The 57,671-nt window shown below is 33.8% G+C and carries 51 protein-coding genes, 1 other RNA gene and 1 pseudogene (2 of these 53 cut by a window edge); 29 read left to right on the forward strand and 24 right to left on the reverse strand.

Annotation, left to right across the window (positions count from 1 at the left end):
* The 10 genes and pseudogenes from ACHMWN_RS13160 to ACHMWN_RS13205 form a co-directional block, all read left to right on the forward strand.
* Positions 1 to 138 (forward strand): annotated as a pseudogene (locus tag ACHMWN_RS13160) (glucose/galactose MFS transporter); its annotated part reaches 126 nt to the left of the window's first position; the annotation flags it as partial.
* Positions 139 to 181: 43 nt separating this feature from the next.
* On the forward strand, positions 182 to 1,153 hold the full coding sequence (fucP, locus tag ACHMWN_RS13165) for an L-fucose:H+ symporter permease (RefSeq protein WP_397301836.1): 972 nt from the start codon (positions 182 to 184) through the stop codon (positions 1,151 to 1,153).
* A gap of 4 nt (positions 1,154 to 1,157) precedes the next feature.
* A complete protein-coding gene (locus ACHMWN_RS13170; RefSeq protein ID WP_397301839.1) occupies positions 1,158 to 2,798 on the forward strand; it encodes a UxaA family hydrolase in 1,641 nt (546 codons plus the stop codon).
* A gap of 24 nt (positions 2,799 to 2,822) precedes the next feature.
* The gene (locus tag ACHMWN_RS13175) at positions 2,823 to 3,587 is read left to right on the forward strand and encodes an SDR family NAD(P)-dependent oxidoreductase (protein ID WP_397301842.1); all 765 of its coding nucleotides are present in this window, start codon (positions 2,823 to 2,825) and stop codon (positions 3,585 to 3,587) included.
* A 41-nt stretch (positions 3,588 to 3,628) separates the two neighbouring features.
* Entirely contained in the window at positions 3,629 to 4,480 is an 852-nt protein-coding gene (locus ACHMWN_RS13180) for a fumarylacetoacetate hydrolase family protein (protein WP_397301845.1), read from the forward strand.
* Positions 4,477 to 4,806, forward strand: a complete 330-nt coding sequence (locus tag ACHMWN_RS13185; protein ID WP_397301848.1) for an L-rhamnose mutarotase — start codon at positions 4,477 to 4,479, stop codon at positions 4,804 to 4,806. The genes ACHMWN_RS13180 and ACHMWN_RS13185 overlap by 4 nt, the downstream gene beginning before the upstream one ends.
* Entirely contained in the window at positions 4,806 to 5,630 is an 825-nt protein-coding gene (locus ACHMWN_RS13190) for an amidohydrolase family protein (protein WP_397301851.1), read from the forward strand. Before ACHMWN_RS13185 ends, ACHMWN_RS13190 begins: the two co-directional genes overlap by 1 nt.
* A 1-nt stretch (position 5,631) precedes the next feature.
* Positions 5,632 to 6,414 carry an SDR family oxidoreductase gene (locus ACHMWN_RS13195; RefSeq protein ID WP_397301854.1) on the forward strand — a complete coding sequence of 261 codons (783 nt, stop codon included), beginning with the start codon at positions 5,632 to 5,634 and terminating at the stop codon, positions 6,412 to 6,414.
* A 43-nt stretch (positions 6,415 to 6,457) separates the two neighbouring features.
* Positions 6,458 to 7,570: a formylglycine-generating enzyme family protein gene (locus tag ACHMWN_RS13200; protein ID WP_397301857.1), complete on the forward strand. Its 1,113-nt coding sequence runs from the start codon at positions 6,458 to 6,460 to the stop codon at positions 7,568 to 7,570.
* Between the two features lie 10 nt (positions 7,571 to 7,580).
* Positions 7,581 to 9,740 carry a glycoside hydrolase family 3 C-terminal domain-containing protein gene (locus ACHMWN_RS13205; protein WP_397301860.1) on the forward strand — a complete coding sequence of 720 codons (2,160 nt, stop codon included), beginning with the start codon at positions 7,581 to 7,583 and terminating at the stop codon, positions 9,738 to 9,740.
* 3 nt (positions 9,741 to 9,743) lie between these two features.
* Here ACHMWN_RS13205 and ACHMWN_RS13210 read toward each other — a convergent pair whose 3' ends face one another.
* Complete coding sequence (locus tag ACHMWN_RS13210; RefSeq protein WP_397301863.1) at positions 9,744 to 11,801, reverse strand: OPT family oligopeptide transporter; 2,058 nt, start codon at positions 11,799 to 11,801, stop codon at positions 9,744 to 9,746.
* A 37-nt stretch (positions 11,802 to 11,838) separates the two neighbouring features.
* Between ACHMWN_RS13210 and ACHMWN_RS13215 the strand changes: the two genes are divergently transcribed.
* Positions 11,839 to 12,378 (forward strand): D-glycero-alpha-D-manno-heptose-1,7-bisphosphate 7-phosphatase, encoded by a 540-nt coding sequence (locus tag ACHMWN_RS13215; protein ID WP_397301865.1) that lies wholly within the window; start codon positions 11,839 to 11,841, stop codon positions 12,376 to 12,378.
* Here ACHMWN_RS13215 and ACHMWN_RS13220 read toward each other — a convergent pair.
* The 5 genes from ACHMWN_RS13220 to ACHMWN_RS13240 all read right to left on the reverse strand — a co-directional run bounded on the left by ACHMWN_RS13220 (position 12,375) and on the right by ACHMWN_RS13240 (position 15,064).
* Positions 12,375 to 12,941, reverse strand: a complete 567-nt coding sequence (locus ACHMWN_RS13220; RefSeq protein ID WP_397301868.1) for a hypothetical protein — start codon at positions 12,939 to 12,941, stop codon at positions 12,375 to 12,377. The genes ACHMWN_RS13215 and ACHMWN_RS13220 overlap by 4 nt on opposite strands.
* Positions 12,907 to 13,431, reverse strand: coding sequence for a hypothetical protein (locus tag ACHMWN_RS13225; RefSeq protein WP_397301870.1), 525 nt, complete (start codon positions 13,429 to 13,431; stop codon positions 12,907 to 12,909). Before ACHMWN_RS13225 ends, ACHMWN_RS13220 begins: the two co-directional genes overlap by 35 nt.
* Positions 13,432 to 13,535: 104 nt before the next feature.
* Complete coding sequence (gene fsa, locus ACHMWN_RS13230; RefSeq protein ID WP_397301873.1) at positions 13,536 to 14,195, reverse strand: fructose-6-phosphate aldolase; 660 nt, start codon at positions 14,193 to 14,195, stop codon at positions 13,536 to 13,538.
* Positions 14,196 to 14,280: 85 nt separating this feature from the next.
* An RNA gene (ffs, locus tag ACHMWN_RS13235) (signal recognition particle sRNA small type) lies at positions 14,281 to 14,380 on the reverse strand.
* Positions 14,381 to 14,554: 174 nt separating this feature from the next.
* The gene (locus ACHMWN_RS13240; RefSeq protein ID WP_397301875.1) at positions 14,555 to 15,064 is read right to left on the reverse strand and encodes a hypothetical protein; all 510 of its coding nucleotides are present in this window, start codon (positions 15,062 to 15,064) and stop codon (positions 14,555 to 14,557) included.
* A gap of 427 nt (positions 15,065 to 15,491) precedes the next feature.
* On the opposite strand from ACHMWN_RS13240, the gene gltB reads away from it, so the two are divergent.
* The 7 genes from gltB to ACHMWN_RS13275 all read left to right on the forward strand — a co-directional run bounded on the left by gltB (position 15,492) and on the right by ACHMWN_RS13275 (position 27,691).
* On the forward strand, positions 15,492 to 20,000 hold the full coding sequence (gene gltB, locus ACHMWN_RS13245; protein WP_397301878.1) for a glutamate synthase large subunit: 4,509 nt from the start codon (positions 15,492 to 15,494) through the stop codon (positions 19,998 to 20,000).
* A gap of 1 nt (position 20,001) precedes the next feature.
* The gene (locus tag ACHMWN_RS13250) at positions 20,002 to 21,468 is read left to right on the forward strand and encodes a glutamate synthase subunit beta (protein WP_397301880.1); all 1,467 of its coding nucleotides are present in this window, start codon (positions 20,002 to 20,004) and stop codon (positions 21,466 to 21,468) included.
* 206 nt (positions 21,469 to 21,674) lie between these two features.
* Entirely contained in the window at positions 21,675 to 22,934 is a 1,260-nt protein-coding gene (locus ACHMWN_RS13255; protein WP_397301882.1) for an erythromycin esterase family protein, read from the forward strand.
* A 23-nt stretch (positions 22,935 to 22,957) separates the two neighbouring features.
* Complete coding sequence (locus tag ACHMWN_RS13260; RefSeq protein ID WP_397301884.1) at positions 22,958 to 23,857, forward strand: retropepsin-like aspartic protease; 900 nt, start codon at positions 22,958 to 22,960, stop codon at positions 23,855 to 23,857.
* Between the two features lie 110 nt (positions 23,858 to 23,967).
* Positions 23,968 to 24,588 carry a (2Fe-2S)-binding protein gene (locus tag ACHMWN_RS13265; RefSeq protein ID WP_397301887.1) on the forward strand — a complete coding sequence of 207 codons (621 nt, stop codon included), beginning with the start codon at positions 23,968 to 23,970 and terminating at the stop codon, positions 24,586 to 24,588.
* Positions 24,585 to 25,568 carry an FAD binding domain-containing protein gene (locus ACHMWN_RS13270; RefSeq protein ID WP_397301890.1) on the forward strand — a complete coding sequence of 328 codons (984 nt, stop codon included), beginning with the start codon at positions 24,585 to 24,587 and terminating at the stop codon, positions 25,566 to 25,568. Before ACHMWN_RS13265 ends, ACHMWN_RS13270 begins: the two co-directional genes overlap by 4 nt.
* Positions 25,568 to 27,691 (forward strand): xanthine dehydrogenase family protein molybdopterin-binding subunit, encoded by a 2,124-nt coding sequence (locus ACHMWN_RS13275; protein ID WP_397301893.1) that lies wholly within the window; start codon positions 25,568 to 25,570, stop codon positions 27,689 to 27,691. Before ACHMWN_RS13270 ends, ACHMWN_RS13275 begins: the two co-directional genes overlap by 1 nt.
* A gap of 73 nt (positions 27,692 to 27,764) precedes the next feature.
* Here ACHMWN_RS13275 and ACHMWN_RS13280 read toward each other — a convergent pair whose 3' ends face one another.
* The 3 genes from ACHMWN_RS13280 to ACHMWN_RS13290 form a co-directional block, all read right to left on the reverse strand.
* Positions 27,765 to 28,421, reverse strand: coding sequence for a YdeI family protein (locus ACHMWN_RS13280; RefSeq protein WP_397301896.1), 657 nt, complete (start codon positions 28,419 to 28,421; stop codon positions 27,765 to 27,767).
* A 55-nt stretch (positions 28,422 to 28,476) separates the two neighbouring features.
* Positions 28,477 to 29,007: an RNA methyltransferase gene (locus tag ACHMWN_RS13285; protein WP_397301899.1), complete on the reverse strand. Its 531-nt coding sequence runs from the start codon at positions 29,005 to 29,007 to the stop codon at positions 28,477 to 28,479.
* 121 nt (positions 29,008 to 29,128) lie between these two features.
* Positions 29,129 to 30,280: a galactokinase gene (locus tag ACHMWN_RS13290; protein ID WP_397301901.1), complete on the reverse strand. Its 1,152-nt coding sequence runs from the start codon at positions 30,278 to 30,280 to the stop codon at positions 29,129 to 29,131.
* A gap of 67 nt (positions 30,281 to 30,347) precedes the next feature.
* Here ACHMWN_RS13290 and ACHMWN_RS13295 point away from each other — a divergent pair, with 67 nt between their 5' ends.
* Both ACHMWN_RS13295 and ACHMWN_RS13300 read left to right on the forward strand, forming a co-directional pair.
* Complete coding sequence (locus ACHMWN_RS13295) at positions 30,348 to 31,394, forward strand: aldose epimerase family protein (RefSeq protein WP_397301904.1); 1,047 nt, start codon at positions 30,348 to 30,350, stop codon at positions 31,392 to 31,394.
* Between the two features lie 9 nt (positions 31,395 to 31,403).
* A complete protein-coding gene (locus tag ACHMWN_RS13300) occupies positions 31,404 to 31,799 on the forward strand; it encodes a DUF1398 domain-containing protein (protein WP_397301906.1) in 396 nt (131 codons plus the stop codon).
* On the opposite strand, the gene ACHMWN_RS13305 is transcribed toward ACHMWN_RS13300, so the two are convergent.
* From ACHMWN_RS13305 to ribD, 4 genes are all read right to left on the reverse strand, one after another.
* Positions 31,800 to 32,663, reverse strand: coding sequence for a nucleoside phosphorylase (locus ACHMWN_RS13305; protein WP_397301908.1), 864 nt, complete (start codon positions 32,661 to 32,663; stop codon positions 31,800 to 31,802).
* A gap of 65 nt (positions 32,664 to 32,728) precedes the next feature.
* Entirely contained in the window at positions 32,729 to 33,343 is a 615-nt protein-coding gene (locus ACHMWN_RS13310; protein WP_397301911.1) for an IMPACT family protein, read from the reverse strand.
* Positions 33,333 to 34,199: an EamA/RhaT family transporter gene (locus tag ACHMWN_RS13315; RefSeq protein WP_397301913.1), complete on the reverse strand. Its 867-nt coding sequence runs from the start codon at positions 34,197 to 34,199 to the stop codon at positions 33,333 to 33,335. Before ACHMWN_RS13315 ends, ACHMWN_RS13310 begins: the two co-directional genes overlap by 11 nt.
* Complete coding sequence (gene ribD, locus ACHMWN_RS13320) at positions 34,196 to 35,251, reverse strand: bifunctional diaminohydroxyphosphoribosylaminopyrimidine deaminase/5-amino-6-(5-phosphoribosylamino)uracil reductase RibD (protein ID WP_397301916.1); 1,056 nt, start codon at positions 35,249 to 35,251, stop codon at positions 34,196 to 34,198. The genes ACHMWN_RS13315 and ribD overlap by 4 nt, the downstream gene beginning before the upstream one ends.
* Before the next feature lie 48 nt (positions 35,252 to 35,299).
* Between ribD and prmC the strand changes: the two genes are divergently transcribed.
* Positions 35,300 to 36,196 (forward strand): peptide chain release factor N(5)-glutamine methyltransferase, encoded by an 897-nt coding sequence (gene prmC, locus ACHMWN_RS13325; protein ID WP_397301918.1) that lies wholly within the window; start codon positions 35,300 to 35,302, stop codon positions 36,194 to 36,196.
* Between the two features lie 2 nt (positions 36,197 to 36,198).
* Here the strand turns inward: prmC and xerD are convergent, their stop codons facing one another.
* Positions 36,199 to 37,098 (reverse strand): site-specific tyrosine recombinase XerD, encoded by a 900-nt coding sequence (xerD, locus tag ACHMWN_RS13330; protein WP_397301919.1) that lies wholly within the window; start codon positions 37,096 to 37,098, stop codon positions 36,199 to 36,201.
* A 61-nt stretch (positions 37,099 to 37,159) separates the two neighbouring features.
* On the opposite strand from xerD, the gene aroQ reads away from it, so the two are divergent.
* Positions 37,160 to 37,576: a type II 3-dehydroquinate dehydratase gene (gene aroQ / locus ACHMWN_RS13335; RefSeq protein WP_397301920.1), complete on the forward strand. Its 417-nt coding sequence runs from the start codon at positions 37,160 to 37,162 to the stop codon at positions 37,574 to 37,576.
* An 8-nt stretch (positions 37,577 to 37,584) separates the two neighbouring features.
* Positions 37,585 to 38,304 (forward strand): TlpA family protein disulfide reductase, encoded by a 720-nt coding sequence (locus tag ACHMWN_RS13340; protein WP_397301922.1) that lies wholly within the window; start codon positions 37,585 to 37,587, stop codon positions 38,302 to 38,304.
* Between the two features lie 6 nt (positions 38,305 to 38,310).
* On the opposite strand, the gene ACHMWN_RS13345 is transcribed toward ACHMWN_RS13340, so the two are convergent.
* Positions 38,311 to 39,321, reverse strand: a complete 1,011-nt coding sequence (locus tag ACHMWN_RS13345; protein WP_397301925.1) for a glycosyltransferase family 2 protein — start codon at positions 39,319 to 39,321, stop codon at positions 38,311 to 38,313.
* 3 nt (positions 39,322 to 39,324) lie between these two features.
* Positions 39,325 to 40,191, reverse strand: a complete 867-nt coding sequence (locus ACHMWN_RS13350; protein ID WP_397301928.1) for a lysophospholipid acyltransferase family protein — start codon at positions 40,189 to 40,191, stop codon at positions 39,325 to 39,327.
* 37 nt (positions 40,192 to 40,228) lie between these two features.
* Between ACHMWN_RS13350 and ACHMWN_RS13355 the strand changes: the two genes are divergently transcribed.
* From ACHMWN_RS13355 to bioB, 4 genes are all read left to right on the forward strand, one after another.
* The gene (locus tag ACHMWN_RS13355; protein ID WP_397301930.1) at positions 40,229 to 40,840 is read left to right on the forward strand and encodes a WbqC family protein; all 612 of its coding nucleotides are present in this window, start codon (positions 40,229 to 40,231) and stop codon (positions 40,838 to 40,840) included.
* Position 40,841: 1 nt separating this feature from the next.
* The gene (gene corA, locus ACHMWN_RS13360) at positions 40,842 to 41,960 is read left to right on the forward strand and encodes a magnesium/cobalt transporter CorA (RefSeq protein WP_397301933.1); all 1,119 of its coding nucleotides are present in this window, start codon (positions 40,842 to 40,844) and stop codon (positions 41,958 to 41,960) included.
* A 143-nt stretch (positions 41,961 to 42,103) separates the two neighbouring features.
* Positions 42,104 to 43,453 carry a magnesium transporter gene (gene mgtE / locus ACHMWN_RS13365; RefSeq protein WP_397301935.1) on the forward strand — a complete coding sequence of 450 codons (1,350 nt, stop codon included), beginning with the start codon at positions 42,104 to 42,106 and terminating at the stop codon, positions 43,451 to 43,453.
* A gap of 27 nt (positions 43,454 to 43,480) precedes the next feature.
* Positions 43,481 to 44,482, forward strand: coding sequence for a biotin synthase BioB (gene bioB / locus ACHMWN_RS13370; RefSeq protein ID WP_397301938.1), 1,002 nt, complete (start codon positions 43,481 to 43,483; stop codon positions 44,480 to 44,482).
* 53 nt (positions 44,483 to 44,535) lie between these two features.
* On the opposite strand, the gene ACHMWN_RS13375 is transcribed toward bioB, so the two are convergent.
* Entirely contained in the window at positions 44,536 to 44,946 is a 411-nt protein-coding gene (locus tag ACHMWN_RS13375; RefSeq protein WP_397301940.1) for an organic hydroperoxide resistance protein, read from the reverse strand.
* A 77-nt stretch (positions 44,947 to 45,023) separates the two neighbouring features.
* Positions 45,024 to 47,180, reverse strand: a complete 2,157-nt coding sequence (locus tag ACHMWN_RS13380; protein WP_397301943.1) for an FUSC family membrane protein — start codon at positions 47,178 to 47,180, stop codon at positions 45,024 to 45,026.
* 851 nt (positions 47,181 to 48,031) lie between these two features.
* Here ACHMWN_RS13380 and ACHMWN_RS13385 point away from each other — a divergent pair.
* Together ACHMWN_RS13385 and ACHMWN_RS13390 are read left to right on the forward strand one after the other, a co-directional pair.
* Positions 48,032 to 48,745: a PIN domain-containing protein gene (locus tag ACHMWN_RS13385; protein WP_397301946.1), complete on the forward strand. Its 714-nt coding sequence runs from the start codon at positions 48,032 to 48,034 to the stop codon at positions 48,743 to 48,745.
* A 58-nt stretch (positions 48,746 to 48,803) separates the two neighbouring features.
* Positions 48,804 to 49,385, forward strand: a complete 582-nt coding sequence (locus tag ACHMWN_RS13390; RefSeq protein ID WP_397303596.1) for a PhoH family protein — start codon at positions 48,804 to 48,806, stop codon at positions 49,383 to 49,385.
* On the opposite strand, the gene ACHMWN_RS13395 is transcribed toward ACHMWN_RS13390, so the two are convergent.
* The 6 genes from ACHMWN_RS13395 to gyrA form a co-directional block, all read right to left on the reverse strand.
* The gene (locus tag ACHMWN_RS13395; RefSeq protein WP_397301948.1) at positions 49,382 to 50,590 is read right to left on the reverse strand and encodes a TCR/Tet family MFS transporter; all 1,209 of its coding nucleotides are present in this window, start codon (positions 50,588 to 50,590) and stop codon (positions 49,382 to 49,384) included. The genes ACHMWN_RS13390 and ACHMWN_RS13395 overlap by 4 nt on opposite strands.
* Before the next feature lie 33 nt (positions 50,591 to 50,623).
* Complete coding sequence (locus ACHMWN_RS13400) at positions 50,624 to 51,343, reverse strand: endonuclease V (RefSeq protein ID WP_397301950.1); 720 nt, start codon at positions 51,341 to 51,343, stop codon at positions 50,624 to 50,626.
* Position 51,344: 1 nt separating this feature from the next.
* On the reverse strand, positions 51,345 to 52,547 hold the full coding sequence (locus ACHMWN_RS13405) for a DUF763 domain-containing protein (RefSeq protein WP_397301952.1): 1,203 nt from the start codon (positions 52,545 to 52,547) through the stop codon (positions 51,345 to 51,347).
* Between the two features lie 257 nt (positions 52,548 to 52,804).
* Positions 52,805 to 53,938: a tetratricopeptide repeat protein gene (locus tag ACHMWN_RS13410; protein ID WP_397301955.1), complete on the reverse strand. Its 1,134-nt coding sequence runs from the start codon at positions 53,936 to 53,938 to the stop codon at positions 52,805 to 52,807.
* Positions 53,939 to 54,022: 84 nt separating this feature from the next.
* Positions 54,023 to 55,105 carry a tetratricopeptide repeat protein gene (locus ACHMWN_RS13415; protein ID WP_397301958.1) on the reverse strand — a complete coding sequence of 361 codons (1,083 nt, stop codon included), beginning with the start codon at positions 55,103 to 55,105 and terminating at the stop codon, positions 54,023 to 54,025.
* Positions 55,106 to 55,132: 27 nt separating this feature from the next.
* Positions 55,133 to 57,671 carry the 3' portion of a DNA gyrase subunit A gene (gene gyrA, locus ACHMWN_RS13420; RefSeq protein ID WP_397301961.1) on the reverse strand. Its footprint extends 56 nt past the window's final position, so only the last 2,539 of its 2,595 coding nucleotides appear in the window; its start codon lies off the right edge, out of view; its stop codon occupies positions 55,133 to 55,135.

A 57,671-nucleotide genomic window follows, 5' to 3' on the forward strand; every position in this document is an offset into this window, starting at 1 on the left:
TTAAATGATCTGGAATCATCATTAGTAGATTCTTCTGTCTTTATTGCTTATTTCATAATGGCACTACCAGCAGGGTTTATCATGCGGAAGTACGGTTATAAATCGGGTATACTAATAGGCTTATTACTTTTTGGGACTGGTTCGATCCTTTTTTATACCCGCAGCAAATACCTTACAATATGTGTTTTTTTTAGGTGCTTTATTCATTATCGCCTGTGGTTTAACTTTCTTAGAAACAGCTGCAAATCCTTATGTAACTATTTTAGGCCCGCCAGAAACGGCTACTCAGCGTATAAATTTTTCTCAATCTTTTAATGGATTAGCAGCATTTATTGCACCAAAATACATTGGTAAAATGATACTTTCTGGTAAGGAATTAACAGCAGCGCAACAACAAGCCATGTCTCCAGAACAATTAAATACTTATTTAAGTAATGAAGCGGCAAGCGTTAAAGGCCCTTATTTAGTCTTAGGTATTATCATTTTTATTGTTGCTATTATATTTTTCTTTACCAAACTACCAGATATTAAACATGAGGAAGAAGGAGAAAGTGGTATTGCAAGTTTTTCTGGAGCATTTAAATCAATTAAATTAAGATGGGGAATACTCGCTCAATTCTTTTATGTAGGTGCTCAAGTTTGTGTGGGGAGTTTCTTCATCAAAATGAGTACACATGCTGCTGGGTTAAGTGAAGGCACCTCGACAACATATTTAGGGATATTTGGTTTAGCCTTCATGTTAGGACGTTTTTTCGGTGTTTTCTTAATGCGTTATATCAACCCAAGAAAATTACTCATTATATACGCCATCATCTGTTCAATTCTAACGGCTATTGCCATTTTTGCTTCTGGAATGATTGTGGTTTATATGCTAATAGGTATTGCATTCTTTATGAGTATTATGTTCCCAACCATTTTTTCAATCGGAATAGAAGGTTTAGGGCATAATACCAAAATTGGCTCATCTTTAATTGTAATGGCAATTGTTGGTGGTGCAGCGTTACCTCCAATTTTAGGTTTAATTTCAGATGCTACTCAAAATATTCAATACGGTTATTTAGTGCCCCTAATTTGTTTTATCGTTATACTGATTTTTGGTATAAGTAATAGAAATTCAGAGAAAAACGGATTGCCAAAATCTTCAGTTAATTAATAAAATGAAACACCGAGTATTAAAAATTCATAAAAATGATAATGTTTTAGTCGCATTAAACGATTTAGCTAAAGGCGATGTAATTCATTTCGAACAAGAAGATTTCATCCTTCAAGAAGATATTCCTGCTAAGCATAAGTTTTTTATGCAAAGAATGAAACCTGGAGAGGAAGTTATGATGTATGGTGTGCTAGTAGGCAAAACTCAAAACGAGGTTTTAAAAGGAAGCAGAATGAGTACGACAAATACACATCATGCCGCCGAGCCTTTTGCCTATAGAAACGCAAATTACGATTGGCATGCACCAGATGTTGATCAGTTTTCCAATAGAACCTTTTTAGGTTATCACCGTAGTAACGGAGAAGTAGGAACAGCTAATTATTGGTTATTTATTCCGACAGTTTTTTGTGAAAACAGAAACTTGGACATGATTAAAGAAGCGCTGTATGCAGAACTTGGTTATGCCGTTGGCGATAAGTATAAATCGTATACTCAGCAGTTAATTAAAGCTTATCAAAATGGGGCAAATATTGATGAGGAATTGTTGCTTCCTAGTCAGGAAAACAAACGCAATCGTTTGTTTAACAATGTAGATGGAATTAAATTTTTAAACCATAGTGGTGGTTGTGGTGGTACCCGTCAAGATGCAGAAACCTTAAGTAAATTGCTAGCTGCATACGCCGATCATCCTAATGTTGCAGGCATTACCGTTTTAAGTTTAGGTTGTCAACATTTACAAGTAAGTGATTTTACGTCAGAGCTGAAAAAACGCAATCCATCATTTGATAAACCTTTGTTAGTTTTTGAGCAACAGGGTGCGCAGAGTGAAGAGCAATTAATTAAAGATGCCATACAAGAAACCTTTAAAGGATTAATTGAGATTAATAAAATAGAACGAAAACCAGCACCATTAAGTAAATTGTGTTTAGGCGTAAAGTGTGGAGGTAGCGATGGTTTCAGTGGTATTTCTGCAAATCCGGCTGTTGGTTATTGTGCAGATTTATTAGTTGCACTTGGTGGAAAAGTTTTGTTAGCTGAGTTTCCAGAATTATGTGGGGTAGAACAAGAAATGATAGATCGTTGTGAGAATGAAGAATCTGCTCGTAAGTTTATTCGACTAATGACAGAATATAATGCATTAGCTCATCAAGTTGGTTCTGGTTTTCACATGAATCCATCTCCAGGAAATATAAAAGATGGTTTAATTACCGATGCGATAAAATCTGCAGGTGCAGCTCGTAAAGCTGGTTCATCACCAGTAACAGATGTTTTAGATTATACAGAGCCTGCTACCAAAGCTGGATTAAATTTAGTCTGTACGCCAGGTAACGATGTTGAAGCAACAACAGGGAAAGCTGCAGCAGGAGCAACCCTAATTTTGTTTACCACAGGTTTAGGTACACCAACTGGAAATCCGGTTTGTCCGACTATTAAAGTGGCTACAAATACAGGTTTAGCACAACGAATGAAAGATATTATCGATATCGATGCTGGTGCGATCATTTCGGGAGATAAAACTATCCCAGAAATGGGCGCAGATATTCTTAACTATTGCATTAGCGTTGCTAGTGGCGAAGAAATTCCAAAAGCAGTACAGTTAAATCAAGATGATTTCATTCCTTGGAAAAGAGGAGTTAGTCTTTAATTAGTAAAAAAAACAATAAAATACATGTTTTCATTTCAACAGAAAAAAGCAGTAATTACAGGTGGTGGTAGTGGAATTGGAAAAGCAATTGCACTTGCTTTAGCTCAAAATGGTGCAGAAGTACATATTTTAGAATTAAGTGCAGAAAATGCAGAAAAAACAGTGGCAGAAATTCAAGCTGCTGGAAATACAGCTTTTGCTCATAGCTGTAACGTAGCTGTTCAACCAGAAACAGCTGCAGTTTTCGAGAAAATAGGTGCTATTCATGTTTTAGTAAATAATGCTGGAATTGCCCACATCGGCAAGGCTGATACCACCGCGGAAGAAGATTTTGACAAAGTAATGAATGTAAATGTAAAAGGCGTTTACAATTGCATTCGTGCTGCTATTCCGCAACTTCGTAAAAGTGGAGGAGGAGTAATTTTAAATATGGCATCGATAGCTGCATTGGTTGGTTTGGCAGATCGTTTTGCCTACAGCACAGCTAAGGGGGCGGTAAAAGCAATGACCATGAGTGTTGCTAAAGATTACCTCACAGAAAACATTAGATGTAATTCTATCTCTCCAGCACGAGTACATACTCCATTTGTTGATGGTTTCCTAGATAAAAATTACGCAGATAATAAAGAAGAAATGTTTGATAAATTATCTAAATCACAACCTATTGGTCGTATGGCAAAGCCAGAAGAAATTGGTTATTTGGCTTTATATTTATGCAGTGATGAAGCTTCCTTTATTACAGGCTTAGATTATGCCATAGACGGTGGCTTTACCACATTAAACAACTAAAATCAATAATAGAATAATAATTAGTACGAGAATATAAGCATATGAAATTAATCAGATTTGGAGAAATAGGAAAAGAAAAACCAGGTGTAATCATAAATAATGAATACTTTGATGTATCAGATGTAGTAGCAGATTATAACGAGGATTTTTTTAGTGAAGGTGGAATTGAAAAACTGGAGAAAGAAATATCAGGTACGAACCTTAAGAAAGTAGATTCGAATGTGCGTTTAGGTTCTCCATTAGCTAGACCATCAAAATTGCTTTGTGTTGGTTTAAATTACTTAGACCATGCCAAAGAAACCAATGCACCAATACCAACAGAACCTATTTTATTTTTTAAATCTACAACTGCCATTGTTGGTCCAAATGATGATTTAATTATTCCGAAAGGAAGTAGAAAAACAGATTGGGAAGTAGAATTAGCGATTATAATTGGAAAGAAAGCAAGTTACGTTGACGAAGCAAATGCATATGATTACATAGCGGGTTATTGTTTACACAACGATTACAGCGAAAGAGAATTTCAATTAGAGCGCAACGGACAATGGGCAAAAGGTAAAGGATGCGATACTTTTGCACCTTTAGGTCCATACATTGCTACAAAAGATGAAATAGGAGATGTACATCAATTGAACCTATGGTTAACCGTAAATGGCAAAAAACTACAAGACGGTACAACTGCTAACTTAATTTTTAATGTTCCTTTTATTGTGCATTACATCAGTCAGTTTATGACTTTATTACCTGGGGATGTAATTACAACAGGAACTCCTGCTGGTGTAGGTTTAGGTCAAAAACCAGAACCTTGGTATCTTAAGCCTGGTGATGTTGTTGAATTAGGAATAGATGGATTAGGAACTAGTAAACAAACTGCAAAAGCATATACCGTATGAAAAGATATTGTTTTGCCTTAGATTTAGTTAATGATGAAACACTAATTGCTAAATACGAGGAATATCATGCTGCAGTTTGGCCGGAAATCTTAAAGAGCATTACTGATTCTGGAATTGAAATATTAGATATTTATCGTGCTGGTAATCGGTTGTTTATGATTATGGAGGTAAATGATACATTTAGTTTTGAACAAAAGAATGCATCCGATTTAGCAAATCCAAAAGTGCAAGAATGGGAAACCTTAATGTGGAAATATCAGCAAGCATTACCATTTGCAAAACCAGGTGAAAAATGGATAGTAATGGATAAAATTTTCAGTTTATAATGATTGATACCCATGTACATTTCTGGCAATTTGATCCGATAAGAGATGCTTGGATAGCTGATGAAATGGCAATCCTGCGTCATGATTATTTACCAAATACATTAATTACTGAATTAAAAGCTAATCAAGTACAAGGATGTGTAGCGGTGCAAGCAGACCAATCTATAAAAGAAACTGAATTTTTGATTGATTTAGCACAGCAGAATTCGTTTATTAAGGGAATTGTAGGTTGGATAGATCTGAAAAACCCAAATTTGGATGAACAATTAGCAACGTATTCGAAACAATCTATCATTAAAGGTTGGCGTCATATTGTGCAGGCTGAACCAACAGGTTTTTTGTTACAACAAGATTTTATCCAAGGGATTAATAGTTTAAAATCATTTAATTATACCTATGATATTTTGGTTAAGCACCATCAGTTAACAGAAGTAATAGATTTTTTAAACAAAGTAGAAGATCAGCCTTTTATAATCGATCATTGTGCTAAACCAGATCTTAAAAATAAAGAGATCGAAGATTGGACTAAAAATATCCGCATCATTGCAGAACAAAAACATGTTTTTTGTAAATTATCTGGACTGTTAACTGAATGTGATTGGGTAAATTGGGATGAAAAAACAATATTTAACTGTCTGGATGTGATTTTTGAAAGCTTTGGATCAGATCGAATTCTATTTGGAAGCGATTGGCCTGTACTATTATTAGCTTCAAACTATACAAACTGGATTAACCTATTAAAAAAATATACCAAAGATTTTACGGCAGCGCAAAAGCAAGCAATTTTTAATGATAATGCTGTAAAATTCTATAATATCAATTAAAATGAACTTAAATCTAACTCATAAAATAATTATTGTTACTGGTGCTGCTAAAGGAATTGGAGCTGCTATTGTTAAAGTTTTAGCTGCTGAAGGGGCTTTACCTATTATAATTGGCAGAAATGAAGGCGATAATTTGAAATTAGTTGATGAAATAAAAGCTTTAGGTCAGCAAGTTGATTTCGTTACAGCAGAATTAACAAATCCAGAAGCAAGCAAACACGTTGTAGAAACTATAATCAACAGATACGGAAAGATTGATGGATTAATTAATAATGCAGGTGTAAACGATGGAGTGGGATTAGAAAATGGAAGCTATGAAGGTTTTATAGCTTCATTACATAAAAATGTAATTCACTATTATATGTTGGCACATTATGCTTTACCTGCTTTAAAGAAAAGTAAAGGTGTAATTGTAAATATTGGCAGCAAAACAGCAGAAACTGGCCAAGGCGGAACATCAGCTTATGCTGCAGCAAATGGTGCACGTAATGCGTTAACAAGAGAATGGGCAGTAGAATTATTGCCATACGGTATACGTGTTAATGCAGTTATTGTTGCCGAATCATTCACACCACTTTATCAAACTTGGATTAGTACTTTCGATAATCCTGAAGAAAAACTAAAGACAATCACTGATAAAATTCCATACGAAAAAAGAATGACAACGCCTGAAGAAATTGCACAAACTGTTGTATTTTTACTGTCAGACAAATCTAGCCACACTACTGGTCAGTTAATTCATGTAGATGGTGGTTATGTGCATTTAGACAGAGCGATATCCTAATTTTTATTTGAGAATATCTTTCTTCTTTTTAACTAAATAACTAATGACGAAAGGTTTATATGCTATTTTTATTTTGGTTGCTGTTAGTATTTTTTCCTGTAATCAGACAACACCAAAAGATGAAAAAACTACTACAAAAAGTGAACTAGGATCTTGTGAAAGCAATTTACCATCCCGTTTTGGAGAAACCACTTCAGATTTAGCTATAAAACAAGGCAAAGCAGACCACAAAGGAATGGTGTGGATTAAAGGCGGTTCTTTTATAATGGGATCAGCAGATAAGGAAGGTAGAGAAGATGAATTTCCTAGACATAAGGTTGAATTAGATGGTTTTTGGATAGATGCTACTGAAGTTACCAATGCTCAATTTAGAACTTTTGTTAAAGAAACTGGCTACATCACAACTGCCGAACGCAAACCAGATTGGGAAGAAATCAAAAAACAAGTTCCACCTGGCACACCTAAACCCCCTGATAGTGTATTAGTTGCTTCTTCCTTAGTTTTTAGCCCACCAAATCGTGCTGTTAGTTTAAATGATGCTTCACAATGGTGGAGTTGGGAAAAAGGAGCAGATTGGCAACACCCTCAAGGTCCAAAAAGCAATATTATTGGAAAAGATAATTACCCTGTCGTTCAAGTTTCATGGAATGACGCAATGGCCTATTGTAAATGGGCTGGAAAGCGTTTACCAACCGAAGCCGAATGGGAATATGCTGCTCTTGGAGGTTTAAAAGATGTAAGTTACCCATGGGGCAATGAAGATATTGAAAAAGGTAAACCAAAAGCAAATACTTGGCAAGGAAATTTCCCTAATAAAAACACAAATTGGGATGGCTTTTACCGATTAGCTGCAACTAAACAATTTAAACCAAATGGATACGGCTTATTTGATATGGCTGGAAATGTTTGGGAATGGTGTAGTGATTGGTACGATCATGATTATTATGAAACCATAAAAAATACCGTAAGTCATAATCCAACCGGACCAACGAAAAGTAATGACCCAATGGAACCTCTAGTACCAAAAAGAGTAGTTAGAGGTGGATCTTTTATGTGCAACGCGACGTATTGTAAAGGTTATCGTGTAAGTTCAAGAATGAAAACATCTGCAGATACTGGACTTGAGCATACTGGTTTCAGATGTGTAGCAGATTAATAAAACCAATATGAAAAGAATAGCGTTAATTGCCTGCCTCATTTTATTTTTTAGCGCTTTAAAAGCACAAGAAGCTCCTTATCTTAATCCAAGTTTACCCTTAGATTCTCGCGTTCAGGATTTACTAAAGCGAATGACTTTAGAAGAAAAAGCATTACAAATGAATAGTAATGCACCTGCAATAGATCGATTGAAAATGCCAGCTTATAATTGGTGGAATGAAGCTTTGCATGGTGTAGCGAGAGCTGGTTTGGCTACTTCTTTTCCTCAACCTATTGGTTTAGCAGCTACATTTAATGAACGAGGGATTTTTAATATGGGCGTTGCAGTTAGTGATGAAGCCAGAGCAAAACATCATCAATTTGTACGTGAAGGTAATAGAGCAATTTATACAGGGCTAACTTTTTATTCACCAAACGTTAATATTTTTAGAGATCCAAGGTGGGGCAGAGGTCATGAAACTTTTGGTGAAGATCCCTATCTGACAGGAAAATTAGGTGTAGCGTTTGTAAAAAGTATGCAGGGTAATGATCCTACATATTTTAAAACCATTACTACAGCAAAACATTTTGCAGTACACAGTGGTCCAGAACCAAGTAGACATGAGTTTGATGCAAAACCCAATAAAAGAGACCTTTGGGAAACGTATTTACCCGCTTTTAAGATGCTAACGCAAGAAGGTCATGTCTATTCATTCATGTGTGCCTATAACCGTTTATATGGTAAACCATGTTGTAGTGATGCCTTTTTATTAAATGATATTTTACGTAATCAATGGGGATTTAAAGGTTTTGTTGCTACAGATTGTGGCGCACTTTATGACTTTTTCATGTTTCATAAAACTGCAAAAGATAGTGTTGAAGCAGTAGCACAAGCCATTAAAGCTGGTTCAGATAATCAATGTTGGGGCTATGGCGCTGCTGTAATTCCTGCTATTAAACAGGGCCTCTTAAAAGAAAGTGAATTAGATACTGCGGTTGCCCGTTTGTTAAGAGCAAAGTTTAAGCTGGGTATTTTTGATTCTGACGAATTAAATCCTTATTCGAAAATTCCATACAGTGTAGTTAATAATGAGGCACATCAAGCACAAGCTTTGCAGATGGCAAGAGAATCTATTGTGTTGTTAAAGAATAATAAAAACACATTACCATTAAGAAAGAATTTAAAAAATCTTGCGGTTATTGGTCCGAATGCTAATGATGCAGAAGTTTTACTAGGAAATTATAATGGCGACCCTGCACATATTGTTACTCCACTTGAAGGTATTAAAAAAGTATTCCCACATACAAATATAGTCTATGCCAAAGGCTGTAATGTAATCGATACCCCTAAGTATAACTATAAAAGTGATTTTGATGAAGCTTTAGCTACTGCAGCAAAGGCTGAAGTTATTGTGTTTGTGGGTGGGATTTCGCCTAGATTAGAAGGAGAGGAGCTTAAAATAAAAGTGCCAGGTTTTTTAGGTGGAGATAAAACCGATTTGAATTTACCAACTATACAAACTCAATTATTAAAAGAGCTTAAAAAGTTGGGTAAACCGATTGTTTTAGTCTTATTAAATGGAAGTGCACTAGCGATTAATTGGGAACAGGAAAATGTGGATGCGATTATAGAAACCTGGTATGGCGGTGAAAAAGGTGGTGCAGCATTGGCCGATGTATTGAATGGAAATTATAATCCTGCTGGAAGATTGCCCATCACATTTTATAAATCTATTAATGATATTCCTGCTTTTGATAATTATAGTATGGAAGGTAAAACCTATCGTTACGTTACGAAACCTGTACTTTATCCTTTTGGTTATGGTTTAAGTTATACCAATTTTACGTACAGTGATTTAAAATTATCAGCAAATAAATTAGATGCAACTACTCCATTAAAAATTAATCTATCATTAAAAAACACAGGTAATTATGATGGTGATGAAGTTGTACAACTTTATATCAAACAAGAAGGTGTTAGTATGCCTATTAAGGAGTTAAAAGGTTTCAAACGTATCCATCTCAAAAAAGGCGAACAACAAGTTTTGAGCTTTGAATTAAAATCAACAGATATACAACATTATAATCCACAAAGTGATTCAATGCAAATATTACCCGGCAAAGTTCAACTCATCATTGGCGCATCATCTGCTAAAGCAGAGTTAATTGGAAGTTTTGAATTGAAATAAAGATTAATCTATCTTTTCTTGCTTTTTAATCCCAATCGTATACAATACAAAGCCCATAAATAAGAAGAATAATACACCTAATATTTGGTAACCACCATCACCAAACCAGTTGATAAATATAGGTTCGATATTTAATTTGCTTAAATTATCTCTAACAGATGGTATAACCATCAGAATGGCTACAATTACACCTGCAATTGCACCACCAGCCACTAAGCCAGTTGCAAATAAATTTCCTGGAGCAATTTCTTCTTCTTCAACAGATTTGATTTTTTGCTTTTCTCTCCAATTTACTAAACCTTTTATTGCTCCACCAGCGAAAATGGGAAGCGTGGTTGATAAAGGTAAGTAAGCCCCAACTGCAAATGATAAGGCATTAATTCCGCATAATTCTATAGTAATAGCAATAAAAACACCAACTAATACATATTGCCAATCTAAATTAAACGACAGCATTCCCTTAATTAAAGTCGCCATTAAAGTTGCTTGTGGTGCAGCATATGTTTCGGTTCCAATTGCATGATGAATTCCTTGCTTCAACATTTCTGCAGTAGGTGTATCTAATATACGTACGGTAAGACCAATTACTATTGAAGAAACAATAGCGCCAATGAACAATGCAATTTGTTGATATTTTGGAGTCGCTCCAATTAAATAACCTGTTTTTAAATCTTGAGATGTCGCTCCAGCATTTGCAGCAGCAATACAAATCATTCCACCAACTACTAAAGCCATTGGTTCATAAATTTTACCTGTCCAACCAACAGCAATAAAAACTAAGCAAGTGCCCATAATTGTGGCAATCGTCATTCCCGAAATCGGATTATTACTAGACCCAATTAAACCTACAATGCGACTAGAAACCGTAACGAAGAATGCGCCAAATACAACAACTAAAACGCCAATTAGTAATTTATTTAAAATGCTATCACCTGGAATTTGAGGTAGAATAGCCATTAAAAGAATCAGAACTAAACTTCCAATTCCAACTAATTTGATGGATAAATCTCTATCTGTACGTTTGATCACACCACCAGCTTTGCCTTCTTTAATTGAACTCACACTTTCCTTAAAAGAGGAGATAATGGTCGGAATAGTTTTCAATAATGTGATAAAACCACCTGCAGCAACAGCACCAGCACCAATTTGTTTTACAAAGGCTTGGTAAATTGCTCTTGGGTAATCGGCAAAAGTTTGTGTAACTGGATCCCAATTTCCTGCACCACCAGGTTTAGTGATATCTAATAGTAAACCTAGTTTTGTTAATTGCTTTGCTGCAACCAATGGATCTATCAATGTAGCTAATAATGGAATTAATGCTAACCATGCTAAAACACCACCTGCGACTAAAATTCCTGATATTTTAGGGCCAATAATATAACCAACACCCATGTATTCTGGTGTAATTTCTCCACTTACTTGTGCAGATGGTAAAAATTTATTTGCTTGTTTAGTCGCCCAAGTAGGTGCTTCGGCAACTACATGAAATACTTTTTGTAATAAAGCATATACCAACGAAAAGCCTAAGCCCCAAAATGCAGTACGAGCAAAAGTCCCACCTTTTTCACCAGCCTGTAAAACAGAAGCGCATGCCGTACCTTCGGGATATGGTAAATTTTCATGCTCCTTTACAATCAATGATCTCCGTAAAGGAATCATCATCAATGTTCCTAAAATCCCCCCTAAAATAGCTAGGATAAGAATTGTCATGTAATTGAAAAAAGCTTCGCTTGAACTTTGACCTCCAATTCCTGTACTTAAAAATAAAAATCCTGGTAAGGTAAAAACTACCCCTGCTGCAATAAATTCGCCAGCAGAACCCGTAGTTTGTATAATGTTGTTTTCTAAAATGGTCGTCTTAAAGAATTTTTTACCTAATGTAATGGCTAAAACTGCAATTGGTATGGAAGCTGATACCGTTAATCCAGCTTTTAAAGCTAGATAAACAGTAGCTGCACCAAAAATAATTCCAGCAATACAACCTAATAAAATAGATTTGATGGTAAATTCTGCAACATTACTTTCTGCAGGAACAAAGGGTTTAAATTCTTCTTTACTCATTTGATGAAAATTTAAAAATTAAAGTTAATTTTTTTTGATGAGCATACAAGGATTAAAAATGCTTAGTTATATTGCGACGATGAAAAATAAAGCAATTTTTTTAGATAGAGACGGCGTATTAAATCATGAGATTTACGATTACATCTGTAAAGTAGAAGATTTTGAAGTATTAGAATATCAAATTCCACCTTTAAAAAGATTATATGATGAAGGTTATTTGTTGATTATAATTACCAATCAAGGTGGAATTGCTCTAAATAGATATACAGAAGAGATTTTAGCGGAAATGCATTCGATTTTATATAAAAAATTCGAAGCAAAAGGAGCAAAAATTACACACGCATACCATTGCCCACATCATCCCACAGTTTCTGGACCTTGCCAATGTAGAAAACCTCTATCTGGAATGTTGTTAGAAGCTATTGCCACCTATAATATCGACCCTAGTTTATCAGTTATGATTGGTGATAAACCTAGAGATGTTGAAGCTGCGAATGGAGCAGGAGTAAAGGGGATTTTAATTGAACCTGATGAACAGATTGATTATGATAAAGTTAAAAAAGTGCTCAATAGCTAGTTTAAAAAAGGATCAAGCGGCTTAGTATCCTGATATAATTTTTTAAGATGTAAAAAAGCCTTCTGAACACGTTCCGTATTTAGTTTTTCTGAACGAAGGAACGGAAAATACACAGTATTTTGATCGCTATATTTAATTTTTCCATTAGTAGTTTGCTTCACAATTAGCGTTTGCCCAATAAGTGTAATGGGCATTTTGCCAACAGCTTCATTATATGTTGTTGGCGGTGTCCCTAAAGAAGATATATGTAAAGGGTCAAAAATATATTCCAACTGATCAACAAATCCATCGAGAAAATTTCTTGTGTAAGAAAGCACCACTTTATTTTTGTATTTGCTGCTTTCATAAAATGAGGTATTGCTTATTGTGTACTTTCTATCTGCGTTGTAATAGATTTCTAGCTCTTTAGTTTCCGAAAGTCTAGTATTTAAATATTTGATGGTCTCTGATTTATTAAGCTGCTGGCTAAAAGCAGGAAAAGTAAAAAAAAGAAAAAAGACTAAGATTATTCTCATAGTAAAAGGTAATTTAATTGGCAAATGGATCACTTCCTTTTTTTGCAACAGCTAATTTCTTCAATAACAAAAATGCCTGTCGCATACGTTCTTTGTTTAATGGATCAAGTTTTAGATAAGGAATGTAAAAATGCCAATCATTTTTTTCAGTCTGAGTTCCATTTTTTCTGTTGATAATAATTGCAGTATTTCCATTCATTTGCACATCAATCAATTCTGTAGGATTTTGTTCACCGCTATGTGTATAGTACCCAAATCCTTTGATATGTGTTGGATCAAAAATGTATTGTACGTCTTCTACGGTACCATTTTCGTATGTACGTGTAAGATTAATAATGAGTTTTGATTTATCATCACTGCGAACGCCAAATTCTAATTTAGAAAATCGGTAATATGATGGGGTAGAATAAGTCCAACGTAGACCATCACATTCGTTCATCTTTGTTTCAATATAATCAATGGTGCCATCGTAAGATAATTGCGAAAAGCCATTAATCGAAAAAAGGACTAAAAAGGAAAAGAGCATTTTAAATTTCATCTTGGGTGGTTATCTAACAAATATAGAATTTTGAACAAAAGTTATCAAATAGAAAAGCCTCGGCATTGCGAGGCTTTTCTATTTGATTTAATAAAGTTCGTAAATTATTTTCCATTTGCTTTAGCATGATCTGCTAAGAATGTAGCTAAACCGCTATCAGTTAACGGGTGTTTTAATAATGCAGTAATTGCAGCTAAAGGAGCAGTAATTACATCAGCGCCTAATTTTGCACAAGCAACAATATGCAATGGACCGCGAATAGATGCCGCTAAAATTTGAGTTGGATAACCATAATTATCAAATATCAAACGAATATCTTCAATCAATTGCAAACCATCAGTAGAAATATCATCTAAACGACCTAAAAAAGGAGATACATAACTTGCTCCAGCTTTTGCAGCTAATAAAGCTTGTCCTGGAGAGAAAATTAATGTACAGTTCGTTCTAATTCCTTTACTAGAAAAATATTTAATGGCTTTAATACCATCTTTAATCATAGGTACTTTAACCACAATCTTAGGGTTTAAAGCAGCTAATGCTTCACCTTCCTTTACAATACCATCAAAATCTGTGGCAATAACTTCTGCGCTTACATTGTCATCCACTATGTTGCAGATCGCTTTATAGTGAGCAATTACATTTGCATCGCCAGTAATTCCTTCTTTGGCCATTAAACTAGGGTTAGTAGTAACACCATCTAAAACACCTAAATCTTGTGCTTCTTTAATTTGATCAAGATTTGCCGTATCAATAAAAAATTTCATAATTTCTAATTTCCCAGTAGGGAATAATTTAGGTAAGAAGAACCCTGATTAGTTTACACGCCCCTTCAGGGGGTAAGGGGAAAAAAATGGGCAAGCAACTTTTATCGCACCGCTACAACCTTCTACCCTTGCTTCGTTCCCGCCCTGGGGGAGTTCAAAGGGAGCTGATCGTAAAAGACTTGCCCGGCACAAAGGTAGAAAAAGCATGCGTTTTATAAAATAAAACCGTTAAAAAAATGGATTAATTAGTATAATGCTGATTGCGAGCTTGTTATTTTTGCTCATATGTTGCTTTGGTTAGCTTTTAGTTTGCTAGTACCATTGAGGTGTAGGAAGATGACGGGAAGGAATAGCTGTTTTTATATTGAATCTACTTTTTTGTAGACATAAGTGGTCTCGACAGTATAATTGGTGGATCCGTTAGAAGAACTATAAGTATATGAGGTATTATACCTTAATGTGAATTGAGTTTCATCGAAGCTTAGTGGCTCAGTTTCCGGAAATCCAAAATCAACAAGCCCGAATCCGGTAGATCTGTCTCGTAAGACGGAAATACTCACAAATAGTCTCTTTTCGTTATCCTTTAATCCCCAAGTACCATATTCTTCCTTATTATTATAGCAATTATCGACATAACGCACCACACCATTCGCTAGAAACTGTACTCGTGATTTCATGGTACATTCATCCCGTACCTCATCGACTATGATTTCCTGTGTACTTTGATTGGTGGTTTTAGTTTTTCTAGAAAACAAGGACCAAGTGCCGCCCATTAAGATTTCTTCGCGGCTAGGCGGCGTTTCTTCTTTTTTGCAGGCAGTTAATAAAACAAGGAATACGAAAACATAATAGACTTTCTTGATCTGCATAGCTAGAACAGGTTATGAAACAAATTTAAGTCAATTTAGCGAGAAATTAAAAACTACCTAGATCTTATGGCAGATACCCAAAAAAGGCAATTACTTTGGCAATATCAGCTGGGAGATTTCGTGTATTTTACATTAGTAAAAACAGCTTTTAAAGCCTGGTTAATCATTTGTTATGCATAAATAATAAATATCAAATTGCCAAATTGATAAATGATAACGATTTCAGTTGTCAAATTTGTAATTATGTTAGGATTATTTCACTAAAATATATTTTATTCAAAAAAAGATTACTGATAATGTAATTTGCAGTTATTTTTCATTATCTTAGTGTTTCCTATACACTAACTAAAAACCAAATGAAATTATTATAGACAAGTCGATTGAAACCTTTCTATAGATAGTATCATTCTACTAAAAATGTACGCAAATGAACCACTTGAATGAACACCAGGGATTGTACCGTAAAAGCTTTGAACATGATGCCTGTGGTATCGGTTTCGTAGCACATGTAAAAGGGCGTAAATCGCACCAAATTATTTCGGATGCCATTACTATTCTCGAAAATCTAGATCACCGCGGCGCTTGTGGTGCAGAACCAAATACAGGTGATGGGGCAGGGATTATGATTCAAGTTCCTCATGAATTTTTATTCGATGAATGCTTAAGAACTGGTTTCAGTTTACCTGCTTATGGCGATTACGGAGTTGGCCAGCTTTTTTTACCTAAAGAAATTCGTGCTAGAGAGGAATGCCGTGAAATTATTTATCGGACTGCAGAAAAACTTGGATTAGAAATTTTAGGATTTAGAAAAGTACAAGTAGATACTACCGATATTGGGAATATGGCTCTTTCTGTAGAACCAGAAATAGAACAAGTATTTGTCGCTAGACCATATCATATTGCCGAAGGAGCTGATTTTGAACGTAAACTTTTTGTACTCAAAACCTATTTAACCAAAACAATTTATAACACCGTAGCTGGAAGTAAAGATGAATTTTATATTGTTTCATTTTCTTCACGCACTATTATATATAAAGGTCAACTTACTTCTTTGCAGGTTAGAACCTATTTTACAGAATTGAGTGATAAGCGAATGGTTTCGGCTTTTGGTTTAATCCATTCACGTTTTGCAACCAATACTTTCCCATCATGGAGACTAGCTCAACCCTTTAGATTTATTGCTCACAATGGTGAGATTAACACGTTACAAGGGAATTTAAACTGGTTTAGATCGAGTGTTAAATCTTTTGCATCACCGTATTTTACACCTGAAGAATTAAATATGATTCTTCCAGTAATTGATGAAACACAATCAGATTCTGGCTGTTTGGATAACGTGGTTGAATTATTATTGCATGCAGGTCGTTCTTTACCACATGTGTTAATGATGTTAATTCCAGAAGCTTGGGATGGTAATGACGATATGGATCCAATTAAAAAAGCATTCTATCAATTTCATGCATCATTAATGGAGCCGTGGGATGGTCCAGCAGCTATTGCATTTACCGATGGGAATTTAATTGGTGCAACTTTAGATCGTAATGGTTTACGTCCATCTCGTTATGTGCTAACTAGTGATGATCGTGTAATTATGGCATCAGAATCGGGAGCTTTAGCAATTGATCAGAGTACAGTAATTGAAAAAGGCAGATTAACTCCTGGAAAAATGTTTGTTGTAGACATGCAACAAGGTAGAATTATCAGCGATCAAGAAATTAAACAACAAGTTTGCAGCCGTAGACCATATGCAGATTGGATTAATCAATATCAAATTAGATTAGAAGAATTACCAGAGCCAAGGGTAATGTTTACCAATTTGGCATCAGATTCTATTTTTAAATATCAACAAGTATTTGGTTACAGTAGAGAAGATATCGATCTATTGTTAAAACCAATGGCCATTGAAGGTAAAGAGGCAATTGGCTCGATGGGAACAGATACACCATTGGCTATTTTGTCTAAACAACCTCAACATTTATCATCGTATTTCAAACAGTTGTTTGCTCAAGTAACTAACCCACCAATTGATCCAATTCGTGAAAAAGTGGTGATGAGTTTGGCTGGGTTTATGGGAAATAATGGTAATTTATTGGAAGAAAATCAAATGCAATGCCATTGTGTAGGTATTAAACATCCAATATTAACCAATTTAGAATTGGAAAAATTACGCAGTATCGATACAGGATTATTCCAATCTAAAACCTTGCAAATGTATTTTAGAGCTGATGGAAAACCAGGAGCAATGGCAAAAGCGTTAGATCGTTTATGTCGTTATGCGGTTGATGCTGTTGAAGATGGTTTCCAGGTTATTGTACTTTCAGATAGAGCAATTGATTCAGAACACGCTGCAATTCCTTCTTTATTAGCAGTTTCAGCTGTACACCATCACTTAATTAGAAAAGGTTATCGCGGTGCGGTTGGCATTGTAATAGAAGCGGGTGATGTTTGGGAAGTACATCATTTTGCTACGTTAATTGGCTTTGGTGCAACTGCTGTTAACCCTTATTTAGCATTAGAAACTATTAAAGGTTTTGATAAAGAAAGTGGCTTAAAATCTGAAAAATTAATATCAAATTATATTTACGCAGTGAACAATGGGTTGTTAAAGATCTTCTCTAAAATGGGAATTTCAACATTACAATCGTATCATGGTGCGCAAATATTTGAAATTTTAGGTATAAATGAACAAGTAGTAAATACACATTTTACTGGCGCCGTATCTCGCATAGGTGGATTAGGATTAGATGAAATTGCGCATGAAACCTTGATTAAACATCGTCGTAGTTTTGGTCCGAAAACACAAGCAGAACCAATTTTAACTGCTGGTGGAACCTATAAATGGAGAAGACGCGGAGAAAAACATTTGTTCAATCCGGAAACTATCCACTTATTACAAAATGCGACTAGAAGAAATGATTACGCTACGTTTAAGAGGTATTCTAAACTAATTAATGAGCAAACTCAGCAAGCCTATACTATCCGTGGCTTATTAGAATTTAACTATAACCGCAAAGCAATAGGATTAGAAGAAGTAGAATCAACCGAATCTATCTTAAAGAGATTTGCTACTGGAGCGATGTCATTTGGGTCGATTTCGCACGAAGCACATTCAACTTTAGCTATTGCTATGAACCGCATTGGCGGAAAAAGCAACACTGGAGAAGGTGGAGAAGATGAAATGCGTTATGAAAAACTAGCTAATGGCGATTCAATGCGCTCTGCAATTAAACAAATCGCTTCTGCTCGTTTTGGCGTAACTAGTTATTATTTAACCAATGCTGATGAGCTACAAATTAAAATGGCTCAAGGAGCAAAGCCTGGAGAAGGTGGTCAATTACCTGGTCACAAAGTAGATGATTGGATTGCAAAAGTTCGTCATGCTACACCTGGAGTAGGTTTAATTTCTCCGCCACCACACCATGATATTTATTCTATTGAAGATTTAGCGCAGCTGATTTTCGATTTGAAAAATGCAAATAGAGCCGCTAGAATTAATGTTAAACTGGTTTCTAAAGCTGGTGTAGGTACAATTGCAGCAGGTGTTGCTAAAGCGCATGCCGATGTAATTTTAGTTTCAGGTTACGATGGTGGAACTGGTGCATCGCCATTAACTTCTATTCAGCATGCTGGTTTACCTTGGGAATTAGGATTGGCAGAAGCACACCAAACTTTGGTAAAAAACAGATTGAGGAGTAGAGTAGTAGTACAAACCGATGGGCAATTAAAAACTGGTCGTGATATCGCTATTGCTGCTTTATTAGGTGCCGAGGAATGGGGAGTGGCAACTGCAGCATTAGTAACTTCTGGTTGTATTATGATGCGTAAATGTCATTTAAATACGTGTCCAGTTGGTGTAGCTACACAAGATCCAGAATTAAGAAAATTATTTACTGGTGATGCAGATCATGTGGTTAATTTATTCCATTTCTTAGCAGAAGAATTGCGTGAAATCATGGCAGAGCTTGGTTTCAGAACTGTAAATGAAATGATTGGTCAGTCGCAAATGCTTAAAACCAGAGAAATTGCCGACGGAGATTGGAAATTGAAATATGTAAACTTAGCTCCAATATTATACAAAGAGCCTGATAATGGTTTGCCATTGTATCAAACGGAGTTTCAAGATCATGGATTAGATACAGTTTTAGATCATCAATTAATTGAAAAGGCACAACCTGCTATTTTAAATAACGAACCTGTTTTCGCCAATTTCGATGTAAAAAACACTGATAGAGCGATTGGAACAATGCTTTCAAATGAAATTTCTAAAGTTCATAAGGGCTCTGGATTACCTGCTGATACGATTAACTTTAAATGTTTTGGCTCTGCTGGACAAAGTTTTGGTGCATTTGCTGCTAAAGGCTTAACTCTAACTTTAGAGGGGGAAGGAAATGATTACGTAGGTAAAGGATTATCAGGTGCTAAATTGGTTATTTATCCTTTTAGTGATATTAATTATGTGCCAGAACAAAACATTATTATTGGTAACGTTGCATTATATGGAGCCACTTCTGGCGAATTATATGTACGCGGAAAAGCAGGTGAACGCTTTGCGGTTCGTAACTCTGGGGCAACTACCGTTGTAGAAGGTGTTGGCGACCACGGTTGCGAATACATGACTGGTGGGGAAGTGCTAGTGATTGGAGATACAGGTAGCAATTTCGCAGCTGGAATGAGCGGTGGTATTGCATGGATTTACGATGTAAGCAAAACTTTTGCAAATAAATGCAATCCAGAAATGGTTGATTTAGATCCACTAGATGCAGAAGACGAAGAAAGAATTCAGACTTTATTAAAAAATCATATTCGATTAACTAGCAGTAGAGTTGCAGAATTTATCTTAAGCGATTGGGAAAATCAATCGGCACACTTTGTAAAGGTATTCCCTAAAGAATATAAAGCAGTTTTATTACAACGTCAACAAGTTAAAATCAATTAAGATGGGAAAAGTTACAGGATTTTTGGAGTACGAAAGAGTTTCGCCTACCAGACAACAACCTAGCGAACGCCTAGAACATTATAATGAATTTTTAAATCCACTTCCGGCAGAGCAATTGAATCATCAAGCTGCTCGTTGTATGGATTGTGGTGTGCCTTTTTGCCAATCGGGTTGCCCATTGGGTAATGTGATACCAGAATTTAACGATGCCGTTTATAAAGGTGAATGGTTAAATGCAACAGAGATATTATTAAGCACAAATAATTTTCCGGAATTTACGGGTAGAATTTGTCCAGCGCCATGTGAAAGCGCTTGTGTATTAGGTATCAATAAATCACCTGTTTCTATCGAAGAAATTGAAAAACACATTATTGAAATAGCTTTTGATAAAGGATATATCAAAGCAAATGCGCCATTAATTAGGACTGGTAAAAAAGTAGCCGTAATTGGTTCTGGTCCTGCGGGTTTAGCAGCTGCAGCTCAATTAAATAAAGCTGGTCATGAAGTGGTAGTTTTTGAACGTGATGATGTTCCTGGTGGCTTGTTAAGATATGGTATCCCAGATTTTAAACTACAGAAAGATGTGGTAGAGCGTCGCATTAAATTAATGGAAGAAGAAGGTATAGAATTTAAATGCAATGCTAATGTTGGCGAAAATGTAGAGTTAAGCACTTTGTTAAGAGATTATCAAGCATTAGTTTTAGCAGGTGGTTCAACTATTCCAAGAGATTTAAACTTACCAGGAAGAGAATTAGAAGGGATTTATCCTGCTATGGATTTCTTAAAACAACAAAATAAACGTGTTAGTGGAAGAAAAGTAGATGGAAAAGAATTAATTGCCACTGGAAAAAATGTAATTGTAATTGGTGGCGGTGATACAGGTTCTGATTGTATCGGAACATCGAACCGTCATGGTGCAAAATCGGTTACACAGTTTGAAATTATGCCAATGCCACCTCAAAGCAGAACAGAGCATATGCCATGGCCACAGTATCCAATGTTATTGAAAGTTACTTCATCTCACGAAGAAGGTGCACATAGAAATTGGGCTGTAAATACTCAAAAATTCAATGCCGATGAGAATGGTAATCTTAAATCGTTAAGCGTAATTGAAGTGCAGTGGGAAATTGATGCGAATGGAAGAGCTTTAGGCTTTAAAGAAATTCCAGGTACTGAAAAAGAATATCCTTGTGAGCTGGTTTTATTGGCGATGGGTTTCTTGCATCCTCAAAAACAGGGTTTATTAGAAAAATTAGGCGTAGAACTAGACGAACGTGGAAATGTAAAAGCAATTGAAGGTAATTTCCAAACGAATATCCCTAAAGTTTTTGCTGCTGGAGATATGCGTAGAGGTCAATCTTTAGTCGTTTGGGCAATTTCTGAAGGGAGAGAAACCGCTAGAAAAGTTGATGAATACTTAATGGGATATAGCAAATTACCATCGAAAGATGCGGTTGCGTATGCTTAAACTATAAACCGTCATTGCGAGGTGTTGTTCTTCACAAGCAATCTCAGACAATAAATTAAAAGCCACAGATTCGCAGATTAAAATCTGAAGATCTGTGGCTTTTTTAATTCCACTATGTTAAAAAGAGTTAATCTTGTTAAACTCTGTTAATCATTTACCTTCTGAACATATTATTATTAGCTTTAATTGTTAACCATAACTATAACATGAAAAAGCTATCAATCTTACTATTTCTCTTCTTCGGACTGCAAGGTTTCGCTCAAAAACAGATTAAAAATTATGTACAGAAAAACCTAAATACTATTCGAACTATTGATCCTGATTCCATAGATTTCTCTGATTTTGAAACTATTGGTAATGCGATAGGTAATTCAAGAATTGTGATGCTTGGAGAACAAGACCATGGTGATGCACCTACTTTTTTGGCAAAAACAAGATTGATCAAATATCTTCACGAGAAAAAAGGATTTAATGTGCTCGCTTTTGAAAGCGATTTTTTTGCATTAAATGAAGGCTGGGATCATTTGCAAAAACAAAAAAGTGCTATTGATGATTTTATACGACAAAATATCTTTTCCATTTGGACGAATTGCAAACAATGTGATAATCTTTTTTACACCTATGTTTCTAGAAGTTTTGCAACAAAAAATCCTATTACGATAAGTGGATTTGATAGTCAGGTTCATGGAAAATACAGTAACAACTTAAAAAAGTATATTGATGATTTTCTAAAAATGAATGATATTCCATTTATTAAATCCAAATTTTACGAAACTGAATTTCTGCCTTTTATAAATTCAACAAGAATAAGTAAAGATTTAACTAAGCATAAATTATTTATCAGTCAGGTTGATAGCATATTTAAACAGCTTCCTAAAAAGTGGGAAGGGAGTTTTGAGCTTTTAGTACTACACAATTTACAGGAGAGTTCTAAGAGCGGCATTTCTTTTCTAACAAAAGGAAAAGATTATATGGAAATACGGGATAAACAAATGGCTGAAAATTTAAAGTGGTTGGTTAATCAGAAATTTCCAGATCAGAAGATTATTGTTTGGGCACATAGTGCTCATATTTTAAAGAATAGAGATTTTATTATACCAAGATTAACAAATGAAAATTGGATTAACATGGGACATTTTTTTACACGTGATAGTTTATTAAATCAACAAACTTATATTGTTGGGTTTAGTTCTAAATATGGAACAGCTGGACGAATCACCATTCCAAATACATACAACGTGATTTCTCCAGCTAAAAACAGTTTTGAAACTTGGATTAACGATGACACAAAATATGCTTTTATAGATTTTAAACAATTCAGGGACTTAAATCCAAATTCACTTGAATATTTCAACATGAAAGGCAAATATCATAGCTATAATGAAGCTGTATGGACACAAGTATTTGATGGGATTTTTTATATAAAAGATATGTATCCTTGCGAAAAATCAGTTGCTAAATTTTAGTAGCTTGCATTAAAAATTCAACTATGTTTAAGCATTCCTTCTCGCGTTCAATTTTTGTATTCATATTATTTTGTCCACTTTTTATCTTTTCACAAACTAAAATTCCTTTTGAGTTAACCGCTTATAACAACCTAAAAATAAAGGCTATAATTAACCAGAAAGATACAGTAAACTTAATGTTTCATACAGCGGCAAATTCATTGACTTTAACGGAAGAAGCTACAAAGAAAATGAAAAACCTTGTTTTTGATCGTAGCGATAGTGTTAAAAGTTGGGGCGGAAATGGAAATTCATCGCGGTTTAGCAAAAGTAATGTGCTGCAAATTGGTGAGTTAAAATGGGAGAATATTCCGATTTGGGAAAACACCAATTCTGGCCAAGAAACAGATGGAAAATTCGGATTAGAGCTTTTTGCTAATAAAATGATCGAAATTAATTTTGATCAAAAACTGATTGTACTTTATAATGAGTTACCAACCAAAATAAAAGAGTTTGAAAAATTGAAACTCACATTTGAAGATGAAATGATGTTTGTAGAAGGTGAGTTAGGAATAGATCAACAAACAATGCACAATAAATTTTTGGTTCATTCTGGTTACGCCGGAACGATTTTACTAGACGATAAGTTTACAGTAGATAATGCTATTGATAGTCGGTTAAAAGTAATTGATGAAAAGACATTAAAGGATTCATTCGGTAATGTTCTGAAGACAAAAAAAGCGATAATTCCAATAGTTAAAATTGGACAAACGATACTAAGAGAAGCTCCAGTTAGCTTTTTTACAGGAGCACTAGGTCGACAAAAAATGAGCATTATGGGTGGAGATCTATTAAAGCGTTTCAATATTATCATTGATGCACAAAGAGCAAATATCTATCTGAAACCAAATAAATTAATGAATACAGCATATTGGAAAGGGTAGAGAATACCTATCAACATAGAATCCTTCTAAATTATCAAAACCTAGTAAAAACAAACTATGTTATTGCGATATTTAACTAAATATCCCATTGCATATTTTAATTGTTTCCTATGTCTGAAATTGACACTAACCAATCTGGTGATACTCGCCGCGATTTCTTAAAGAAAACTTCACTTTTTACTGCATTATCATTAACACCAATAACGGTTTTAAAAGCAGCAGATCAGAAAGTTGATGAACGTTTTGCAGATCTTTTTGAGAAAATCCCATTAAACTTAAAAGTCAACAACAAGCCTTATGCTTTAAAAGTAGAACCTAGGGTTACCTTATTAGATTTATTAAGAGAACAACTTCACTTAACAGGAACAAAAAAAGGTTGTGATCACGGACAATGTGGTGCATGTACGGTTCACGTTGATGGTGTACGTGTAAATTCTTGTTTGAGTTTAGCGGTAATGAACGAGGGGAAAAGCATCACTACAATTGAAGGTTTAGCTAAAGGCGATGAACTACATCCAATGCAGGCAGCTTTTATTAAACACGACGGTTTTCAATGTGGTTATTGCACACCTGGACAAATTATGAGTGCTGTTGCTTGTGTCCGCGAAGGTCATGCGAACTCAAAAGACGAAATTAGGGAATATATGAGTGGAAACGTCTGTCGTTGTGGAGCTTATCCCAACATAGTTGATGCAATACAAGAAGTTAAAGAAGGAGGGAAAGCGATATGATTAATTTTCAATTCGTAAGAACTTCAGTAATTAAAACTGCATTAAGTTTAATAGGTAAAGACCCAAAAGCAACATTTATTGCTGGAGGAACAAATTTGGTTGATTTAATGAAAAGGGGAGTTACTGCTCCAGAAAAATTAATCGACATTAATCATTTGCCTTTAAAACAAATTGAGTTAAAAAATAACGTTTTACATATCGGGGCATTAGTTTCTAATTCGGCATTGGCTGAGAATACATTAGTAAAAGAGAAATTTCCTTTATTAATGTTGGCTTTGCAAGCTGGCGCATCTGCACAATTAAGGAATGTTGCAACAGTTGGTGGTAATATGATGCAGCGTACTCGTTGTGGTTATTTTTACGATACAACAATGCCTTGTAACAAACGTCAGCCCGGAAGTGGTTGTGGCGCAATTGGTGGCTACAACAGAATGCATGCGATATTTGGTACATCTGAATCTTGTATTGCTGTACATCCGAGCGATATGTGCGTTGGTTTAGTCGCATTAGATGCACAAGTGGTACTAGCAAGTTCAAAAGGCGAAAGAAAAATCAATTTTATAGACTTCCATCGTTTGGTTGGAACAACACCAGAGAAAGATAATAATCTTCAAAAAGGAGAATTGATCGTTAGATTGGAAATTCCAGTAAACAATTTGAACAAGAATTTTCATTATCTAAAAGTGAGAGATCGCTCTTCTTACGCATTCGCTTTAGTTTCTGTGGCTGCTGCTTTAGAAATGAAGAATAATATAATTACCAATGTTCGTTTAGCAATGGGAGGAGTAGCACATAAACCTTGGCGTTTAAAACTAGTTGAAGAGTTTTTAAAAGGAAAACCAGCAACTACAACTACTTTCGAAGAAGCTGCAAAACTAGCCATGAAGGATGCTAGAGGTTTTGGAGAAAATGATTTTAAACTTAAACTAGCACCTAATACATTAATTGAAGCGTTAACGATAGCTAAATCTAAAGCCTAATGGAATTTTTTGTGGATGAAAATGACCGCGTTGACGGTGTAGATAAAGTAACTGGAAAAGCGAAATATTTTGCTGAATATCAATTACCTGGATTAACTTATGGGGTTTTAGTAACAAGTACGATCACCAAAGGGAAAATTACGTCTATTGATACCAAAGCTGCTAAGAATGCTCCTGGAGTTTTAGATGTATTGTCTCATTTGAATAAACCATCTGCTACTGGTTATGAGCAAACTGGTGGTTCACCAATGAAGATCTTTTATACAGATCAAGTCTTCTTTAATGGACAACCTATTGCAATTGTAGTGGCAGACACTTTTGAAAGAGCAACTTATGCAGCATCATTAGTTAAAGTAAGTTATGATAAAACTGCTTTTAATACTGATTTTGAATCGAGTATTAAAGATGCAAGTGTTAAAAAACTGCAAGGTCAGGCACCATACGTAAGAGGCGTAGCCGATGCTTATAAAACAGCAGAAGTAAAAGTTGAGCAGACTTACACAATGCCAGTTGAAACACATAATCCGATGGAATTGCATGGGATTATTGCAGATTGGAGAGCAAATGATCAAGTAACTGTTTATGCAAAAACACAAGGCGTAAAATCAACTCAAAATACCATTGCAAACGTCTTTAAAATACCAGCAGAAAACATTCAGGTTAATTCTCAATTTGTTGGTGGTGGTTTCGGAATGGCTTTGCGAACTTGGCCACTGGAAATTGCCGCAATTATGGCATCAAAAAAATTAAAAAAGCCTGTTAAGCTAGTTATTACTCGCGACCAAATGTTTACCATGGTTGGAAATAGACCAGCTGCTTATCAGAAAATTGGTTTAGGTGCTACAAAAGATGGAAAAATAACAGGAATTACTCATACTGCTTTTGGTCAGACCGCTACTTACGAGAATTTTACCGAAGGTGTGGTAAACATGACTAAGTTCATGTACGATTCGGAAAACGTAAATACAAACTATTATGTCATCCCATTAGATATGAGTGTACCTATTTGGATGCGTGGTCCTGGAGAAGCTACTGGAGCTTTCGCTTTAGAAAGTGCAATTGATGAAATGGCACATGCGTTGGATATGGATCCATTAGATTTTAGAACCAAAAATGACCCTGAAAAAGATCCATCGCAAAAGCGTCCATTTTCTAGTAAATATATTAAAGAGGCCTATAAATTGGGTGCGGCTAAAATCGGATGGAATAATCGGAAAAACAAACCTGGAAGTATCATTGATGGTTCTTGGAACATTGGTTATGGAGTAAGTGTAGGCGTATTTAATGCAGGTAGAGGTAAAGCAAGTGTAAAAGGGATTTTAAAAGCTGATGGCACGCTAGTTTTACAAAGTGCAACGAGTGATATTGGTCCTGGTACTGGAACTGGAATGACATTAATTGCCAGTAAATTAATGAATATTCCGGTTGATAAGATAGTTTTTGAATTAGGTGATTCTTCTTTACCGCCCGCCCCAAGTCAGGGTGGTTCAGCAACTTTATCTACAGTGGGAAGCGCTGTAAATGATGTTTGTGTTGCCTTAAAAGCGACGATTGCAGAGTTAGCAGCTAATTCCAATATGGATGCAACATCCAACTTTATTGATGTATTGAAGAAAAATAATCTACCAATGATTGAAAAAACAATTCAATCTTCACAAAATAATCCAGAAGCTAAAAATTATTCAATGTATTCCTTTTCTATCCACTTTGTGCAAGTAAAAGTGCATCAATTGACAGGTGTGGTAAAAGTGAGTAAGATTGTTTCAGTAGGGGATTCAGGAAAAATTGTAAGTCCAAAAACTGCCCGAAGTCAGATGGTTGGTGGAGCAGTTGGAGGTATTGGAATGGCATTAACAGAGGAAGCTATTCTAGATAATCGATATGGAAGATATGTAAACAATAATTTTGCAGATTATCATGTACCTGTAAATGCAGATGTGCCAGATATTGATGTGATTTTTATTGATAAACCTGATCCTATTGTTAATCCGATGGGAGCAAAAGGGATGGGGGAAATTGCATTAATTGGTTTTGCTGGTGCAGTTGCTAATGCAGTTTTTAACGCTACTGGTAAAAGAATTAGAAGTTTACCAATTACTCCAGATAAAGTTTTGCAAGCTTAGTCTATAACCACATAGACAGATAGGATCATAGAAAAAATTAAAGCCTATAAACTATTTTTCTATGTGGTTAATTTTACTTTTCACTAGGATTTTTCTTTCCAGCAGCTAATTTTTCTACAGTTTTAGAAATTCTATCTATTCTAGTTTTTTCTTGTTTGGCAGATAAAACCCAAAGCACATATTCTTTGCGATTAGAATAGGATAGACCTTGATAAAAATCAAAAGTTGAGGGTTGTTTTTTGAGTTCTATTGCTAAATCCTCTGGTAGGTTAATAATTTTGTTAGCTACATCAATATATTTCCCATAATCACTTTGGACAATTTCAGTATTTCCTAAACCTGATCTCTTTAATTCAGATTCTGGTTTAATTCTCAATGCTGTCCACGTTTCATCTATAGCAGCGGAACCACAAGGCGTTAAATTAAACGTTTTTAAATCATCCCAACTTTGCATTAGGTTTAAATCACTAGCTAATTTTGATTTTGCTTTGGGGTAAAAAATCCAGCAAATTGTTTTAGTACCTATTGTTTCTGTTTTTAAAGCATTTAATAAATCAGCTTTTGTAATTGCAAATACAAATAATCCATCAAATGCTGATACATCATTAAATAAAATATCAATGTCTGTTGGTATATTTCCTATGATAGCGGGAAAGTTTTCAGGAGCATTAAGAACCTTAACTTTAAAAGTAGGTTTAATTTGTAGTTTTTTGAGTAGCGTATTTTCCATATTAAATAAACAATGTTTCTTCTCCTCAATTAAAAGATCTCGTTAGAACTTTATTTTACAATCTCAATTTTGCAAAGAAATCCCAAAGTACAATTCCTGCAGAAATCACTATGTTAAAAGAATGTTTAGTGCCAAATTGTGGAATTTCTATACAGTTATCAATTTTTTGCATCACTTCATCACTTACACCATTTACTTCATTACCAAATATCAATGCATATTTTTTTTTCAAATCAGGCTTAAAAACGTTAAGCATGGTACTATTTTCAGCCTGTTCTATCGCGATTATTTCATATCCTTTTTGACGTAAGGTATCTACTGCAACCAACGTATCTTCAAAGTGAATCCAATCTACAGATTGTGTAGCACCTAAAGCTGTTTTCTCAATTTCACGATGTGGCGGTTGAGCAGTTATTCCACATAAAATTACTTTTTCTATCGAAAAACCATCTGCAGTTCTAAAAACAGAACCTACATTGTGCATGCTTCGCACATTATCTAACACTACAACAACAGGTAATTTATCCTGTTCCTTAAATTCTTTAATATCGACACGATTTAATTCATCGAGTTTTAACTTTCGCATTTTCTTTAATTTATTGCCGCAGATTCGCAGATTATATCAGCTTCAAAACTGATTAAAACATATTATTAAATTTTAAAGATTGATAGTTTAGGTTTAATAATCTGCGAATCTGCGGCTATTTTTATATTTTTTTCACACCATCACCAATTTGATGAATATAAATAGCTGCTGGATAACCAATTTTCGCTACATAGTAATCTGTTAATTGTTTTGCAAAATCTTCTTCATACCCTTTTTTAAGCAGAGCGATGGCACAACCACCAAAACCAGCACCTGTCATTCTTGCTGCGATAACATGTTCATAATCTTTACAAAAATCTACCACAGCATCTAATTCTTTACCTGTTACTTCATATAAATCTTTTAGTGATTGATGTGAAGCGTACATTAATCGACCAAATTCTTCTAACTCTCCAGCATTTAATGCTTTTGCTGCTAAATGAACTCTGTCGTTTTCTTTAACCACATGAGTTGCTCTTTTTAAAACAGTTTCATCAGCTATTAAATGACTATGTAAGGCAAATTTATCTGCCGTTAACTCACATAAATTATTTATTTTTATTTCATGTTGCAGTGCTTTTAAAGCGGTTTCACACTCTGCGACACGCTCATTGTATTTTGATTCCGATAGTTCTCTTACTTTATTGGTATTAATAATCGCTAAAACGTAATCTCCAAGATTACAATCAACTACTTTGTATTTTAATGTATCGCAATTTAAAACCAAGGCCTTGTCTGCTTCGCCAAAAGCAATAGAAAACTGGTCCATAATACCAGAGTTAACGCCTATAAATTCATTTTCTACTTTTTTCGAAAGTTTTACTAATGCTAATTTATCATTCCCTAAATCGTAATAATCATTTAAGGCATAAGCAGTAAGTACTTCAATTGAAGCAGATGAAGAAAGTCCAGAACCAATTGGAATATTACCAAAATATAGTAAGTCTAAACCGCTAGCATCCCAACCTTGCTGTTGTAATTCGTGAAAAACTCCTAATGGATAATTGTACCATTCTTTACAAGTTTTGCTGTATTGTTTTTGAAGCTGAAACGTTCCTTCCTCTTTAAAATTAATGCTACTAAATCTAATTACATTATCGTTATTTGGCGCTAAAAGTAACCAAGTACCAGCTGTAATTGCACATGGCATTACTAAACCGCCATTATAATCTATGTGTTCTCCTATTAAATTAACGCGGCCAGGAGCAAAGTAAGTAGCAGTTGGATGTTGCTTATATTTCTCAAAAAAGGTTTCGGATAATTGACTGTTCATATATGGTATTTTCTTCGCAGGGTTATAAGTTTATTTGTATTTTAGCTGACGGTCTAAGATACAATTTATGAAAGTAAAGCAGATAAATACAGGCAATTTTATTGATAAAAAAGAGGTAATTGCAGTCGAATTAAGTAACGATAAAGGAAGTTTGGTGAAAATATTTAATTATGGAACTATTATTAACCAATTTATAGTTAAAAATGCTAAAGGCGAACAACAAGACATTGTTTTAGGTTTCGATAAATTTGAAGATTATATTAGTCCAGCTTATTTATCCAATTACCCTTATTTTGGCGCTATCATAGGCCGTTATGCAAATCGTATAAAAAATGGACAATTTAACATAGATGGTATTGATTATCAATTAGCTAAAACCAATGGGAACGATTGTTTACACGGAGGCAAAATAGGATTTGATAAAAAAATGTGGGATATTATTAGTGTTGGAGAAGAACCACATGCCAGCGTAACTTTTCAGTATTTCAGCTTAGATGGAGAAGAAAATTTTCCAGGGGATTTAGCCGTACAACTTACGTTTGAACTTACTAATAATGATGAACTTATTTTAACCTATCAAGCAGATACAGATGAAGCTACACCAATTAACTTAACTCATCATAGTTATTTTAATTTATCGCCAACTGGCGGAAATATCGGCAAACATATTCATCAAATGAATGCATCTAATTATTTAGAGCAGGATTATAATTATGTGGTTACTGGCAAATTAATTCCTGTTGAAAATACAGCACATGATTTTAGAAAAGAAAAAGCTTTTGAGACAGATTGGGATGCAACTGAAGGCTATGATCAAACTTTTGTATTAGACAAAGAATACGGATCGTTAACCTTAGCTAGTAAAACTAATGAAACAAGTAGTGGTTTATCTTTGTTAGTGTACACAACCGAGCCAGTTGCACATTTATACACAGCAAAATATTTAGATGTTAAAAATGGTAAAGGTGGGAGAGATTATAATGCGTATGATGCTTTTTGCGTAGAGACGCAACATCATCCAAATGGACTTAATATCCCTCATTTTCCAAGTACTATTTTAAGACCAGAAGAAATTTATACTCAAACGACTATTTATAAAGTTTTAACCAAATAATTAACCATCATGTTTACACTCGAAAAAATAAAAGCTGCACATCAAAAAACTAAAACTGGAGTTGATTTTCCTCAATATATTGCAGATATTAAAGAAATGGGTGTGGCCAGATATGATGTGTATGTAATGAATGGAATGACGATTTATTTTGGTGATGGCGATTACACAGTAGAAAGTCCACCAGCATATGAAAATTTATTAATAGAAGAAGAATCGTCAGCAACGGATTTGAAAGAAGCTTTAAAAATCCATCAACAAGGCGAAACTGATTATCAAACCTTTTGTAAACAAGCAGCTTTTGCAGGCGTAGAAAAATGGATTACTGATTTAAATGCTATGACGGTAACTTATTTGGACATGGCTGGTCATGAACTTGTTGTTGAAGATATTCCAACAGTAGACTAGTTACAAGCGTTCTAAAACCATTTTAATTGCTTTTTCTACAATTTTCTCAGGCGTACTACTAAACTCAAACTTTACACGACTAGCTAATATCGCATTCACAGACAATGCTTTATGTCCTAATGTTTTGGCTAAGGCATAAATTCCTGCAGTTTCCATCTCTAAATTGGTAATTCTGGCTTTACCTTCTTCAAAACTATTTAATTGACTTATAAAATCAGGAACTGCATTTTTTGCTCGTACTTGTCGGCCTTGTGGAGCGTAAAAACCTGGAGCAGTTGCGGTAATTCCTTGTTCCATTCCTTTACCAATTGTTTGTAATAGACCTTGATCCGCAGCGGTTAAATAAGGATGAATACCTTTAATATGTGAAAAATGAGATTTAATGCTATCTAATAAACTATGTTCATCACCATAAATTTGATGCATGTAATAGTTCATTAACGCATCAAAACCTAAACCAAAAGAAGAAGCTAAAATAGTACCCATTGGGATATCAGCTTGTACTGCTCCAGAAGTACCAATTCTAATAATATCTAACGATTTTAATTCTTTCTTAATTTCTCTCGTAGTGAAATCAATATTTACTAGTGCATCTAATTCATTAAAAACAATATCGATATTATCGGTACCAATACCAGTAGAAAGTACGGTAATTCGTTTTTTTCCAAGATAACCTGTGTGCGTTATAAACTCCCTTTTTCCTTTTTTAATTTCAATAGAATCGAAATGTTTACTGATTTCAGAAACACGATCCAAATCGCCCACTGTAATAACTGTATCTGCAATATCTTCTGGAAGTAAGTTTAAATGGTAAATGCTTCCATCTGGATTGATAATTAAATCAGCTTCTGATAATTTTGCCATAACAATAGGTATTTGGTATAAACAAACTTAATAAAATAAGTTCATTGGTATTGGTAATACATGAGTTAAATAGTACTTACATATTTAATTTCAACGCCTTCAACCTTTTCTAATTTACCTAAAACAGTATTCAAATTTGACTTTCTGACTTCAAACTTAACTACACATTTCGTGTCAAATTCCTGATTAAGGACGGTTAATTGTTCTTCTTTTATAATGCGCATAACAGTATTCATCTCCAAATAATCAAAATGAATTTCATACACATCGTTTACTGTTTTTGTAATGATTTCATTTACTGCAAGTGCCTCAACAGTAGCGGTTTTATACGCGTTAATTAAACCTGGAACACCTAACAAAGTTCCTCCAAAATAACGAACTACAACTACGATAATATTTGTAACTTCTGCGGAAAGTAGCGTGTTTAGAATTGGCCTCCCTGCAGTTCCAGAAGGTTCTCCATCATCATTTAATTTAAAAATACTTCTATCTGGCGACAAACGTAAAGCCCAGCAAAAATGCCTTGCTTTGCTATGCTCTGCTTTAATTTTTGAGATGATATTTTTAATTTCAGTTTCGCTAGAAATAGGAAAAGCATAACCAATAAACTTACTACCCTTATCTCTAAAAATACCTTCGGAAGTGGTTTTTATAGTTTTATACCTATCGTCAAACAGCATGCAATTTCGATATAGTGATCAATGCAATGGCTATTAATGCCAGTAATAAACCAGTATAATTCAGTTTGCTCAATCTTTCCTTAAATAAGATGATACCAATTAAACTTCCAATTATAATTACGCCAATATTCATTGCCGCAAACACAGTTGATGGTTGGTCTGCCATAGCTCTGTGAGCCTTTAGATAGAATAAAATATTTCCAAAATTGAAAAAACCCAATACGCAGCCACAAACAAAGTTAATGAGTTGAATTTTGGTTTTCTTAGTAATGGCTAGATATAAAATATAGAGCAGAGAAAATACAAAAGCAATACAAAAAATTAGAAATAATGAAGTGGTATAAGGAATAACTGTAATTTGGCTAACAAGTTTAAAAAGCACATCAATTGCTCCAAAACCAACAAAAACTAACAATAAATACCACCATGTATGTTTTGACGATGGACTTCCAGCTTTACGATAAATAGTAAATATTATCGCCATAAAACCAATAATTAGGCCTACATATTTTAAACGATCAAAGCTTTCATTAAATAAGAAATAAGCTGCACAAAGCGATATAAATAAGGATAAACGTTGTGCAATATCAGTTCTTGCTAAGCCGGTTTGTTGTACGGAAAAACCCTGAATTAGAAAAATTGCGGGAAGCAATAGGCCAAGTAAACTATAAATAGGAGAGATGACACTTAAATTGATCGGGCTAAAATCGGGTTTAAAAAAGAAAGCACTCAACCCAATAGCGAATAAATAATTCCACGTTACGGCTTGCATAATGTTAATTTGATAACGTTTAGCCAGTTTAAGCAAAACGCCAACAATAACACTGCAACTAATACTTAAAATTAAATAAATCATTTTTGTGAGTAAGGTGAATAAATTTTTAATTCGTCGGTGCCAATTTGTAAAGTCTCTACTATATTTCCTTTCAAATAAGGAGCTTTAATACCATCATTCCATTCGGTTTTAGCTGTAAAGACTCTTGCTTCATCCCATAAATTAGCCGTTATGAACTGATTTAAGATTTGAGCGCCACCTTCTATTATTACGGATTGAATATCCATTAAATACAATTGAAAAGCTATTTTTTGCGCTAAATAAAACTGCATGTCTTCCATTTGCACAAAGTGGATATTGTTAATTACATCAGTCTTTAATTCATTAAAAATGATGGTTTTAGCTTCCTTGTTGTAAATATGGTGAGTCTCAGGAATTTCTAAAATTCTATCAATTACAATGCGGATAGGGTTTTTTCCTTTTACACTTCTAACTGTTAACTGTGGATTATCAATTAATGCTGTTTGTTTACCAACTACTATTGCATCTTCTTCACTTCTCCATTGATGCGTTAATTGTTTAGCTTCAGGACCAGAAATCCATTTTTGTGTCGTATCGGTTGGGGCAAAATAACCATCAGCAGTTTGTGCCCATTTTAGGATAATGAATGGTCGTTGTTGTTCAATTCTAGTGAAAAATCTACGATTTAAAAAACTACATTCATCTGCCAAAATACCTGTAACCACAACAATTCCTGCAGTTTTCAATTTTTCAATCCCTTTACCATTCACACCAGAAAATGGATCGGTATTACCAATTACAACTTTCTTTAACTGATGTTTAACTAGTAAATCTGCACAGGGTGGAGTTTTGCCAAAGTGAGCACAAGGTTCTAAGTTAACGTAAGCAGTTGCATTTTTAAGTAGGGAAGAAGCTTCATCTCCAAATTTAGAAAATACATCATTTATCGCATTAACTTCGGCATGTGCTTCACCAAATTTCTGATGATAACCTTCTCCAATAATTTTGCCTTCCTGAACTATTACGCAACCAACCATAGGATTAGGGCTTACATTGCCCATTCCTTTTGCGGCTAATTCCAAACAACGTCGCATGTAAAGTTCATCACTCATTAGTGCAAAAGTAAATTATTGTCATGATTATAGCTATTTTTACCACAAATGAAATTAAAGGAATTAGCAACAAAGTTTAGCACAGATTTAAATTCACTTTATCCAGAAGGTGAAGCTCACGCATTATTTCTACTAACGCTTCATCATTTGTTAGGCCTAAGCAGAGCTGATTATCTTTTAAAAAAAGAGCAAGCTATTTCCATAGCTGATATTTCAAAATTCGAAACTGTTTTAAAAGAACTCCAAACTGGCAAACCTATTCAATATATTATCGGTGAAGCACATTTTTATGGTTTAACACTCAAAGTAAATGAGTCTGTTTTAATCCCACGACCAGAAACTGAAGAACTAGTAGAGTGGATAATATCAGTTTACAATTCTCAATTTGCAGTTGATAGTTCGGATGTTAAAAGCGTCAATCGTCAATCGTCAATCAAAAATATACTTGATATTGGTACAGGAAGCGGTTGCATCGCCATTGCATTAAAGAAAAATTTGCCAGACACAGCAATCTATGCATTAGATATTGCAGTAGATAGTTTAGAAATAGCAAAACAAAATGCAGAGTTAAACAATGTTAAAATAGAATTTATACATCAAGATATACTTACACCTTCCATTTTACATCTTCCATCTTCCATTTCTATAATTGTAAGCAATCCGCCATATATTACAGAAAACGAAAAAGCAGAAATGCATTCAAATGTTTCATCACATGAACCGCATAGAGCTTTATTTGTAAGCAACAAAGAACCATTGATATTTTACGAAGCCATTGCAAATTTTGCATTAAAAAACTTACAACAGAACGGCCTACTTTTCTTCGAAATTAATGAATATTTAGGTCAACAAACAGTTAGTTTATTAAAAGATAAAGGCTTTAAAAACATTGAGTTAAAGAAAGATATGCAAGGAAAAGATAGAATGATCAAGGCAGGTTTATAAAATTAAGATCTCGGATGAAATTGCGTAATCACACTCCTTAGATAATCTCGATCCAAGTGTGTATAAATTTCTGTTGTTGTAATACTTGCATGACCCAACATTTCTTGTACAGCACGTAAATCGGCACCGCCTTCTATTAAATGTGTAGCAAAAGAATGCCGTAAGGTATGGGGACTAATACTTTTATGAATGCCTACTTTGACAGCTAGTGTTTTAATTAAATTAAACACAGAAATCCGAGATAAACGACTACCAGATCGATTTAAAAAGATATAATCTTCATTTCCTTTCTTAATAGACAAATGAACTCGTATTTGGCTCACATAAATTTCTAATAGTTTTAAAGCTGTAGAACCTATTGGCACTAAACGCTCTTTATTTCCTTTTCCAATTACTTTAATGAACTCGGTTTCAGCATAAATATTAGAAATTTTCAACTCCACTAATTCAGTAACACGTAAGCCACAACCATACAGCATTTCGATAATAGCCTTATTGCGCATTCCCTCAGGTTTAGAAGCATCAATAGCATCAATTAATTGATCTATTTCATGAATATTTAATGTGTCAGGGAGCTTTCTAGTCAGTTTAGGTGATTCTAATAAAGCAGTAGGGTCTTCTAAAATGATCTGCTCTTGCATTAAATACGTAAAAAAAGCTTTAATACCCGATATTACTCTAGCCTGCGTATTGGCTTGCATCCCAACATCATTCAACCAGGATATAAATTCCCTTAAGTCACTTAATTGCAGCTTACTAAGTATAAGATCTTTATCAATTGCTAAATAATACTGCACCAACTTATGTACATCATTCAAATAAGCATCGATAGAATGTTTAGAAAGCGAACGTTCTAACTTCAAATAATCCTTAAATCCTTTTAGGTAAGATTGGGTATTCATTATATTTACTGAGATTTTTTTACAACATTGCAACGTTACAACATTTTAAACTTACATCTTAATGAAGATACAAATTATAAATGGCCCAAACTTAAACCTAATAGGTCAGCGAGAACCCACAATTTATGGTTCTGAAGGATTTGATAGTTATATTTCGCAACTGCGGAATTTGTATAGCATTATAGAAATTGACTATTATCAAAGCAATGTAGAAGGAGAATTGATTAATAAATTACACGAAGTTGGTTTCTCTTACCATGGTATTATCATTAATGCTGGCGGTTACACACATACTTCTGTAGCATTGGCAGATGCAATTGCAGCCATTAAAACTCCAGTTGTAGAAGTGCACATTTCTAATATTTATGCTCGCGAAGAATATCGTCATGTATCTCTAACAGGAAAAAATTGCAAAGGCGTACTTACAGGTTTTGGTTTAGATGGATATCGTCTGGCCATAGAAAGCTTTTTAAAATAATATATCACATGAAAAAATATCTATTTATTTTGATACTCTTAATTGCTTTTAAAAGCAATGCTCAAACTACAACTATGCCTAAATTAGATGATAATGCTATTGTTAGGGACGGGGCAGGCAATTTAATACCTACAAAGTTGTGGAGAGCCTATTATCAAACAGGTGATTATTCATTTAAACTTAACAAAGAAAAAACAGAGTTTATCATCTATGAAATGGGACCTGAAGAAAAAGTTAAAGCACAAGAAAGAAAACAACTTGCTTTAGCAAATTCTAGCAGACCAAGATTAAGCACTTCTTTTAAAGATGGAGAAAAATTTAAAGGAGAAAAATTCACCGACATTAATAGCAATAAATATGATTTAAGAGCACTTACAGGAAAGGTCCTGGTCTTTAATTTTTGGTTTATCAATTGTCCGCCTTGTAAAATGGAGATACCAGAACTAAATCAGCTTTATGCTAAATACAAAGACAATAAAGATGTTATTTTCTTAGCCATTGCTTTAGATGAGAAATACAATCTTCAACAGTTTTTGAAAACAACTCCATTTAATTATAACATTGTTGATGATGGAAGATTCTATGCTGACAAATATGATGTTCATAGTTATCCAACACATTTGGTAGTTGGCAAAGATGGTTTAGTTAAATTTCATACTACGGGCTTAGCTTCAAATACAGTGTATTGGGTAGAAAAAACCATTAGTGAACAATTAAAAGGCATTTAATTACCATTATAAACCGCTAAATTTCTTTATTCCTTTCACAAAATAAGCCCAAACAATACTTTCAGAGTAAACACCTGTGTGTTGTAGTAAAGGAATTTGGTGAGTAGTTCTTTTCTTAGAAGTCATGTCCAATTGCATTAAAAAATGCCAATGTGCTTTATTAATCGCAAAAGCAAAACCAAACTTCCCTTTTAGTAAAAACTGTAACCAAGCCAAAAAATCAAGACACATTCTAATAAAAATTCTAGCGTAAGCTTCACTCTTTGGCAAATTCTTTTGCATAATAAGTAAGTTATTCCTGAAATTAAGGTAGGTTTTATACGGATTGTTTGCATTCAAAGTACCACCACCAACATGGTAAACTTCTGCATCTGTACAGCAAACTACTTTATATCCTAAGTTCTTTAAACGCCAACACAAATCAATTTCTTCCATGTGTGCAAACAAATCAGCATCTAAACCACCAACATGTTGCCAAGCACTACTTTTAATAAAAAATGCAGCACCACTTGCCCAAAATAGGTCTGTAGTAGTATTATATTGACCATTATCTGTTTCAACGGTATCGAAAATTCTTCCCCTACAAAACGGATAGGCATATAAATCTACAAAGCCACCAGCAGCGCCAGCATACTCAAATTCAGTTTTTTTAAGTTGCCATTTTAATTTAGGTTGTGCAACAGCAATAGTAGCATCACTTTGCATTAAATCAATAACAGGTTTTATCCAATTAGCAGGAACTTCAACATCAGAGTTTAGTAATACAAAGTAATCTGCGGTTACTCGCGAAAGAATGTGATTATATCCGCCAGCAAAACCATAATTTTTATTGTTCTCTAGAACAGTTAGCTGAGGATAGTTGTTTTTTATAAAACTTACAGAATCGTCCGTCGATGCATTATCACCAATTACGATTTGCAAATTAGAATAATTGGATTGCACAACACTAGGTAAAAAACGCTCCAGCCAAGCCTTACCATTCCAATTTAAAATTACTACTGCTACACTAGGTTCCATAACTTAGCTATATTTCCATCGCCTATGGCTCCATAACCAAAAAGCAGGCTCTTGTTTAATTGTTTTACTCAAAAATTCAAACAGTAAATCTGTTATTTCATGGCCCTGTGTTTCCTTGGGGTTTAAACATAAAGGCAAAATATCTACTTCATAATACCCACGTTTTACTCGTTTTACATCAAAGTAAAATATAGGCCTATTTGTTTGTAAAGCTATTTTTTCTAACCCCAGTAAAACAGCAGTTCGCTGGTTTAAAAATTCCAAAACATATTGTGTTTCATGCTTAACAGGAGTTTGGTCACTAGCAAAGCAAAACATAGTAGGTCTATCCTTAGTGGCAACAACCATTCGTAAGGTTTGACGCATGGCTACAAATACATTCCCAAAGCGAGTTCTTATTGTATTAAACCAATTTTCAAAAACCTCATTATTTAAAGGTTTGTAAATTACATACTCCGTTGCACTTGCAGCCTCACCTAAAGCAAGCATACACAATTCCCAATTACCATAATGACCTGTACATGCCAACACGCTTTCACCTTTGGTAAAATAGGCTTCAATTCTATCCAAATTTTTAAATGTAACGCGTTGCTGCAATTCCTTTTTAGAGATGGTAGGCATTTTTATAATCTCAAAAACTACATCTGCTAAATACTTATAAAAGGTTTTTTCTATGGAGATAATCTCTTTAATATCTTTTTCTGGAAAAGATTTAAGCAAATTTTCTCTTACAACAGCTTTACGATAACCAATTATATAATACAACGGATAATAGAGTAATCGAGCAAAAAAGTGCAATACAGGTAGGGGCAACAGCGATAAAATATATAAAAAGAATATACCGATATGCGAAAAGACTTTTTTAATCATTAATTTGGGCAGATAGAATGCAAACATAAAATATCAGATGCAAAGTTTAGCAATATTTCCACTTTTTTATCTTCCACCAGTTAGTTATTTTACTGCCTTAAAAGCTCAAGATTTTAACATTCAATTAGAAAAACACGAACATTTTCCTAAGCAAACAAATAGAAATAGAGCAAGTATTGCATCGCCCAATGGCAGTTTAGATTTAACAATACCAGTTATTAAAGGCTCTAAAATGCATACACCAATAAAAGATGTTAAAATTAGCTACGATTTAAAATGGCAGCGTTTACATTGGTTAAGCTTACAAACATGTTATAGAAGCTCTGCCTATTTCGAGTTTTACGAAGATGGCTTAGCACCTTTTTATCAAAAGAAATTTGAGTACTTGTTCGATTACAATTTACAATTACTAGAATGGTTATGTAAACAACTTAAAGTTAGCCCAGCACTTTCTTTTAACGAAGAATATGAAAAAGAGCTTCCATTAGATTTAGATTTCAGAAATAAATTTAGCAGTAAAAAGACAGCTCCAGCACCCCAAACCAAAAGCTATTTTCAAGTGTTTAGCGATAGAAATGAATTTATTCCTAACTTAAGCATGGTAGACTTGTTATTTAATCAAGGTCCACAATCGAAATTATATCTATAGTATGGCAAAAAATAGCAGGCATAAAAGCAAAAAACACCATTACGCATTACCTTTGCCTGGCTCAAGTCCAGGATTAGTTTTTATAGATGAAAATTCGCTTCAACCTAAAATAAATCTACATAGTTATAATGTTGATACCTATAAAGTAGAAGAACTAAAAGACTTTAAAAAATTAGCCGAGCATACTACAGATAAAAAATTAAACTATTGGGTAGAAATTAAAGGATTTGGATCTGCCAGCATGTTCGAATCACTAAGTACAGATTGGAACATTAATAAATTAATATTAGAAGATATTACCAGAACCTACCAACGCCCTAAGTACGAAGAATACGGCGACTATGATTTTGCGACCAGCAGAATGTTATACCTCGATACAGAAAACTGTTTAGAAAACGAGCAAGTATCATTTATTCTAACCAAAAACATCTTGTTTACATTTCAAGAAAAATATGAAGACTGTTTAGAAGCTGTTCGTCAACGTTTAAAAATTGGAAAAGGAAATATCAGAATAGGAGGTAGCTCCTATTTAATGTATGCCCTGATGGACATGATTGTAGACGCCTATTTCTCCGTATTAAGTGCATGGGGCGAACAATTAGATGCGATTGAAGATCGTTTGTTCGAAAAGCCAGATAAATCTATTATGTATGACACGCAGCTAATTAAACGTAATTTAATTACGCTTAGACGTGTGGCTTGGCCAGAACGTGATAAAATGAACGACATTTTGCGAACAGACAGTCCACTAATTGATGACCAAACCAAAATGTACATTCGAGATGCTTACGATCATTGCATACAAATTATAGACATGGTCGAATCACTTAAAGAAATCTCAGCAAGTAATATAGATATGTACCTTTCAATCATCAGCAACCGCATGAACGAGATCATGAAAGTACTCACAATCATCTCTTCTATATTTATTCCCTTAACTTTTATAGCAGGTATTTATGGCATGAATTTCAGTAGGGAAGACCCAGTTACAGGTAAAATTATGCCTCAAAACATGCCAGAACTGTACCAAGAACATGGTTACGAATATACAATGCTAGTAATGGGACTAATTGCTATAGTGCAGGTAATTTATTTTTGGCGTAAGGGTTGGTTTAAATAAATCGTTCACTAATTGAAATTATTTATTGAGTAGAATTTGTTGTTTATAATGCAATTGAAGACAGTTAAAATTCTAGTGTTAAATATGCGTTAAACCCTTTTAAATGCCATTTCAAAACTAAATTATTTCTATCTTAGCATCCTATGCAATCATTTGATTTAGATAAAACAGACGTTTCTAAGCTAAAGCAAGCAATAAGTGGTGATAATGAACTGCTTAAAGCTACATTAGCCGAATATCACGCGTCTGAAATAGCTATTTTATTTGAGAGCATTAGCAGCGACGATCAGCATCGAATTATTAATTTATTAGATGTAGAAACAGCATCGGAAGTAATTGCAGAGATGCACGAGGAGGCACACCCCGAAGACTTACTATTACAATTGCACCCCGATAAGCGTACCGAAATTGTTGAAGAGCTCGATTATGACGATGCGACGGATATTATTTCTCAATTAGAGGAACACGAGCAAAAGGAAATTCTAGAAGATTTAAGTGAGGATGATGCATCAAGCATTCGTAATTTATTAAGTTACGACGAAAAGACCGCTGGTGGTTTAATGAACACAGAGGTTATTCGGATAAATTTAAACCTTACTAAAAAAGATGCGATTGATGAAATTATTCGTCAGAGCGAAGAAATAGAAGAATTTTACACCGTAAATGTAGTTGATGATGCTAATATATTTAAAGGAATTGTTTCTTTAAAAGACATTATAAAGGCAAAAGGCAATGCTAAAATAACCGAAATGATTAACTCTGATGTGGTGTATGTGAAGGCAGAAACTGATCAGGAAGAAGTAGCAAAGCTTATTTCACAATACAACTTAACAAGTATACCAGTTGTAGATGATGAAATGCATTTGCTTGGGCGTGTTACTTTTGATGATGTGATTGACGTATTGGAGGATGAGAATACAGAAGATTTCCTGAAAATATCTGGGGTATCTGAAGATGAGGAATTAAGTGGTAACTGGATTGAAGCGGTAAAATCACGCTTGCCTTGGTTAATTATAAATTTAGGTACTGCCTTTTTAGCATCTGCTGTAGTTCGTCATTATGAAAATACTTTAAGTCAATTAGCCGTACTTTCTGCTTACATGGTAATTATTGCTGGTATGGGTGGTAATGCCGCAACTCAGGCCTTAGCGGTAACTGTTAGACGTATTTCATTAAATGATTTAACGGATAATCAAGCGTACAGAACTGTATTAAAAGAGTTTACCGTTGGTTTAATTAATGGAGCTGTAACAGGATTAATCGTATTTATTTTCGCTTACTTTTTTGATGGAAAGCCGATGTTAGGCTTCGTTATATTTTTAGCAATGACAGGCAATTTGGTTATTGCAGGTATTACTGGATCAAGTATTCCTTTAGTATTAAAACGAATTGGAATAGATCCAGCAATAGCATCATCAATAATTATTACCACATTTACCGATGTTTTTGGCTTTTTACTTTTACTAGGCTTAGCCAGCAAATTACTTTTATAATTAACTTAAAACGTACAAATTAACTATATGCAAACACTAAAACACGATTGGACAAAAGAAGAAATTACAGCTATTTACAATAAGCCATTTTTAGATTTGGTATATGAGGCTGCAAGTATTCATCGTGAAAATACAGATTACAACGAAGTTCAAATTAGTTCATTAATCTCTATAAAAACTGGTGGCTGTGCCGAAGATTGCTCATATTGTCCGCAAGCAGCACGTTACCATACTGATGTAGATGTGCAAGCCTTAATGAAAGTGGACCAAGTTGTTGATGCAGCAAAAACAGCTAAAGCGGGAGGTGCCTCACGTTTATGCATGGGTGCAGCATGGAGAGAAGTTCGCGATAACCGTGATTTTGATCGTGTGATAGATATGGTCAAAGCAGTTAATGAATTAGATATGGAGGTTTGTTGCACGCTAGGTATGCTGACAGAAAATCAAGCACAACGTTTAGCTGATGCAGGTTTATATGCATATAACCACAATTTAGATACTTCTGAAGAAGATTATAAACGAATTATTTCTACACGCACATACGATGATCGTTTAAATACCATAAAAAATGTACGTAAAGCAAAATTGACCGTGTGTAGTGGGGGTATTGTAGGTTTAGGAGAAACAGTTGCCGATCGTGTTTCGATGTTGCAAACATTAGCTAACATGCCTAAGCATCCAGAATCAGTACCAATTAATGCATTAGTACCAGTAAAAGGAACTCCATTAGAAAATCAACCACGGATTCCAATTTGGGAAATGGTGCGCATGATTGCTACCGCTAGAATTGTTATGCCTAAATCTGTTGTACGTTTAAGTGCTGGGAGAAATGAAATGAGCACATTAGAACAAGCTTTCTGTTTTATGGCAGGAGCTAATTCTATTTTTGCTGGTGATAAATTGTTAACAACTCCAAATCCTGCTTTTGTAGACGATATGGCAATGTTTGAATTGCTAGGTTTAAAAACTAGAGAAGCTTTTAAAAACGGTAGACCTGAGAATACTACTAAGAAAGAAGTTTTAGTATAGTTAGAAATGATGGAAGGTTGAACGTTTTCAAACCTTCCATCATTTAAATAAATTTAAACCGCCGTTACTCTTACCTCAATATTTCCTCTTGTAGCTTTTGAGTATGGACAGGCACGGTGTGCTTTATCAGCCAAGGCTTGAGCATCTTCATGGGAGATGCCTGGTATATGCACATCTAAATCTGCAGAAAGCACAAAAGCACTTCCATCCTTATTAAAAGATACATGAACGTTTATGTTTGCTGCACTTACATCCACACCATCACGTTCAGCCACACTACCTAAAGCACCTAAATAACACGCACCCCAGGCAGCAGCAAATAATTGTTCAGGATTACTTGCACCACCTTGTCCACCAAGTTCTTTCGGTTTTCTCAGTTCAAAATCTAAAATTCCATCGCTTGATTTAATATGACCATCTCTTCCGCCAATTGCGGTAACAGAGGCTGTATATAGCTTTTCCATAATTTTCTAAATTGTTTCAAGAGTAACAAAATGGTGAAGCAGTTGTTTTTATTATTTCCTATGGGATGAAAAAGCAATTATATCTTAAGCTTTTCTGTTAGCTTAAAAATATCATAAGCTACTTTTTGTATCAAATCAAATTGTTCAGCTATACTCAGGTTTTCACTCTCACTTTCTAGTTCATTTACATTTTTACGGCGTATAAGCGGAACGTTAGTTAGTTCTTGTTTAGGAGATATGAGGTTTTCTGCTGCTTGATTTAGCAAGTAAATTGTATTTTCTGAAATAGGTTTTAACTCGTCTTTGTTTAGATAAACAAAATCATGTTCTTTTTTATAAAGCAATAACGTAGCAATATATGAGGATAGCAAATGATTAAATACGGTAAACTGGTGCAATTCTTTAATGTAAAGTTGTTTGCTTTTAGGTTCAGAAAACATCCGTTGAAAAAGCGATGCTAAGTTGGATGAATTCACATATACTTCTTTCCTTGCAAGTTTATAATTAGTGAGATTTAAATCTTGCTCAAAGTATAAAAGCGTCACTTCTTTAAAGTAATTTTTATTCGCTTTAATGGTATCTAACATGGCTTCTTTTAGCTTTTCATGTTCCCAATTTGGGAATAGAGAATAACTAGCCAGTAAAGCAATACCAGAACCAATTAAGGTATCATAAATTCGTTCTCTAGCAATAGAAAGGCTTCCCATTCCTAAAAAATCAAATAAAATGAGTATATAAGGTGTCATGAAAAGTACACTAACTACATAGTTTTTACGCTGAAAGCTATAACAACCAATCATACAAATTAATAGAATTACAAAAAGTGTATTTTTATCGTGGATATAGATTAAAACACCCATTCCAATAAAAGCGCCTACAACAGTTCCTATTATACGTTGATAGTTTCTTTCTTTCGTTAAAGAAAAGCCAGGTTTAGAAATCACTAAAATGGTTAATAAAATCCAATAGCTATGTGCAAAATCTAAACTTTTGGCAACTACAAAACCAATTAACATCACTATTGCAACACGTATAGAGTGCCTAAAAGTTGAAGAATTAAAAGTTAAATTATCTACTAATATTTTGAAATCGAATTTCTGTTTAGTTACAAATTTCTCAACATCAATATCTCTATGTTTTAAATTTTTCTTCTCTTTTTTATTGAAATAGCCAATAATTGTTTTTACTCTACCGAGAATGTTTTCGATGTTAACTTCAATATTCTTAAGTGCAATAAGCCCTAAAGTATTGTATTGTTCATCTGCGTTTGCTTCTAAAACATTAATTTCTTCTTTCAGCGTAGCTACATCTTTTACCAACGATGAAGAAAGAGTAGGTGTACCACCGCTTTTCAAAGCAAAAGCAATTTCATCAAGAGATTCAGCAATTTTATTAATTACTCTTTCATATTGATGTAGTATACCTACAGAATCAAATTGTTCATGTAATTGTTTGTAGTTATAATATGTAGACATTACTTGTTCAAAAAGATCAACCATATCTACAAAAACAAGTAAAAGAAATCTTCCTTCAGGAGTAGACTCTCTTACTATTTCTCTAGTTCTAAACAACACATCACGTACTTCATCTTGCTTTTCGTGTACATGAACTTGTAATTGAAGTAATTCTGCATAATTCTTTTCATAATCGGTATTTTCATGATAGAATTTAGCTTTAGCTTTTAAAAACTCACTAACTTGATGTATCGAATCACTTAAAGTTTGCTGAACTAAACGATAGGGGCGCAGCCGGTAAACAAAATAACTTAATAACGTATACCAAATGCTGCCTGCAAAAATAAGTATCGCATAATAAATTACCTCTTTCCATGGTCTAATGTCATCTATACTTAGCACCATAATAAGCAAAACAGAAGTGCCTATTGAAGCTGCTCTGTTGCCATATAAAAAAAACATGGAAAAAATAAAGCTACATACTACCAACAATGTCCCCGTAACGTATATGTTTTTGTTGGTTAACCCTGTAATTATAGAAATTATAAAAAGTAAAACAGTGGTAATGAGCATTGCGTTTCTTCTATGTATAATTGGTCCAGGAGAATCAACAACACTAATACATAATGCACCTAAAGATAAGGTCATGCCATATTGTAGCATACCAAATTGGGCCAAAATTAAAGAGGGGCAAAGCACACCAATAGTAATACGCAAACCATCTGCAAAATAAGTACTAAGCAAAAAATCTTGTATGTTTCTAATTGGCTGATTGAGCATGTTACAAATTTACATTATTTGAGGTTTAAAATACTTCGAAAAGTTGATATATAAAACTCAATAGTTTTAAGCAAAGCTGATAAATAAGCAGAAATATGAATCTAAAGATTTACAAATTACATCGAGAATGTGCATAAGCTAAAAACCTGGAATTGTTAATAAGCAAAGTGAAAACAAACATTAAGCTTTATTCACTATTAAATAAACATTGATTTTTACAATAGTGACTGTGTTAACAACTCATATTATTAAGTGCATAACTTGTTAAAAAAATAAATCGATTTTTCTTGACAAGTGTTACTTTAGACGCTAATTTAGATGACATCAATAACGAAGTACTTTGACAGTCTGATAGAATAATCCAAAACAAAAACGAAGTCGAAAGACTAAAATTTTTGGGAATTTTCACTAAGTTAAATCAAATCTGACGAGCATTGCAAAATGCAAAGTTGGTTTACATTAAGAAGTCGCAAGACGGTTAGCATGTAAAAAATTGAGTACTTAAACCAGATCATTTGCAAGAACAGATGGGTTTTAAGAGCTAAATTGGTTGCAAAACCAATAATTTGTTTGTTTTACTACCATCAGACATTATAACTAGTTGCGGTATTTTACGGAGTAAAGCAATAGTGTTATAATTTTATAAACGAGTTTAGAGTTCGCAAGAACAATAATATTACGAATAAAGGTTAAGTATATTCAATTGATGCCTTATTTTTAATTACGGTTAAATATAAGGTTAAAACGGAGAACCAAATCGCAAGAAGAGGGTCTCCGTTTTGCTTTTTAGAGCTTTTTTATTCTCAAATAAACTATAATCTTTAAATGCTAAACGCTAATTTTAAAGCATCATGGCAAAGAAAGAACTTCAAGAGAAACAACTAACCAAAAAAATATTTGTATTAGATACTTCAGTTATTTTATATGACCACGATGCTGTAAACAATTTTCAAGAACATGACGTTGCAGTTCCTGTATTAGTTTTAGAAGAGCTAGATAATTTTAAGAGCGGTAATGATACACGAAATTTTGAAGCTAGAAGTTTTATCAGATTGATAGACCAGGCTTCAAAAAGCCATCTCATTAATAAATGGATTTCCTTAAAAAAAACTAATCAAGGTAAATTCAAAATTATTTTAGATGAAAATCCAAAAAAAATAAATGCTGAAAAATTATTTGGAGAAGGAAAATTTGATAACCGCATTTTAAATTCAGCTTTAGTTTTAAAAGAAGAAAATCCAAAAAGCAAAGTCATATTGGTTTCTAAAGATATTTGCTTGCGTTTAAAAGCTAAATCTCTGGATTTATATGCTGAAGACTACGAAACAGGTAAAATCAAAAACGCTGATGAACTTTATACTGGTAAAACAGAACTATTAGATTTTTCTATCGAAGCAATTGATGAGCTTAAACACAATGGAACAATAGATGCATCTTCTTTAAATTTACCCCATACAGAATCTAATCACTTTTATAATTTAAAAAATAAAAAGAAAAGTGCGATTACTTTTTATGATGCCACTACAAAACAACTTAGAAATGTAAATCAAGATTTCAGTATTTAATATTTCTCCACGCAATGCAGAGCAATCTTTTGCTATTGATGCCTTACTTAATCCAGATATTAAGTTAGTTACCATACAAGGAAATGCTGGTACTGGAAAAACTTTATTAGCCTTAGCGAGTGCTTTAGAACAGCGCAAAAATTTCAGACAAATTTACATTACCAGACCAATTGTTCCTTTAAGTAATAAAGATATTGGTTTTTTACCAGGTGATGTAAAAACTAAAATTGATCCTTACATGGCTCCAATTTGGGATAATTTAAAATTCATAAGGGAGCAATTTGCGGGTGATGAAAAGATGTTATTTAAAATTGATGAGCTTATTCGTACAGAAAAGATAGAAATTGCACCATTAGCGTTTATTCGTGGAAGAACAATTACAAAAATATTTTTCATAGTGGATGAGGCGCAAAATCTTACCCCACACGAAATTAAAACTATAATATCAAGAGCCGGTGAGCACACAAAAATTGTTTTCACAGGTGATATTTATCAGATTGATACGCCTTATCTCGATTCTGAAAGTAATGGATTATCCTATTTGATAGAAAATGCTAAAAAACATCCACTTTATGCACATATAACATTGCAAAAAGGGGAGAGGAGCGAGTTAGCAAATTTAGCAACAGAATTGCTTTAATGGTGTTTTCTTAAAGTTATAACTGCAATAATTAAAGCTATTAAAGTTAATACAACACTAAAAATAAAAGGTGCGCCAGGAAAATATATGCCATTATCTTTGCTAATGAAATGTGCAAAGATATATGCCATAGAAAATGGTCCTAAAATAGCACCAGCGCTTTGCATACTCGTAACAATGCCTTGAATTTCACCTTGTGCATTTGCAGGAACCTGGTTAGAAATGATAGTTTGCATTGCTGGATTTCCAATTCCTGCTAAACAATATGGGAGTATGAAAATCATCATCATTAATCCATTTGGTGCAAATGCAAAACATGTAAAACCGATGATATATAAAATCAAACCTAAAATAATTGCATTTTTATTGCCAATTTTTGGAATAACAATTCGAATTAAACCTCCTTGCACTATAGCTACTGCAACCCCGACAATACTTAAAGAGTAGCCAATCATAGATGAATTCCAGTTAAATTTTTCGATTACGTAATAGCCCCAATTTGATTGTACAGAATGACTAGCAATAAATAGTAACAATAAAGCCAATACTAAACCAATGATTGCTGGATATTTTGCTACACTAATCATGGAGCCAATTGGATTTGCTCTTTTCCAAGAAAACTCTCTACGATTTTCTTTCTTTAATGATTCAGGTAGGATGAAATAGCCATATAACCAATTTAAAAGCGCTAATCCGGCCGAAATCATGAAAGGAACTCTTAACCCCATATTACTAAACAAACCACCAATAAGTGGTCCGATAATAAAACCAATGCCAAATGCTACTCCAACCATCCCAAAATTTTGAGCTTTCTTTTCAGGTGTGCTAATATCGGCTATATAAGCCATAGCAGTTGTGAAACTTGCACCTGTAATCCCAGCAATAACTCGACCTACAAACAACCAACCCAACGTTGGAGCAAATGATAAAAAAATATAGTCTATCCCTAAACCTAAAAGTGATATTAATAAGATCGGACGTCTGCCAAATTTATCACTTAAACCACCTACAATTGGAGAAAAAATAAATTGCGCTATAGAATAAGCCACTAATAACAAACCCCCGTATTCTGATGCAGCTGCTAAAGATTTTCCAGAAAGTTCTTTAATTAAGTTTGGTAAAACTGGAATGATAATTCCAAAGCCAATACAATCAATTAAAATGGTAATAAATATAAAGCCTAGTGTTGATTTTTTTGTGCTCATTTTTAAGGTTTGCTATAAAAATATAATTTTAAACTAAAATAATAGGGGTACTGATTTAACTTCTTTATATCCAGCTGGTAATTTACCAATTCTGAAATCATTCACAATTTCATGGGCCAGTCTTGTAGGTTCTGGAATTCTATGATTCCCTATGCATTTATTCATAATTTCTAAACTCTTTACTAAACTTAAACCATAACCTGGGGAAACATAAACAGGCTTAGTATTGTTTTTAGTCCTCAAAGCATAACCTATGTGTTCGTTAGTATGGTGTTCAAATACTTTACTTGATGAATACTTTATTACCGAAGGTTCTTCATAAAAGCCATAAAGGGATGATTTTGCACAACCAATTGTTGCCTGAGAAGTTAAAACACCAAAATGAGATGCGATACCCATTCTTCTTGGGTGTAGATAACCTTGACCATCTAATACCAATACATCAGGCTTAACTTCTATTTGTTCCCATGCTTTTAACAAAGTGGGAACTTCCCTAAAACCTAAATAGCCAGCTTTGTAAGGAAATTTAGTTTCACTAATAACTAACGAATATGATTTTAACCTTAGTTCTGGATAACTTAGAATTACAATAGCGCCATACATTGTTGTGCTATTCGGATTATATGAAATATCCGTAGCCGCTATAGAATTGATAACCTTGCTATTTGGGATATCAAATCTTAGCTCTTTTCTAAATTCTTCTTGCAGTAACTTTGCCTCAGCAAAAGTAAGTTCATCGTAATTTAAAACCATCTTAAAATAAATTCAATTGTTTTGAAATGGGCGCTTTTTCTTTACCAAAAACTGTTCTTCCACCATACTTCCAAGAATCATTTCTTTCTTTTTTTATTAATTCATATAAGTTATCATGCGGAATAAAATTCTTTTCTAAACGCTCTGAAATTTTACTTAACGACTGAATAGCTTGAATTTTATCTGAATTACCGATTTTTGATTTGTCTATTGCGCTTCGTAACGTCTTAATAGTTTCATCATACACATTAACAGGAACAGGAAAGGGGTGACCATCTTTTCCTCCATTAGCAAATGAGAATCTAGCTGGATCTTTAAATCTTGATGGATTTCCATAAATTACTTCACTAACCAAGGCCAAAGATTGTAATGTTCTAGGACCAAGTCCTGGTAACAATAATAATTCTTCAAAATTGGAGATATTATTTTCTTGAGCCAACCAAAGTGTAGCACCCAAGCGTTTTAAATTAACATCTTTTGCTTTAACATCATGATGATTAGGCATGACTAATTTCTTAATTTCATTCATCATTTTTTCAGGTGGTTCTGAAGTTAAACTTAACATCGATTTTTTAAGTGGTTCTGCTTCTTTATCTGTTAAATTTAGAATTTCACCACAATTCTGCCCATAAATAAATGTATGAGGTTCTTCAGTAAAAGATTTTAAAGTTGATGAGTGCCAATGATATCTTCTAGCAGTAGCATTTTTATTGCTCATCCCTTGTTGAATAACAGTCCAATTTCCTTCGTCGCTAACAATAAAATTATGCTGATACAATTGAAATCCATCTTGAACAGCCGTATTGTCTACTTTTGCGCTAAGTTTACTGCATTTTACAAGGTTGCTAGCATTTAATCCGTTTGTTTCAGAAAATCTAATAATTTCATTAGGTGTATTGGTAGAAAGTTTTCCTTTACCACCACAAATGTAAATGCCAAGTTCTTTAGCATGTGTATTTATGTTTCTTTTTAATGCGCCTAAAACTGATGTTGTAATGCCTGAAGAATGCCAATCCATTCCCATAACAGCACCAAGACTTTGAAACCAAAAAGGATCACTCATTCGTCTTAAAAAATCATTTTTACCATTATTTGATATAATTTCTTCAGTTATAGCCAAACCAAGTTTACCCATTCGTTCTGCCAACCAAACAGGAACATGACCATAATGTAGAGGTAAATCTGCTATCCCAGCTCTTTTCATTTACTAACAAATTTAGTAAAAATGAAATTGATTTTATATAGTTTTGAATAATAAATTTTATAGCAACCAATTCCCAGGAATTATTTACTTTTATAGTATAGGAAACGTAGCGCAATCAAGAAAAAGCATCATATTTTATGGTTGTTTACCTAGTTATTCAATTAAAGTGAATTAATACAATAATATTATATTGTCTTATAATTAACATTATGTTAACTATTTAATTCTGATACTTATTCTACTGCTTTTATTCCTAATTAAAATTCGTTTAATTTCCTTTTAAGATCTTGGACTTTATCTAACCTATTCTTCCTTGTATAAATTTCGATTAACAGTTGAATAGTATTCCTGTCATTTAAATTTATCTCGTGAGCTCGTAGTAATGTAAACTCTCCACGATTAATATATGATATGAATTTTTGATTATTCTTTTCTTTCAATGAAATATTAGCATTATTAATATAAACTAATCCTAACTGATATAAAGCATCAAAGTAATTTTGATCAATATCTAAGGCTTTTTTATAAGCGAGTTCAGCTGTGTTATTGTTATTAAGCTGATATTGCTGTAAATAACCATATAAAAATAAAAGTAATTTATTACGTTTCTCATTGGGTATAGATCCTTCAATAATTTTAATAGCAGCATCATATCTTTCATTATCTAATAATAAATTAATATAATCATTAGTTAAAAATGGATGATATGGATTTCGTTTTAAACCTTCCTCAAGAGTTTTAATAGCTAATTCACTCTCAAATTTAGAAGCATAAATGCTTGCCATAGTTTGAAAAACAATTGGATTTTTAATTTGGTTATCCTTTGCTCTTTTAAAATAATTCAGCGCTTCATCATATGATTGAATATTTTGAGCACACAAAGCTACATTTAACGCCAAGGTGCTATCCTTCGGCAAGAAGTCGCTTACTTGTTTTAATAAATTAAATGCAGTAACGAAATCATTTTGCTGATAAGCACGATTTCCTTCAATCTGTTTCTTAATATTTACATTATAAGTAGCTGCTTTAATTAATCCAGAATTATCTTGATACTTATCAAGTTTAATTGCATTTTCCAAAGCCTCACTTGCTAAATTATAATACTTGTCGGCATTAGCTTCATTTTCATCAATTAATGCAACATAAGAGCTTAAATATGCTTTTATAGCCCATGTTTCAGCCCAATTCTTTGTCTTTTTATCATTTTGAGCAGATTCAATAGCTTTAATGCCCTCACCTATTATTGAAAACTGTTTTTTTACATCCTCTTTATTCGCAATACTTGCCTGTAATTTTCCAACACTATTTTGTGCTAATTGAACTTGAGTTTTTTGAGCATTAGCGTTAACGGTAAGTATACAGATAAAAAGTATTAAAGATTTGATTTTCATATATAAAGGGATATTCGCTTAACAAAAATAATAAAAAAGAGGGATAACATCAATTATCCCTCTTCATATCTCCATTGTAATTGTTTAGTTAGCAGGTATAGCGTCTAATCTTTTCTTTATTTCATTAAAATTTGCACTATCATTTTTAAAGCCATAAATCTGTTTAAGCGATTCTAATGCTGGCACTAACTTAGGGTCTAATTCGATAGCTTTCTTATAAAATGGTAGCGATTGATCGATGAATCCTACCATTTTTACTGTTATTGCATCAAATTCCTTTGTCTTTTTTGGATCCAACTTACTTCTATCCGTTTGTAAAGCCAAAGCTTGTTTATAGTAAGTATCGCCCATTAAATATTGATAGATTGCTTTTGACGGATCTTTAGCAATTAATTTTTTTAGTGCTTCTTGTGATTTTGCTATATCGCCTTTAGCTATATAAATATCAGTTTCCGTACCAACAAAATCTGCATCATCAGGATATTTTGCAATTGCTTCTTTTAGCAAAGCTAAACCTGCTGTAGTATCTTTCAAATTTGTTAAAGTCATTGAAATCGTCTCAGCATAAAAGTTTCTAGTTTCTGGAACATTAAAACTTATTACCTTTTTGAAGTTTTTTATTGCCTCTGGATAGTTTTGCACTAATTTAGCGGTAACACCAGCATTAATATACATTGCTGTATCTGTAGGATTAAGAGCAATTATTTCATTAAAAAGAGTTAGTGCATTTGCATAATCCTTTTTGTTGTACGCTCGTATTGCTCTGCTATTTATTGCATTACGAATGTTAATTTCTGCAGACTGGATATTATCTTTTTGCTCACCCTTAGTATCTAAACTTTTTGCTTGAGCAATTGCATCAGCAGCTATTTTTTGTTTAGCTAGCGCATTATCTAGATTTACTGAATCTGTATAGGCGATTGCAGATGCAAATAATGCTCTATAAGACCACGCATCTGGCATAACCTTAGATTTTTCATTAGCAATAGCATTATCTGTATGTTTCAATCCACCATTTAATGCTAACATCGACTTATCAAATGTGCCTTTTCCACCAGTTAAGTTATATATATCCCACGCTTTTTTTGCTTCGGCCACTTCACTCTTTTGAGCATTTGCAAGTGTAGCTACACCTACAAATAACATACTTAAAAGTATTTTTTTCATGTTTCTTGTTTTTTTTTCGAAATTATATTAATTCTCTTCTGTTTCTTCTTCAGTATCAGGATTGTTATCTTCTGTAGGTTTTTCTTCTGTTTTTTCAGTTGAATCTGTAGTCGTTTCTTCTGTTGAATTTTCTACAACCTCTCCTTCTTCTATTTCTTCAACCTCGTCTTCATGTTCAATTTTAGCTACCGATGCAATTTCATCATTACCTTTTAATGTAATTAAACGAACTCCTTGCGTTGCTCTTCCCATTACTCTTAATTCACTAACCACAATTCTAATAACAATACCAGATTTGTTAATGATCATCAAATCATCAGCATCTGTTACATTTTTAATAGCAACTAGTGCGCCAGTTTTTTCAGTAACATTAATTGTTTTAACACCCTTACCACCTCTATTAGTAACGCGGTAATCATCAATATCAGTACGTTTACCGTAACCTTTTTCAGAAACTACTAATACCGTTGCAGATGCGTCGTCAATTGCAATCATACCTACAACTTCATCTTTATCATGTGCCAAAGTTACACCCCTTACTCCTGTTGCAGTTCTTCCCATTGGTCTAACTGTACTTTCATTAAAACGGATTGCTCTTCCAGAACGTAAAGCCATTACAATTTCACTACTACCAGTTGTTAAACTTGCTTCTAATAACTGATCACCTTCGTTAATATTAATAGCATTGATACCATTCACACGTGGACGAGAATAAGCTTCTAAAGAAGTTTTCTTTATGGTACCTTTTTTGGTACACATAATGATGAAGTTATTCTCAAGATAATCTTGGTCTTTTAAGTTTTTAACCTTGATATACGCTTTGACTTTTTCTTCTTTAGGAATATTGATAATATTTTGTAATGCTCTTCCTTTACTTAATCTGCTTCCTTCTGGAATTTCGTATACCCTTAACCAGAAACAACGTCCTGCTTCGGTAAAGAATAACATATAATTGTGGTTGGTTGCAATTAACAGATGTTCGATAAAATCTTCATTTCTAGAATCACTTCCTTTTGAACCTTTTCCACCTCTACCTTGTGTACGATATTCTGTAGCTGGGGTACGTTTAATATAACCTTCATGTGAAATGGTAATTACAACTTCTTCATCTTCGATGAAATCTTCCATACTCATATCTTCTGCCGAATGAACAATTGTTGTTCTACGTTCATCGCCATACTTATCTAACATTTCGGCTAACTCATCTTTTATAATTTGCATACGTAAAGATTCATCAGCTAAAATAGATTTCAAATATTCGATGGTTTTCATCAATTCTGCATACTCATCTTTAATTTTATCACGCTCTAAACCAGTTAATCTACGTAAGGTCATATCAAGTATAGCTCTTGCTTGAATATCACTCAAACCAAATTTCTCCATTAAGCCAACTCTTGCTTCTTCAGGAGTATTTGATGCACGAATTAATTTAATTACTTCTTCAATATGATCTAGAGCAATTAATAAACCTTCTAAAATGTGTGCTCTTTTTTCAGCTTCTGATAATTCGAATTTCGTTCTACGAACAATAACATCATGTCTGTGGTTTACGAAATGACGAATTAAATCTTTTAGGTTTAACATTTGCGGACGGCCGTTAACCAAAGCAATGTTATTTACACTAAATGAAGTTTGTAATGCGGTTTGTTTAAACAGGTTATTTAAAACAATACTAGCATTCGCATCACGCTTAATTTCATAAACTATACGAATACCATCTTTATTAGATTCATCTTTAATATTAGAAATACCTTCCAATTTTTTCTCTCCTACCAATTCAGCAGTTCGCTCAATCATTTGAGATTTATTTACCTGGTAAGGTATTTCTGTTACGATAATCGTTTCGCGGTCTTTAAGGGTCTCTATTTCTGCTTTAGCACGCATTACTACACGTCCTCTGCCAGTTTCAAAAGCATCTTGTACTCCAGAATAACCATAAATAATAGCTCCTGTCGGGAAATCAGGACCTTTTACGTATTTCATTAATTCAGGAATGGTAATTTCGTTATTATCTATATAAGCTACTGTTGCATTAATAACCTCTGTGATATTATGAGGAGCCATATTTGTAGCCATACCCACCGCAATACCAGATGAACCGTTAATTAACAGATTTGGCACTTTAGCTGGAAGAACAGTTGGCTCTTGTAATGAATCATCAAAGTTTAATTGAAAATCAACTGTGTCTTTATTGATATCTGCTAACATATCCTCGGCCATTTTCTGGAAACGTGCCTCAGTATAACGCATTGCTGCCGGCGAATCTCCATCAATTGAACCGTAGTTACCTTGTCCATCAACCATTAAGTAACGTAAACTCCAAGGTTGAGCCATACGTACCATCGTCATGTAAACAGATGAATCTCCATGTGGGTGATACTTACCGAGTACCTCTCCCACAATACGAGCAGATTTTTTATAAGGTTTCCCTGCTCCTAAACCTAAGTCTAACATACCGTATAAAACACGGCGGTGTACTGGTTTTAACCCGTCACGTACATCAGGTAGTGCCCTACTTACGATAACAGACATCGAATAATCGATGTAAGCAGATTTCATCTGCTCG

The sequence above is a fragment of the Pedobacter sp. UC225_61 genome (assembly GCF_044452285.1).
Classification (GTDB): domain Bacteria; phylum Bacteroidota; class Bacteroidia; order Sphingobacteriales; family Sphingobacteriaceae; genus Pedobacter.

Bases quoted from the DNA above. Each gene is read 5' to 3' on its own strand.
- ACHMWN_RS13170 (WP_397301839.1), top strand. From the start codon at position 1,158: ATGAAACACCGAGTATTAAAAATTCATAAAAATGATAATGTTTTAGTC.
- ACHMWN_RS13175 (WP_397301842.1), top strand. From the start codon at position 2,823: ATGTTTTCATTTCAACAGAAAAAAGCAGTAATTACAGGTGGTGGTAGT.
- ACHMWN_RS13180 (WP_397301845.1), top strand. From the start codon at position 3,629: ATGAAATTAATCAGATTTGGAGAAATAGGAAAAGAAAAACCAGGTGTA.
- ACHMWN_RS13185 (WP_397301848.1), top strand. From the start codon at position 4,477: ATGAAAAGATATTGTTTTGCCTTAGATTTAGTTAATGATGAAACACTA.
- ACHMWN_RS13190 (WP_397301851.1), top strand. From the start codon at position 4,806: ATGATTGATACCCATGTACATTTCTGGCAATTTGATCCGATAAGAGAT.
- ACHMWN_RS13195 (WP_397301854.1), top strand. From the start codon at position 5,632: ATGAACTTAAATCTAACTCATAAAATAATTATTGTTACTGGTGCTGCT.
- ACHMWN_RS13200 (WP_397301857.1), top strand. From the start codon at position 6,458: ATGACGAAAGGTTTATATGCTATTTTTATTTTGGTTGCTGTTAGTATT.
- ACHMWN_RS13205 (WP_397301860.1), top strand. From the start codon at position 7,581: ATGAAAAGAATAGCGTTAATTGCCTGCCTCATTTTATTTTTTAGCGCT.
- ACHMWN_RS13210 (WP_397301863.1), bottom strand. From the start codon at position 11,801: ATGAGTAAAGAAGAATTTAAACCCTTTGTTCCTGCAGAAAGTAATGTT.
- ACHMWN_RS13215 (WP_397301865.1), top strand. From the start codon at position 11,839: ATGAGCATACAAGGATTAAAAATGCTTAGTTATATTGCGACGATGAAA.
- ACHMWN_RS13225 (WP_397301870.1), bottom strand. From the start codon at position 13,431: ATGAAATTTAAAATGCTCTTTTCCTTTTTAGTCCTTTTTTCGATTAAT.
- fsa (WP_397301873.1), bottom strand. From the start codon at position 14,195: ATGAAATTTTTTATTGATACGGCAAATCTTGATCAAATTAAAGAAGCA.
- ACHMWN_RS13240 (WP_397301875.1), bottom strand. From the start codon at position 15,064: ATGCAGATCAAGAAAGTCTATTATGTTTTCGTATTCCTTGTTTTATTA.
- gltB (WP_397301878.1), top strand. From the start codon at position 15,492: ATGAACCACTTGAATGAACACCAGGGATTGTACCGTAAAAGCTTTGAA.
- ACHMWN_RS13250 (WP_397301880.1), top strand. From the start codon at position 20,002: ATGGGAAAAGTTACAGGATTTTTGGAGTACGAAAGAGTTTCGCCTACC.
- ACHMWN_RS13255 (WP_397301882.1), top strand. From the start codon at position 21,675: ATGAAAAAGCTATCAATCTTACTATTTCTCTTCTTCGGACTGCAAGGT.
- ACHMWN_RS13260 (WP_397301884.1), top strand. From the start codon at position 22,958: ATGTTTAAGCATTCCTTCTCGCGTTCAATTTTTGTATTCATATTATTT.
- ACHMWN_RS13265 (WP_397301887.1), top strand. From the start codon at position 23,968: ATGTCTGAAATTGACACTAACCAATCTGGTGATACTCGCCGCGATTTC.
- ACHMWN_RS13270 (WP_397301890.1), top strand. From the start codon at position 24,585: ATGATTAATTTTCAATTCGTAAGAACTTCAGTAATTAAAACTGCATTA.
- ACHMWN_RS13275 (WP_397301893.1), top strand. From the start codon at position 25,568: ATGGAATTTTTTGTGGATGAAAATGACCGCGTTGACGGTGTAGATAAA.
- ACHMWN_RS13280 (WP_397301896.1), bottom strand. From the start codon at position 28,421: ATGGAAAATACGCTACTCAAAAAACTACAAATTAAACCTACTTTTAAA.
- ACHMWN_RS13285 (WP_397301899.1), bottom strand. From the start codon at position 29,007: ATGCGAAAGTTAAAACTCGATGAATTAAATCGTGTCGATATTAAAGAA.
- ACHMWN_RS13290 (WP_397301901.1), bottom strand. From the start codon at position 30,280: ATGAACAGTCAATTATCCGAAACCTTTTTTGAGAAATATAAGCAACAT.
- ACHMWN_RS13295 (WP_397301904.1), top strand. From the start codon at position 30,348: ATGAAAGTAAAGCAGATAAATACAGGCAATTTTATTGATAAAAAAGAG.
- ACHMWN_RS13300 (WP_397301906.1), top strand. From the start codon at position 31,404: ATGTTTACACTCGAAAAAATAAAAGCTGCACATCAAAAAACTAAAACT.
- ACHMWN_RS13305 (WP_397301908.1), bottom strand. From the start codon at position 32,663: ATGGCAAAATTATCAGAAGCTGATTTAATTATCAATCCAGATGGAAGC.
- ACHMWN_RS13310 (WP_397301911.1), bottom strand. From the start codon at position 33,343: ATGCTGTTTGACGATAGGTATAAAACTATAAAAACCACTTCCGAAGGT.
- ACHMWN_RS13315 (WP_397301913.1), bottom strand. From the start codon at position 34,199: ATGATTTATTTAATTTTAAGTATTAGTTGCAGTGTTATTGTTGGCGTT.
- ribD (WP_397301916.1), bottom strand. From the start codon at position 35,251: ATGAGTGATGAACTTTACATGCGACGTTGTTTGGAATTAGCCGCAAAA.
- prmC (WP_397301918.1), top strand. From the start codon at position 35,300: ATGAAATTAAAGGAATTAGCAACAAAGTTTAGCACAGATTTAAATTCA.
- xerD (WP_397301919.1), bottom strand. From the start codon at position 37,098: ATGAATACCCAATCTTACCTAAAAGGATTTAAGGATTATTTGAAGTTA.
- aroQ (WP_397301920.1), top strand. From the start codon at position 37,160: ATGAAGATACAAATTATAAATGGCCCAAACTTAAACCTAATAGGTCAG.
- ACHMWN_RS13340 (WP_397301922.1), top strand. From the start codon at position 37,585: ATGAAAAAATATCTATTTATTTTGATACTCTTAATTGCTTTTAAAAGC.
- ACHMWN_RS13345 (WP_397301925.1), bottom strand. From the start codon at position 39,321: ATGGAACCTAGTGTAGCAGTAGTAATTTTAAATTGGAATGGTAAGGCT.
- ACHMWN_RS13350 (WP_397301928.1), bottom strand. From the start codon at position 40,191: ATGATTAAAAAAGTCTTTTCGCATATCGGTATATTCTTTTTATATATT.
- ACHMWN_RS13355 (WP_397301930.1), top strand. From the start codon at position 40,229: ATGCAAAGTTTAGCAATATTTCCACTTTTTTATCTTCCACCAGTTAGT.
- corA (WP_397301933.1), top strand. From the start codon at position 40,842: ATGGCAAAAAATAGCAGGCATAAAAGCAAAAAACACCATTACGCATTA.
- mgtE (WP_397301935.1), top strand. From the start codon at position 42,104: ATGCAATCATTTGATTTAGATAAAACAGACGTTTCTAAGCTAAAGCAA.
- bioB (WP_397301938.1), top strand. From the start codon at position 43,481: ATGCAAACACTAAAACACGATTGGACAAAAGAAGAAATTACAGCTATT.
- ACHMWN_RS13375 (WP_397301940.1), bottom strand. From the start codon at position 44,946: ATGGAAAAGCTATATACAGCCTCTGTTACCGCAATTGGCGGAAGAGAT.
- ACHMWN_RS13380 (WP_397301943.1), bottom strand. From the start codon at position 47,180: ATGCTCAATCAGCCAATTAGAAACATACAAGATTTTTTGCTTAGTACT.
- ACHMWN_RS13385 (WP_397301946.1), top strand. From the start codon at position 48,032: ATGGCAAAGAAAGAACTTCAAGAGAAACAACTAACCAAAAAAATATTT.
- ACHMWN_RS13395 (WP_397301948.1), bottom strand. From the start codon at position 50,590: ATGAGCACAAAAAAATCAACACTAGGCTTTATATTTATTACCATTTTA.
- ACHMWN_RS13400 (WP_397301950.1), bottom strand. From the start codon at position 51,343: ATGGTTTTAAATTACGATGAACTTACTTTTGCTGAGGCAAAGTTACTG.
- ACHMWN_RS13405 (WP_397301952.1), bottom strand. From the start codon at position 52,547: ATGAAAAGAGCTGGGATAGCAGATTTACCTCTACATTATGGTCATGTT.
- ACHMWN_RS13410 (WP_397301955.1), bottom strand. From the start codon at position 53,938: ATGAAAATCAAATCTTTAATACTTTTTATCTGTATACTTACCGTTAAC.
- ACHMWN_RS13415 (WP_397301958.1), bottom strand. From the start codon at position 55,105: ATGAAAAAAATACTTTTAAGTATGTTATTTGTAGGTGTAGCTACACTT.